The organism is Geodermatophilus sp. SYSU D00698, assembly GCF_054050335.1.
In genome coordinates this window covers 1-57,671 of sequence record NZ_JBJGZD010000015.1, presented here as the reverse complement: position 1 = coordinate 57,671, position 57,671 = coordinate 1, and the positions used below count along the sequence as shown (strand labels likewise).

At 75.2% G+C, this 57,671-nt stretch carries 51 protein-coding genes and 1 tRNA gene (1 of these 52 running past the window's edge); 15 read left to right on the top strand and 37 right to left on the bottom strand.

Features of this window, described 5'->3' with window-relative positions:
* A protein-coding gene (gene polA / locus ACI8AB_RS14730) for a DNA polymerase I (protein ID WP_456950709.1) crosses the window boundary here: on the bottom strand, positions 1–1,539 show its 5' portion. Its footprint begins 1,212 nt before the window's first position; only the first 1,539 of its 2,751 coding nucleotides appear in the window; it begins with the start codon at positions 1,537–1,539; its stop codon lies beyond the left edge, outside the window.
* 82 nt (positions 1,540–1,621) lie between these two features.
* On the opposite strand from polA, the gene ACI8AB_RS14725 reads away from it, so the two are divergent.
* The gene (locus ACI8AB_RS14725) at positions 1,622–2,026 is read left to right on the top strand and encodes a PaaI family thioesterase (protein ID WP_387986690.1); all 405 of its coding nucleotides are present in this window, start codon (positions 1,622–1,624) and stop codon (positions 2,024–2,026) included.
* Between the two features lie 43 nt (positions 2,027–2,069).
* On the opposite strand, the gene ACI8AB_RS14720 is transcribed toward ACI8AB_RS14725, so the two are convergent.
* Entirely contained in the window at positions 2,070–2,681 is a 612-nt protein-coding gene (locus tag ACI8AB_RS14720; RefSeq protein ID WP_456950708.1) for a GNAT family N-acetyltransferase, read from the bottom strand.
* Between the two features lie 344 nt (positions 2,682–3,025).
* On the opposite strand from ACI8AB_RS14720, the gene ACI8AB_RS14715 reads away from it, so the two are divergent.
* The 5 genes from ACI8AB_RS14715 to ACI8AB_RS14695 all read left to right on the top strand — a co-directional run bounded on the left by ACI8AB_RS14715 (position 3,026) and on the right by ACI8AB_RS14695 (position 7,646).
* Positions 3,026–4,279: a branched-chain amino acid ABC transporter permease gene (locus ACI8AB_RS14715; RefSeq protein ID WP_456950707.1), complete on the top strand. Its 1,254-nt coding sequence runs from the start codon at positions 3,026–3,028 to the stop codon at positions 4,277–4,279.
* Positions 4,280–4,282: 3 nt separating this feature from the next.
* Positions 4,283–5,281 (top strand): branched-chain amino acid ABC transporter permease, encoded by a 999-nt coding sequence (locus tag ACI8AB_RS14710; protein ID WP_456950706.1) that lies wholly within the window; start codon positions 4,283–4,285, stop codon positions 5,279–5,281.
* Positions 5,271–6,284 (top strand): ABC transporter ATP-binding protein, encoded by a 1,014-nt coding sequence (locus ACI8AB_RS14705; protein WP_456950705.1) that lies wholly within the window; start codon positions 5,271–5,273, stop codon positions 6,282–6,284. The genes ACI8AB_RS14710 and ACI8AB_RS14705 overlap by 11 nt, the downstream gene beginning before the upstream one ends.
* Positions 6,281–7,138, top strand: a complete 858-nt coding sequence (locus ACI8AB_RS14700) for an ABC transporter ATP-binding protein (RefSeq protein WP_456950704.1) — start codon at positions 6,281–6,283, stop codon at positions 7,136–7,138. Before ACI8AB_RS14705 ends, ACI8AB_RS14700 begins: the two co-directional genes overlap by 4 nt.
* 88 nt (positions 7,139–7,226) lie before the next feature.
* On the top strand, positions 7,227–7,646 hold the full coding sequence (locus ACI8AB_RS14695; protein ID WP_456950703.1) for a DUF7712 family protein: 420 nt from the start codon (positions 7,227–7,229) through the stop codon (positions 7,644–7,646).
* 65 nt (positions 7,647–7,711) lie between these two features.
* On the opposite strand, the gene ACI8AB_RS14690 is transcribed toward ACI8AB_RS14695, so the two are convergent.
* Entirely contained in the window at positions 7,712–9,049 is a 1,338-nt protein-coding gene (locus ACI8AB_RS14690) for an ABC transporter substrate-binding protein (RefSeq protein ID WP_456950702.1), read from the bottom strand.
* 150 nt (positions 9,050–9,199) lie between these two features.
* Complete coding sequence (locus tag ACI8AB_RS14685; protein ID WP_387986671.1) at positions 9,200–9,814, bottom strand: ANTAR domain-containing response regulator; 615 nt, start codon at positions 9,812–9,814, stop codon at positions 9,200–9,202.
* Between the two features lie 78 nt (positions 9,815–9,892).
* Here ACI8AB_RS14685 and ACI8AB_RS14680 point away from each other — a divergent pair.
* Positions 9,893–9,966: transfer RNA gene (locus ACI8AB_RS14680), tRNA-Leu, on the top strand.
* A 209-nt stretch (positions 9,967–10,175) separates the two neighbouring features.
* Positions 10,176–11,852 (top strand): aminotransferase class V-fold PLP-dependent enzyme, encoded by a 1,677-nt coding sequence (locus ACI8AB_RS14675; RefSeq protein ID WP_456950701.1) that lies wholly within the window; start codon positions 10,176–10,178, stop codon positions 11,850–11,852.
* On the opposite strand, the gene ACI8AB_RS14670 is transcribed toward ACI8AB_RS14675, so the two are convergent.
* The 17 genes from ACI8AB_RS14670 to ACI8AB_RS14590 form a co-directional block, all read right to left on the bottom strand.
* Complete coding sequence (locus ACI8AB_RS14670) at positions 11,830–12,705, bottom strand: acyl-CoA thioesterase (RefSeq protein WP_387986667.1); 876 nt, start codon at positions 12,703–12,705, stop codon at positions 11,830–11,832. The two genes, ACI8AB_RS14675 and ACI8AB_RS14670, sit on opposite strands and share 23 nt — an antisense overlap.
* Positions 12,702–14,117 carry a pyruvate kinase gene (gene pyk, locus ACI8AB_RS14665; RefSeq protein WP_387986664.1) on the bottom strand — a complete coding sequence of 472 codons (1,416 nt, stop codon included), beginning with the start codon at positions 14,115–14,117 and terminating at the stop codon, positions 12,702–12,704. Before pyk ends, ACI8AB_RS14670 begins: the two co-directional genes overlap by 4 nt.
* Positions 14,118–14,233: 116 nt before the next feature.
* Positions 14,234–15,721, bottom strand: a complete 1,488-nt coding sequence (locus ACI8AB_RS14660) for a glutamate synthase subunit beta (RefSeq protein ID WP_456950700.1) — start codon at positions 15,719–15,721, stop codon at positions 14,234–14,236.
* Positions 15,714–20,378, bottom strand: coding sequence for a glutamate synthase large subunit (gene gltB / locus ACI8AB_RS14655; RefSeq protein ID WP_456950699.1), 4,665 nt, complete (start codon positions 20,376–20,378; stop codon positions 15,714–15,716). Before gltB ends, ACI8AB_RS14660 begins: the two co-directional genes overlap by 8 nt.
* 316 nt (positions 20,379–20,694) lie before the next feature.
* A complete protein-coding gene (lgt, locus tag ACI8AB_RS14650) occupies positions 20,695–21,645 on the bottom strand; it encodes a prolipoprotein diacylglyceryl transferase (RefSeq protein WP_387986656.1) in 951 nt (316 codons plus the stop codon).
* The gene (trpA, locus tag ACI8AB_RS14645; RefSeq protein WP_387986653.1) at positions 21,642–22,439 is read right to left on the bottom strand and encodes a tryptophan synthase subunit alpha; all 798 of its coding nucleotides are present in this window, start codon (positions 22,437–22,439) and stop codon (positions 21,642–21,644) included. Before trpA ends, lgt begins: the two co-directional genes overlap by 4 nt.
* Positions 22,436–23,812, bottom strand: coding sequence for a tryptophan synthase subunit beta (trpB, locus tag ACI8AB_RS14640; RefSeq protein WP_456950698.1), 1,377 nt, complete (start codon positions 23,810–23,812; stop codon positions 22,436–22,438). The genes trpA and trpB overlap by 4 nt, the downstream gene beginning before the upstream one ends.
* Before the next feature lie 74 nt (positions 23,813–23,886).
* Complete coding sequence (gene trpC / locus ACI8AB_RS14635) at positions 23,887–24,696, bottom strand: indole-3-glycerol phosphate synthase TrpC (RefSeq protein ID WP_456902744.1); 810 nt, start codon at positions 24,694–24,696, stop codon at positions 23,887–23,889.
* Between the two features lie 58 nt (positions 24,697–24,754).
* Entirely contained in the window at positions 24,755–25,405 is a 651-nt protein-coding gene (locus ACI8AB_RS14630) for a Trp biosynthesis-associated membrane protein (RefSeq protein WP_456950697.1), read from the bottom strand.
* Positions 25,402–26,910: an anthranilate synthase component I gene (locus ACI8AB_RS14625; protein ID WP_456950696.1), complete on the bottom strand. Its 1,509-nt coding sequence runs from the start codon at positions 26,908–26,910 to the stop codon at positions 25,402–25,404. The genes ACI8AB_RS14630 and ACI8AB_RS14625 overlap by 4 nt, the downstream gene beginning before the upstream one ends.
* Positions 26,897–27,271: a phosphoribosyl-AMP cyclohydrolase gene (gene hisI, locus ACI8AB_RS14620; RefSeq protein WP_387986640.1), complete on the bottom strand. Its 375-nt coding sequence runs from the start codon at positions 27,269–27,271 to the stop codon at positions 26,897–26,899. The genes ACI8AB_RS14625 and hisI overlap by 14 nt, the downstream gene beginning before the upstream one ends.
* 53 nt (positions 27,272–27,324) lie before the next feature.
* Positions 27,325–27,990 carry a hypothetical protein gene (locus ACI8AB_RS14615; RefSeq protein ID WP_456950695.1) on the bottom strand — a complete coding sequence of 222 codons (666 nt, stop codon included), beginning with the start codon at positions 27,988–27,990 and terminating at the stop codon, positions 27,325–27,327.
* Entirely contained in the window at positions 27,987–29,639 is a 1,653-nt protein-coding gene (locus ACI8AB_RS14610) for an FAD-binding dehydrogenase (RefSeq protein ID WP_456950694.1), read from the bottom strand. Before ACI8AB_RS14610 ends, ACI8AB_RS14615 begins: the two co-directional genes overlap by 4 nt.
* A gap of 10 nt (positions 29,640–29,649) precedes the next feature.
* Positions 29,650–30,177, bottom strand: coding sequence for a hypothetical protein (locus ACI8AB_RS14605; RefSeq protein ID WP_456950693.1), 528 nt, complete (start codon positions 30,175–30,177; stop codon positions 29,650–29,652).
* A 93-nt stretch (positions 30,178–30,270) separates the two neighbouring features.
* Positions 30,271–30,684: a hypothetical protein gene (locus ACI8AB_RS14600; protein ID WP_456950692.1), complete on the bottom strand. Its 414-nt coding sequence runs from the start codon at positions 30,682–30,684 to the stop codon at positions 30,271–30,273.
* Between the two features lie 27 nt (positions 30,685–30,711).
* A complete protein-coding gene (locus tag ACI8AB_RS14595; protein WP_456950691.1) occupies positions 30,712–32,541 on the bottom strand; it encodes an ABC transporter ATP-binding protein in 1,830 nt (609 codons plus the stop codon).
* On the bottom strand, positions 32,538–34,313 hold the full coding sequence (locus ACI8AB_RS14590) for an ABC transporter ATP-binding protein (RefSeq protein WP_456950690.1): 1,776 nt from the start codon (positions 34,311–34,313) through the stop codon (positions 32,538–32,540). Before ACI8AB_RS14590 ends, ACI8AB_RS14595 begins: the two co-directional genes overlap by 4 nt.
* Before the next feature lie 113 nt (positions 34,314–34,426).
* Here ACI8AB_RS14590 and ACI8AB_RS14585 point away from each other — a divergent pair, with 113 nt between their 5' ends.
* Entirely contained in the window at positions 34,427–35,068 is a 642-nt protein-coding gene (locus ACI8AB_RS14585; RefSeq protein ID WP_456950689.1) for a TIGR03085 family metal-binding protein, read from the top strand.
* 45 nt (positions 35,069–35,113) lie between these two features.
* Here the strand turns inward: ACI8AB_RS14585 and hisF are convergent, their stop codons facing one another.
* The 3 genes from hisF to priA form a co-directional block, all read right to left on the bottom strand.
* Positions 35,114–35,908 carry an imidazole glycerol phosphate synthase subunit HisF gene (gene hisF, locus ACI8AB_RS14580; RefSeq protein ID WP_456950688.1) on the bottom strand — a complete coding sequence of 265 codons (795 nt, stop codon included), beginning with the start codon at positions 35,906–35,908 and terminating at the stop codon, positions 35,114–35,116.
* Positions 35,909–35,981: 73 nt separating this feature from the next.
* Complete coding sequence (locus tag ACI8AB_RS14575; protein WP_456950687.1) at positions 35,982–36,374, bottom strand: RidA family protein; 393 nt, start codon at positions 36,372–36,374, stop codon at positions 35,982–35,984.
* Positions 36,371–37,105 (bottom strand): bifunctional 1-(5-phosphoribosyl)-5-((5-phosphoribosylamino)methylideneamino)imidazole-4-carboxamide isomerase/phosphoribosylanthranilate isomerase PriA, encoded by a 735-nt coding sequence (gene priA / locus ACI8AB_RS14570; RefSeq protein ID WP_456950686.1) that lies wholly within the window; start codon positions 37,103–37,105, stop codon positions 36,371–36,373. Before priA ends, ACI8AB_RS14575 begins: the two co-directional genes overlap by 4 nt.
* A gap of 58 nt (positions 37,106–37,163) precedes the next feature.
* Between priA and ACI8AB_RS14565 the strand changes: the two genes are divergently transcribed.
* Entirely contained in the window at positions 37,164–37,763 is a 600-nt protein-coding gene (locus ACI8AB_RS14565) for a nitroreductase family protein (RefSeq protein ID WP_456950685.1), read from the top strand.
* A gap of 39 nt (positions 37,764–37,802) precedes the next feature.
* Positions 37,803–38,561, top strand: coding sequence for an SDR family NAD(P)-dependent oxidoreductase (locus tag ACI8AB_RS14560; RefSeq protein WP_456950684.1), 759 nt, complete (start codon positions 37,803–37,805; stop codon positions 38,559–38,561).
* Between the two features lie 6 nt (positions 38,562–38,567).
* Here the strand turns inward: ACI8AB_RS14560 and ACI8AB_RS14555 are convergent, their stop codons facing one another.
* On the bottom strand, positions 38,568–38,969 hold the full coding sequence (locus tag ACI8AB_RS14555; protein ID WP_456950683.1) for a VOC family protein: 402 nt from the start codon (positions 38,967–38,969) through the stop codon (positions 38,568–38,570).
* Positions 38,970–39,075: 106 nt separating this feature from the next.
* On the opposite strand from ACI8AB_RS14555, the gene ACI8AB_RS14550 reads away from it, so the two are divergent.
* The gene (locus tag ACI8AB_RS14550) at positions 39,076–40,020 is read left to right on the top strand and encodes a helix-turn-helix transcriptional regulator (RefSeq protein WP_456950682.1); all 945 of its coding nucleotides are present in this window, start codon (positions 39,076–39,078) and stop codon (positions 40,018–40,020) included.
* 69 nt (positions 40,021–40,089) lie between these two features.
* Here ACI8AB_RS14550 and ACI8AB_RS14545 read toward each other — a convergent pair whose 3' ends face one another.
* The gene (locus tag ACI8AB_RS14545; RefSeq protein WP_456950681.1) at positions 40,090–42,405 is read right to left on the bottom strand and encodes a M20/M25/M40 family metallo-hydrolase; all 2,316 of its coding nucleotides are present in this window, start codon (positions 42,403–42,405) and stop codon (positions 40,090–40,092) included.
* A gap of 66 nt (positions 42,406–42,471) precedes the next feature.
* On the opposite strand from ACI8AB_RS14545, the gene ACI8AB_RS14540 reads away from it, so the two are divergent.
* Entirely contained in the window at positions 42,472–43,512 is a 1,041-nt protein-coding gene (locus ACI8AB_RS14540) for a molybdopterin-dependent oxidoreductase (protein ID WP_456950680.1), read from the top strand.
* A 4-nt stretch (positions 43,513–43,516) separates the two neighbouring features.
* On the opposite strand, the gene hisH is transcribed toward ACI8AB_RS14540, so the two are convergent.
* The 5 genes from hisH to hisD form a co-directional block, all read right to left on the bottom strand.
* On the bottom strand, positions 43,517–44,152 hold the full coding sequence (gene hisH, locus ACI8AB_RS14535; RefSeq protein WP_387986598.1) for an imidazole glycerol phosphate synthase subunit HisH: 636 nt from the start codon (positions 44,150–44,152) through the stop codon (positions 43,517–43,519).
* A 127-nt stretch (positions 44,153–44,279) separates the two neighbouring features.
* Entirely contained in the window at positions 44,280–44,456 is a 177-nt protein-coding gene (locus ACI8AB_RS14530) for a hypothetical protein (protein WP_387986597.1), read from the bottom strand.
* 3 nt (positions 44,457–44,459) lie between these two features.
* Positions 44,460–45,056 (bottom strand): imidazoleglycerol-phosphate dehydratase HisB, encoded by a 597-nt coding sequence (hisB, locus tag ACI8AB_RS14525; RefSeq protein ID WP_456903893.1) that lies wholly within the window; start codon positions 45,054–45,056, stop codon positions 44,460–44,462.
* Between the two features lie 5 nt (positions 45,057–45,061).
* Positions 45,062–46,180, bottom strand: a complete 1,119-nt coding sequence (locus ACI8AB_RS14520; RefSeq protein ID WP_387986593.1) for a histidinol-phosphate transaminase — start codon at positions 46,178–46,180, stop codon at positions 45,062–45,064.
* A complete protein-coding gene (gene hisD, locus ACI8AB_RS14515) occupies positions 46,177–47,481 on the bottom strand; it encodes a histidinol dehydrogenase (protein ID WP_456950679.1) in 1,305 nt (434 codons plus the stop codon). The genes ACI8AB_RS14520 and hisD overlap by 4 nt, the downstream gene beginning before the upstream one ends.
* A 105-nt stretch (positions 47,482–47,586) precedes the next feature.
* On the opposite strand from hisD, the gene ACI8AB_RS14510 reads away from it, so the two are divergent.
* Positions 47,587–48,423 (top strand): LON peptidase substrate-binding domain-containing protein, encoded by an 837-nt coding sequence (locus ACI8AB_RS14510; protein WP_387986590.1) that lies wholly within the window; start codon positions 47,587–47,589, stop codon positions 48,421–48,423.
* 91 nt (positions 48,424–48,514) lie between these two features.
* On the opposite strand, the gene ACI8AB_RS14505 is transcribed toward ACI8AB_RS14510, so the two are convergent.
* From ACI8AB_RS14505 to lspA, 6 genes are all read right to left on the bottom strand, one after another.
* A complete protein-coding gene (locus tag ACI8AB_RS14505) occupies positions 48,515–49,204 on the bottom strand; it encodes a hypothetical protein (protein ID WP_456950678.1) in 690 nt (229 codons plus the stop codon).
* Between the two features lie 50 nt (positions 49,205–49,254).
* Positions 49,255–52,821, bottom strand: a complete 3,567-nt coding sequence (dnaE, locus tag ACI8AB_RS14500) for a DNA polymerase III subunit alpha (protein WP_456950677.1) — start codon at positions 52,819–52,821, stop codon at positions 49,255–49,257.
* A gap of 212 nt (positions 52,822–53,033) precedes the next feature.
* Positions 53,034–53,465, bottom strand: coding sequence for a GNAT family N-acetyltransferase (locus ACI8AB_RS14495; RefSeq protein ID WP_456950676.1), 432 nt, complete (start codon positions 53,463–53,465; stop codon positions 53,034–53,036).
* Entirely contained in the window at positions 53,462–54,280 is an 819-nt protein-coding gene (locus ACI8AB_RS14490; protein WP_456950675.1) for a CPBP family intramembrane glutamic endopeptidase, read from the bottom strand. Before ACI8AB_RS14490 ends, ACI8AB_RS14495 begins: the two co-directional genes overlap by 4 nt.
* A gap of 7 nt (positions 54,281–54,287) precedes the next feature.
* Positions 54,288–55,223, bottom strand: a complete 936-nt coding sequence (locus tag ACI8AB_RS14485) for an RluA family pseudouridine synthase (protein ID WP_456950674.1) — start codon at positions 55,221–55,223, stop codon at positions 54,288–54,290.
* 17 nt (positions 55,224–55,240) lie between these two features.
* Positions 55,241–55,825: a signal peptidase II gene (lspA, locus tag ACI8AB_RS14480; protein ID WP_456950673.1), complete on the bottom strand. Its 585-nt coding sequence runs from the start codon at positions 55,823–55,825 to the stop codon at positions 55,241–55,243.
* A gap of 297 nt (positions 55,826–56,122) precedes the next feature.
* Here lspA and mqo point away from each other — a divergent pair, with 297 nt between their 5' ends.
* Positions 56,123–57,616, top strand: a complete 1,494-nt coding sequence (mqo, locus tag ACI8AB_RS14475; RefSeq protein ID WP_456950672.1) for a malate dehydrogenase (quinone) — start codon at positions 56,123–56,125, stop codon at positions 57,614–57,616.
* Positions 57,617–57,671 lie beyond the last annotated feature (55 nt).

Below are 57,671 nucleotides of genomic sequence, written 5' to 3'. Positions count from 1 at the left end.
CAGCAGGTGGTCGCCCCCCTTCTGCGCGAGGACCTGCTCGAGGGCGTCGGAGAGGTCGTTGACGGCGACCGCCTTGAGGACGTCGGCGTGCGCGGCCTCGGCGGCGAGGTCGGCCTCGCTCGGCCCCATCCCGTCGAGGGTCATCTGGCCCTCGGGCTCGGCGGCGTCCTTGAGCTCGCGCTTGAGGTAGCGCACCGAGAGGTCGCCGAGGTCGAAGGAGCGCTGCCCCGGCGTCGCCAGGTAGGCGGCCAGCGCGGTGTCGCTGGCCAGGCCCTGCAGGTCCCAGCCGCGCGACCACACCGCCAGCAGCGGGCCCTTGACGTCGTGCGCCACCTTCTCGGCGGCCGGGTCGGCCAGCCAGTCGGCCAGCGCCTGCTCGTCGGCGACGTCGAGGTCGGGACCGAGGTCGACGAACACCGCGTGGTCGTCGGCGGCGGCCAGCGCGAGCCCGGTCAGCTCACCGGCCCCCCGGCCCCAGGTGCCGCGGAAGACGACGCCGGTCCGCCCGGTGCGGGCGTGCGCGTCCAGCCACGCGGACAGCCCGCCGGCCGGCACCTCGTCGGCGGTGACGTCGAAGCCGCCCTCGACCTCGGGCTCGGCGCTGCTCAGCGTGGCGAACAGCCGCTCGCGCAGCACCCGGAACTGCAGGTTGTCGAAGAGGGTGTGCACCTCGTTGCGGTCCCAGGCGCGGACGGCGAGGTCCTGCGGGCCGAGGTCGAGGGCGACCTGCCGGTCGAGCTCGGTGAGCCGCCGGTTCTGCAGCACCGAGGACAGGTGCTCGCGCAGCTTCTCGCCGACCTTGCCCTTGACCGTGTCCACGCGGTCGACCAGCTCGTCCAGGGAGCCGTACTCGCGCACCCACTTGGCCGCGGTCTTCTCCCCCACGCTCGGGATGCTGGGCAGGTTGTCGCTCGGGTCCCCGCGCAGCGCGGCGAAGTCCGGGTACTGCTGCGGGGTCAGGCCGTACTTCGCCTCGACCTCCTCCGGCGTGAACCGGGTGAGGTCCGAGACGCCCTTGCGCGGGTAGAGCACGGTCACGTGCTCGTCGACCAGCTGCAGCGCGTCGCGGTCGCCGGTGCAGATGAGCACGTCCATGCCCTGCTCCACGGCCTGCACGGTGAGCGTGGCGATGACGTCGTCGGCCTCGTAGCCCGGCGCGGTGATCACCGGGATCCGCAGCGCGGCGAGCACCTCCTGGATGAGGCTGACCTGCCCGCGGAAGTCGGTGGGGCTCTCGGTGCGGTTGGCCTTGTACTCCGCGTAGATCTCGCTGCGGAACGTCTGCCGGCCGACGTCGAAGGCCACCGCGAGGTGGGTGGGCTGCTCGTCGCGCAGCACGTTGATGAGCATCGACGTGAAGCCGTAGACGGCGTTGGTCGGCTGGCCCGTCGTCGTGGAGAAGTTCTCCACCGGCAGGGCGAAGAAGGCGCGGTAGGCCAGCGAGTGCCCGTCGAGGAGGAGCAGCCGCGGCCGCTGGGCGGCGGGCTGAGCCGTCGCCGAGGGGGCGGTGGGCGCGGGGGTGGTCACCGGAGCGGACATCGCGCACGATCCTAGGTGCGCTCACCCACGCTTCCGAGGCCCCGCACGGAGGGCCGGCCCGCCCGCGGTTACGGTGCCCGGCGTGACCTCCGCTCCCCCGGACTGGCTGGCGCCCGGCGCGGCCAGCCCGCTCGACGACAAGCTCGGCATCACGATCGTCGACTACGACCCGGCCCGGCTGGTGGCGACGATGCCGGTCGAGGGCAACCAGCAGCCCTTCGGCCTGCTGCACGGCGGGGCCACGTGCTCGCTGGTCGAGACGATCGGCTCCTGGGCGGCCATGCTCAACGCCGGCCCGGGGAAGAAGGCCGTCGGGGTGGAGCTGAACGCCAGCTACCTGCGCGCGGCGACGTCGGGCACGGTCACCGCCGTGTGCACCCCGGCCCGCGTCGGCCGCACGCTGTCGACGTTCCTCGTCGAGGTCACCGACGACCGGGGGCGGACCACCGCCACCGCGCGGCTGACCTGCGCGATCCTCCCGGCCTAGGCGAGGGCCCCGCGGCTCCCACCGCTCGCGGGCCCGCGGCGGTTCAGGCGGGCAGCGCCCGGGACACCGGGCGGCGGCGCGGGGGCCGGGGCAGCGGGATGCCGCCGCGCTGCCAGGCGGCCAGCGACCGGGCCAGCGTCTCCCGCGGCACGATGCGGCGGGTGGTGAGCGGCGCGAAGCCCATCCGCGCGAAGAACCGCTGCCGCTCGGCCTCGTGCCCGCCGACCGCGGCGACGACGTGCTCGGCGCCGACCTCCGCGGCGTGGTCGGCGGCCGCGGCCAGCAGCGCCGCCCCGGCCCCGCACCGGCGGTGGTCCCGGTGCACGACGAGGTTGTCCACGGTGACCTGCGGGACGCCGAGCACCGCCGACAGCGGGTCCAGCCCCAGCACGGCCAGCCCGACGGCGACCTCGCCCGCGGTGGCCGCGGTCGCGGCGTTGGCGCCGGGCAGCACGGCGAGCACCACCCGGTGCGCGGGGTCGGCCAGCAGCCGGCGGAAGCCGGCCGCCGCGGCCGCACCCGGTGTCTGCCCGGTGAGGACGCCCTCCGCGTGCGCCTCGGCGCGGTGCTGGCGCACCAGGGCGAGGACGGCGGGCAGGTCGTCGGGGCGCGCCGTTCGCGTGACGACGCGGGACCGCTGGCCGGTAGCAGACACGTGAGCCCTCCCTGGACGGCGCCGCCGAGCGTGCACCTCCCGCGACCCGCGGCCACGCAGACGCGCCGGTCCTGGGACGGGAGTGATCACCAGGACGGGTGCGTCGGCGCGTCGCGCTTCGGTCACAGTGCAGCGACGAGGGAACGGGGACGCAACACGCCTGGGTTACCGTCACGCCTCCACTGCCCGCGTTGTGTCGCGCGACACCCACCGTGCCGATCGACGCCACGCCCCCAGGGCAGTGCCACGAACAGGGAGGTTGTGTGAGGCACCCGTCAGCCACTGCCGGGCCACCTCGGCCACACCGGAGCGCGATCCGCCCGGGCCCGGGGACCGCCCGGAGGGTGCTGCTCCGGCTCCTGCTGGTGCTCGTCGCCGCCACCGGGCTCGCCGTGCTGGTCCCCGGCGTCGCCGGCGCCGAGGGCGAGCAGGTCATCGGGACGCTGCAGACCAGCCGCAGCGGTCCCATCGAGGGCATCGAGGTGACGGTCACGGCCGCCGCCGGTGACGAGGTCGGCAGCGTCGAGACCGACGAGGACGGGCGGTTCGCCGTCGACGTCCCCGGGCCGGGCCAGTACACCGTGACCATCGACGCCGACTCCCTGCCCGACGGCGTCGTCATCACGGGTGAGGACAGCCGCACGGTCACCGTCGACGAGGGTCGGCGCCAGCCGGTCCAGTTCGGCCTGAACGACGGCAGCACCGGCTCGGGCGGCGGCAACGTCCAGGCCGTGCAGCTCCTGGTCGACGGCCTGCGCTTCGGGCTGCTGATCGCCATCTCCGCCGTCGGCCTGTCGCTGATCTTCGGCACCACCGGGTTGACCAACTTCGCCCACGGCGAGCTGGTCACCATCGGCGCCCTCTTCGCCTGGTGGGTCAACACCGGCCTCGGCGTGCCGATCATCCCGGCCGCGATCATCGCCATGATCGGCGGCGCAGCCTTCGGCGCGCTGAACGAACTGGGCCTGTGGCGGCCGCTGCGCCGCCGCGGCACCGGCCTGGTGGCCGCGCTCGTCGTCTCCATCGGGCTGTCGCTGCTGCTGCGCTACCTGATCCAGATCCTCTACGGCGGCGACTCCAACCCCTACTCGGGTCTGGGCACCTCGCGGGCGGTCGACTACGGGCTGTTCCGGCTGACCAACCAGTCGCTGGTCTCGATCATCGTCTCGGTGGTCGTCCTGGTGCTGGTCGCGGTCATGCTGCAGCGCACGAAGATCGGCAAGGCGATGCGCGCGGTCGCCGACAACCGCGACCTGGCGGCCTCCTCCGGCATCAACGTCAACCGGGTGATCCTGGTCGTCTGGATGATGGGCGGCGCCCTGGCCGCGCTGGGCGGCGTCCTGCTGGGCCTCTCCGACCAGGTCCGCTGGGACATGGGCTTCCAGCTGCTGCTGCTCATGTTCGCCGGCGTCACGCTCGGCGGTCTCGGCACGGCCTACGGCGCCCTGGTGGGCAGTGTCATCGTGGGCGTCTTCGTCCAGATGTCGACGCTGGTCATCCCCAACGACGTCAAGTACGTCGGGGGCCTCCTGCTGCTGATCGTCATCCTCGTCATCCGGCCCCAGGGGATCCTGGGCAGCCGCGCACGGATCGGCTGAGCCATGGGCGACCTCCTCAACGCTCTCGCCGTCGCCGGCAAGTCGGCGCTCGGCTTCCAGGCGGTGTTCTTCGCCCTGTTGGCGATCGGCCTCAACATCCACTTCGGGTACACCGGCCTGCTCAACTTCGGGCAGATCGGCTTCGCCCTGCTCGGGGGCTTCGGCATCGCCATCTCGGTGTCGCAGTGGGGCCTCGACTTCTGGGTGGGCGTGCTCGTCGGCCTGGGCGCGTCCGTCGTCCTCGCCCTGCTCCTGGGTCTGCCGACCCTGCGGCTGCGCGCGGACTACCTGGCGATCGCGACGATCGCCGCGGCCGAGGGGTTGCGGCTGCTCTTCCGGTCGGTGTCGGCCAGCGAGGTCACCGGCGGCACCCGCGGCCTGGCGGCCTTCAACGGCGACTTCGTCTCCCTCGCCCCGTGGGACACCGGCAAGCGCTACTCGATCCTCGGCACCCGGTGGAGCGGCGGCGAGCTGTGGGTGGCCCTGGTCGGCTGGGTCCTCGTGGCCCTGCTGTGCCTGCTGGTGTGGCTGCTCATGCGCAGCCCCTGGGGCCGCGTGCTCAAGGCGATCCGCGAGGACGAGGACGCCGTCCGCGCGCTGGGCAAGAACGTCTACCTGTACAAGATGCAGTCGCTGGTGCTCGGCGGCGTCATCGGCGGTCTCGGTGGCATGGTGTACGTGGTGGCCACCGGTGCGGCGAACCCGGACCAGTTCCAGAACGCCAACACGTTCCTCGCCTACGCCGCGCTGATCCTCGGCGGCGCCGCGCGGGTGCTCGGCCCGGTGGTCGGCGCGGTGATCCTGCTGTTCGTCGTCCAGTTCGCCGACACCGGCCTGCGGGCGCTGATCGACAACGGCGTCATCCCCGAGGGGCTGCTGTCGGCCACCGACGTGGCGCAGATCCGGTTCGTGCTCGTGGGCCTGGGTCTCATGCTGTTGCTGGTCTTCCGTCCGCAGGGGATCTTCGGTGACCGACGAGAGGTGATGCTCGATGCCCGCTGAGAACCCCCCGAGCGGCGCCTCCGCGGCGTCGCTGGACAAGGGCGGCTCCGGCCGCTCCCCGCAGCGGCTGGCCCAGGCGGCGCTGCGCGACGTGCCCTGGGAGGTCGGCGTCGCCAAGCCGGACCCGGCGATCGTCGTGGAGAACGTCACCCGCACCTTCGGCGGCCTGACCGCGGTGTCGGTCGACCGCCTCGAGGTGCAGCGCGGCGGCATCACCGGCCTGATCGGCCCCAACGGCGCCGGCAAGACGACGCTGTTCAACCTGCTCACCGGGTTCGACCAGCCCAACACCGGCACGTGGACCTTCGACGGCCGGCCCCTGGGCAAGCTCGCGCCGCACCAGGTGGCCCGGCTCGGCGTCGTCCGCACCTTCCAGCTCACCAAGGCGCTCTCGCGCCTGACCGTGCTGGAGAACATGCTGCTGGGTGCCCAGGGCCAGCGGGGCGAGAGCTTCCTCCGCGCGCTGGTCCCCGGTACCTGGCGGTCGCAGGAGAAGGCGAACACCCGGAAGGCGCTCGACCTGCTCCGGCGGTTCAAGCTCGACGCGAAGAAGGACGACTTCGCCGGCACCCTGTCCGGCGGTCAGCGCAAGCTGCTGGAGATGGCCCGCGCGCTGATGAGCGACCCGAAGGTCGTCATGCTCGACGAGCCCATGGCCGGCGTGAACCCGGCGCTGACGCAGAGCCTGCTCGGCCACGTCAAGGACCTCCGCGAGGAGGGCATGACGGTGATCTTCGTCGAGCACGACATGGACGTCGTCCGCGACATCAGCGACTGGGTGGTCGTCATGGCCGCCGGCCGGGTGATCGCCGAGGGGCCGCCCGAGTCCATCAGCCAGAACCAGGCCGTGGTCGACGCCTACCTCGGCGCGCACCACGACGCCCCGCTGACCGTCGAGGAGGAGGACCAGGTCCTCGCCCAGGCCGAGGCGCAGATCGCCGCCGAGGAGCACGGCGGCGGCGAGGTCATGGGCTCCGACACCCGCAGGGAGACCGACCGATGAGCGAGCCGCTGTTCCAGGTCGACGAGTCCGGCGAGGAGGTCACCCGCGCCGAGGAGGCCGCATCGAGCACCACGGAGCTGTCGCCGGCGGAGAAGGCCGCCACCCGCGAGGAACACCTGCGCCTGGCCGAGGGCGCCCTGGTGCGGGCCGACGACCTCGTCGCCGGCTACGTGCCCGGCGTGAACATCCTCCGGGGCTGTGACTTCTACCTGCAGGAGGGCGAACTCGTCGGCATCATCGGCCCGAACGGGGCCGGGAAGTCCACGCTGCTCAAGACGCTGTTCGGGCTCATCCCGGTCCGCTCGGGCTCGGTGTCGCTGCGCGGCGAGGACATCACCTCCGCCCCCGCCCACCGGCTGGTGTCCCTCGGCGTCGGATACGTCCCGCAGAACAACAACGTGTTCCCCTCGCTCACCATCGAGGAGAACATGCAGATGGGCGTCTACCTGCGGTCGAAGACGTTCAAGGAGCGCTTCGACTACGTCGTCGACCTGTTCCCCCTGCTCGGCGAGCGCCGCAAGGGCAAGGCGGGGTCGCTGTCCGGCGGCGAACGGCAGATGGTCGCCATGGGCCGGGCGCTGATGATGGACCCGTCGGTGCTGCTGCTCGACGAGCCCTCGGCGGGCCTGTCACCGGCCTACCAGGACGAGGTCTTCATCCGCTGCCGGCGGATCAACGCCACCGGCGTCTCGATCATCATGGTCGAGCAGAACGCCCGGCGCTGCCTGCAGATCTGCGACCGCGGCTACGTGCTCGACCAGGGCCGCAACGCCTACACCGACACCGGCCGGTCACTGATGACCGACCCGAAGGTCATCGAGCTCTACCTGGGGACCCTCGCCAAGGCGCAGTGACCGCCCGAGGCCCCTGACGAGGCCGGCGTCCCCCGCGGGGGCGCCGGCCTCTCGTCGTCCGGGGGTGTGGAGGGGTAGGACCGGGTCCGTGAACTGGACCTGGGACCTGCGCGGCCGCGACGGCGGCATGAACGGCCTGGACTTCTGCCGGGCGCTGACCGCCGGCGGCTTCTCCCGCGTGCTCGTGCACGCCGCGCCCGCCCGCCTGGCGGTGCGGGTCACCGCCGACGACGACACCGTCGTCGTCCGCGGTGACGCCGACCGGGACGGTGACTACTCCCCCGTCACCCTGCTCGAGCTCGTCGACGGCGGCCTGCGACGCTCGGAGATCTGGCCCGACGAGAGCCACCACGGCCTGCCCGTGCTGCTGCCCGGAGGCGAGGTCGGCGTCCTGCTGCGCTGGGAGCACGCCCCCGACCGCAGCTGGTGGCGGTGGGCCGTGGAGTTCTCCAACCACCGCGGCCGCCCTGCCGACTGGGCGCCCGAGGGCCGGTCCCTGCAGCGCTGAGCACACGACAGCGGCCCGGCACCCCGCGAGGGGTACCGGGCCGCTGCCGGAGAGGGACGGCTGGATCAGCGCTGCGGGCCGATGCCGTTCTCGTTGAGCCCCTCGATGATCCGCGAGGACTCGTTGAACCCGATGACGACGATGCCGTCGGGGTTGAGGTCCACCATCTCCTGGACGATGTCGTCGAAGTTGGCGGCGTTCGGGTCGTAGATCACGTTCACGACCTGGTCCTCGCTCAGACCGCCGGCCAGCAGGTTCTCGCGGGTGTTCTCCGCGAGACCGTTCCCGTAGGAGTCGTTGCGGGCGAGGATGCCGATGGTGTTGTTGCCGTCGGCGGCGAGCAGGTCGGCCAGGGCGCGGGCCTGCAGGACGTCCGGCGGGGCGGTGCGGAAGTACAGCCCGTTGTCGTTGTACGTCGTGAACTGGTCCGAGGTGTTCGCCGGGCTGATCTGCATGACACCGGCCGCGGTGATCCGGTCGATGACGTTGAGGCTGACGGTCGAGGACGCCGCGCCGACGACCGCGTTGACGCCGGCCTGCAGCAGGCGGTCGACGGTCTGGGTGGCGGTGTCGGTCGTGGCGTCGCCCGAGTCACCCTCCTCGAGGCGGACCTCCTGGCCGAGGACACCGCCGGCGGCGTTGATCTCCTGGACGGCCAGGCGGGCGCCGGCGACCTCCGGGGGGCCGAGGAAGGCGAGGTCACCGGTCAGCGGCAGCAGGGTCCCGACGACCAGCTGCTCACCGGTGGTGCCAGGAGCCGCGGGAGCCGGCCCCTCGTCGGTGGTGGCGTTGGCCTCGTCGCCGGCGAGGACGAACTCGGTCTGCGAGTCGTCGATCGCGTTGTCCTCACCGAACTGCTGAATGCCGAAGCTCGCGGCCGCCGGCTCACCGGCGTCGACGAAGGCCAGCGGGCCGCTGATGCCGTCGTAGTCGGGGTTGCCCCCGGCGTTGACGATGTCGATGCAGGCCTGGAAGGTGTCGCACTTCTCGCCGCCGGTGGTGGTCCCGTTGACGTAGGCCTTGAAGACGTTCGCGTCGTTGGTGCCGGCCAGCTGGGCGGCCAGCGCCGTGATCACGATGGCGTCGTACGTCTCGCCGGCGTAGTTGAAGGTGTTGCCCAGGTTCGGGTCGACCTGCAGGAGCCGGTCGGTGAAGTCCCCGGACAGCTCGGTGAGGGGCAGCGTGCCCTTCATCCCGGCCAGGGCGCCCGGCTCCTCGAAGTCCTCACCGAGGGTGGAACCCATGTTGCCGTCGGTGCCGTAGATGTTGACCTGCTTCTCGCCGCCGCCCGAGGCGTCGCCGCCCGAGCCGCTGCCACCGTCGTCGCCGCCACCGCAGGCGGTGAGAGCGACGAGCGCGGCGGAGGTGACGGCGATGCTGCGGGCGTAGGTACGCGTGCGCATCCAGCAACTCCCAGTTGTCGTACGTCGGTCCGGCGGGCCCCGGACGTGCCGGGGCCCCGTCAGTCCGGTGAACGTAACTGCTGGACACAGGGATGGATGCGGGACTGTTGAGACCGTGATGGGGTCGTGACCTGCCCTGTTCCGGCCGGGTTACGCGTTCCCCCGGGAGGGTGCACCCTCCGCAGCAGCCTCGTCCGTGGCGAGGATCCGCTCGGCGAGCGCCTTCATCGACGTCCGCTCGTTCATGGCCGTGCGCTGGATCCACCGGAAGGCCTCGGCCTCGGTCATCCCCTGCTCGGCCATGAGCCGGCCCTTGGCCTTCTCCACGACCTTGCGGGCCTCCAGCCGCTCCTCGAGCGTGCGCACCTCGCCGTCGAGCGCGGCGATCTCGGTGAACCGGGCGCGGGCCACCTCGATGGCGGGCACGAGGTCGTTCTTGGAGAAGGGCTTGACCAGGTAGGCCATGGCGCCGGCGTCGCGGGCCCGCTCGACCAGCTCGCGCTGGCTGAAGGCGGTGAGCACGATGACCGGCGCGATGCGCGCCGAGGCGATCTGCTCGGCGGCCGCCAGCCCGTCGAGGACCGGCATCTGGATGTCGAGGATGACCAGGTCCGGCGTCAGCTCCCGGGCGCGGTCGACGGCGGTCTGCCCGTCCCCCGCCTCGGCGACGACGACGTACCCCTCCTCCTCGAGCATCTCCTTGAGGTCGAGGCGGATGAGGGCCTCGTCCTCGGCGATGAGGACCCGGGTCGGCTCGCTGCTCACGCGGAGGAGCCTAGCGACGACGGCTGGGAGTGGCGTCCCGGTTAGGCTGGCCGGGTCGTGACCTCGGTCGCGGCACCTGCCCCCGTACCCCAATCGGCAGAGGGAGCGGATTCAAAACCCGCGCAGTGTGCGTTCGAGTCGCACCGGGGGCACCGTGACATCGTCGTCCTCCCGGACGACACCGCCACCACGTGCCGTCCCCGCCACCGCGGAGCCCGTCCCGGCGCTCGCGGAGGCCTCCGGCCCCCACTCCTCCCACCGCCTGGCGGGGCGGCTCACGTCCCGGCGTCCTCGTCCTGCGTCGCCCCGCTCCCCGTGGACCCCTCCGGGGCCCACTCGTCGCGGGCAATACGGTGTCGGGGTGAGCGAGCCCGTGCCCCACATGACCCCCGAGCAGTTCCGGCAGCACGGTCACGAGGTGGTCGACTGGATCGCCGACTACTGGGCGCGCATCGAGTCCTTCCCCGTCCGCTCGCGGGTCTCCCCCGGCGACGTCCGCGCGGCGCTCCCGCCGTCCGCCCCCGAGCGGGGCGAGCCCTTCTCCGCCGTCCTCGCCGACCTCGAGCGGGTCGTCCTGCCGGGCGTCACCCACTGGCAGCACCCTGGCTTCCTCGCCTACTTCCCGGCGAACACCTCCGGCCCCTCGGTGCTCGGCGACCTGCTGTCGGCGGGCCTGGGTGTCCAGGGCATGTCGTGGGTGACCAGCCCGGCGGCCACCGAGCTCGAGCAGCACGTCCTGGACTGGCTGGCCGACCTGCTCGGGCTGCCGGAGGCGTTCCGCTCCACGGGCAGCGGCGGTGGCGTCGTGCAGGACTCCAGCTCGGGGGCCAACCTGGTCGCCCTGCTCGCGGCGCTGCACCGGGCCAGCGGCGGGGCCACCGTCCGGCACGGTGTCGTGCCCGAGGAGTACACGGTCTACGTCTCCTCCGAGACCCACTCGTCGATGGAGAAGGCCGTCCGGATCGCGGGCCTCGGCACCGACGCCATCCGGGTCGTGGAGGTCGACGGCGACCTGGCGATGCGCCCGGCCGCCCTCGCCGCCCGGCTGGAGCGCGACACCGCCCGCGGGCTGAAGCCGGTGCTGGTCTGCGCCACGGTCGGGACGACGTCGACCACCGCGGTGGACCCGCTGGCCGGGATCGGGCCGATCTGCCGCCGGTACGGCGCCTGGCTGCACGTCGACGCCGCGTACGCGGGCGTGAGCGCCGTCGTCCCGGAGCTGCGGCACCTGCAGGCCGGCGTCGAGGAGGCCGACAGCTACACCACCGACGCGCACAAGTGGCTGCTCACCGGCTTCGACGCGACCCTGTTCTGGGTCGCCGACCGGGCGGCGCTCACCGGCGCGCTGTCGATCCTCCCCGAGTACCTGCGCAACGCCGCCACCGAGGCCGGCGCGGTCGTCGACTACCGCGACTGGCAGATCGAGCTGGGCCGCCGGTTCCGCGCGCTCAAGCTGTGGACCGTGCTGCGCTGGTACGGCGCCGAGGGGCTGCGCGCGCACGTCCGGTCCGGTGTCGCGCTGGCGCAGGAGCTCGCCGCCTGGGCCGACGCCGACGACCGCTTCGACGTCGCCGCCCCGCACCCCCTGTCGCTGGTGTGCCTGCGGCCGCGTTGGCCGGCCGACGTCGACGCCGACGTCGCGACCATGACGCTGCTGGAGCGGCTCAACGACGGCGGCGAGGTCCACCTGACCCACACGACCGTGCGCGGCTCGGTGGTGCTGCGGGTGGCGATCGGCGCGCCGGCGACGACGCGGGCGCACGTCGAGCGGGCCTGGGCGCTGCTGTGCGAGGGCCACGACTGGCTGGCCGCCGACTTCGCCGAGCAGGCCGCCGAGCGCGCCCGCGCCGAGGCCGAGCGCAAGGAGGCCGAGCGGCGGGCGGCCGAGGAGGAGGCGGCCCGGCGGCACGCGGCCGAGCAGGCGGCCGCCGAGCAGACGGCTGCCGAGCAGACGGTGGTGCCGGAGGCCCCCGAGGAGGCCCCGGAGGGGGTGGAGCCGGCCGAGGTGGTGCCGGCTACTCCCCCAGTGACCGGATGAGCCCCTCCTGGGCCACCGTGGCCACGTGCCGGCCGTCGGCGGTCCAGATGCTGCCGAAGCACAGCGCGCGGCCCTCGGAGGCGGCCGGGCTGTCGGTCTCGTAGAGGAACCACTCGTCGGCCCGGAACGGCGCGTGGAACCAGACGGCGTGGTCGAGGCTGGCGCCGACGTAGCGCCCGCCCCACCCACCGCCGACCCGCGCGAGCCCCGCGGACAGCAGCGTCAGGTCGCTGACGAAGGTCAGCGCCGCGGCCTGCACCCCGGCGTCGTCGGGGAGCCGGCCGGCCACCCGGAACCAGGCGTGCGACTGGGTGGCCGGCGGGGTCTTCGGCTCCGGCGCGAACGGGTTGACCAGCGGCCGCTGCTCGACCGCGCGGCTGATCTCCAGTGCCGGCGCCGCCAGGTCGCCGTACCCGGCGGCGTGGTCGGCCAGCGACAGCAGCTCGTCGGGCCGCGGCACCTCCGGCATCGGCCGGGAGTGCGCGACGACGCCCGGCTCGCCGGCGTGGAAGTCCGCCGTCAGCGCGAAGACGGCGACGTCCTCACCGCGCCGGGTCTGGCAGGCGATGACCCGGCGGGTGGAGAAGGACCGGCCGTCGCGGATCCGCTCGACGGTGTAGCGCAGCTCCTCGTGCGGGTCGCCGGGCCGCAGGAAGTAGGAGTGCAACGAGTGCACGCCGCGGCCGCCCGGCACCGTGCGCGTGGCCGCCATGAGCGCCTGCCCGGCCACCTGCCCGCCGAAGATGCGCTGCAGCGTGGTGGTCGGGGTCTGCCCCACGAAGACGTCGGGCGAGCGCTCCTCGAGGTCGAGGACGCTCATCAGCGCGGCGGCCTGGGTCCCGCCGCCGGTCACGAGTCGGTGCCGACTTCGTGCACCCGGATGAGGTTGGTCGACCCGACCGTGTTCGGCGGGCTGCCCGCCACGACGACGACGCGGTCGCCGACCTTGAGCCGGCCGATGGACAGCAGGGAGAAGTCCACCTGCTCGACCATGTCGTCGGTGTGCTCCACCGAGGGCACGAGGAAGGTCTCCACGCCCCAGGACAGCGCGAGCTGGCTGCGGACCCGGCCGTCGACGGTGAAGGCCAGCAGCGGCTGGCGGGGGTGCAGCGCGGCCAGCCGGCGGGTGGTCTCGCCGGTCTGGGTGAAGGTGCACAGCGCCTTGACGTCGAGCGCCTCGCCGATGTCCCGGGCCGCGCGGACGATCGCGCCCGAGCGGGACCGGGACCGGCGGGTGATCTCCGGCGCGCGCGCGTCGGAGCTCTCGACGGCGTCGATGATCCGCTCCATCGTGCGCACCGCCGCGATCGGGTAGCGCCCGACCGAGGTCTCGCCGGAGAGCATCACCGCGTCGGCGCCGTCGAGGACGGCGTTCGCGACGTCGGAGGCCTCGGCGCGGGTGGGCCGCGAGTTGGTGATCATCGACTCGAGCATCTGGGTGGCGACGATGACCGGCTTGTTGCGCTCCCGGGCGGCCTGCACGGCGCGCTTCTGCACCAGCGGCACCTTCTCGAGCGGCAGCTCCACGCCGAGGTCCCCGCGGGCCACCATGATGCCGTCGAAGGCCTCGACGATCGCCTCCAGGTTCGCCACCGCCTCGGGCTTCTCCAGCTTGGCGATGACGGGGACGTGCACGTCCTCCTGGCGCATGATGTCGCGGACCAGCTCGACGTCGGCGGGCGAGCGGACGAACGACAGCGCGACGAAGTCGACGGACAGGTGCAGGGCGAAGCGGAGGTCCTCCTCGTCCTTCTCCGACAGCGCGGGCACGCTCACGGCGACGCCGGGCAGCGACAGGCCCTTGTTGTTGGAGACCTCGCCGCCCTCGACGACCAGGCACCAGACGTCGGGCCCGTCGACGGAGACGACGGACAGGGCGAGCTTGCCGTCGTCGACCAGCAGCCGGTCACCGACGCGGGCGTCGTTGGCCAGGCCCTTGTAGGTGGTCGAGACCCGCTCGGCGGTGCCGTCGACGTCGTCGACGGTGATGCAGACGCGGCTGCCGGTGGCCCAGTGCACCGGGCCGTCCGCGAACGTGCCGAGGCGGATCTTGGGGCCCTGCAGGTCGGCCAGGACGGCGACGGCGCGGCCGGTGCGGTCCGACGCCTGGCGCACGTGGAGGTAGGCCTTCTCGTGGTCGGCGTGCGACCCGTGACTGAAGTTGAGCCGGGCGACGTCCATGCCCGACTCGACCAGGGCGGTGATCTGCTCGAGGGAGCTGGTGGCCGGGCCCAGGGTGCAGACGATCTTCGCGCGGCGGGACATGGGGAGAACGCTAGTGCGCCGCCTCCGGCGGAACGGACAGGGGCCGGGTCCCCGCGGGTGTCGCGAGGGCCCGGCCCCTGTGTCGTCCGGCGAGCGGAGCCCGGAGGACGACGGTGTTACCGCAGCGCCACCGCCGTCGGGGTGACCGGGCGGGGCAGCATGGAGCTGCCGGTCAGCCACTGGTCGACCGCGCCGGCGGCGGCGCGGCCCTCGGCGATGGCCCACACGATCAGCGACTGGCCGCGGCCGGCGTCCCCGGCCACGAACACGCCGGGCACGGTGGACATGAACTCGCCGTCGCGGGCGACGTTGCCGCGCCCGTCGACGTCGAGGCCCAGCGCCTCGACCAGGCCCTCGCGCTGCACGCCGGTGAAGCCCATGGCCAGCAGCACCAGCTGCGCGGGCAGCTCGCGCTCGGTGCCCTCGACCTTCTGGAACCGGCCGTCCACCCGCTCGACCTCGTGGATCACCAGGGCGCGCACGCAGCCCTCGTCGTCGCCGAGGAAGCGCTCGGTGTTGACCGAGTACAGCCGCTCGCCGCCCTCCTCGTGGGCCGAGGAGACCCGCATGATCATCGGGTAGGTCGGCCAGGGGTTGCCCTCGGCCCGCTTGTCCGGCGGCGCGGGCATGATCTCCAGCTGGGTGACCGAGCGGGCGCCCTGCCGGTGCGAGGTGCCCAGGCAGTCCGCGCCGGTGTCGCCGCCGCCGATGATGACGACGTCCTTGCCCTTGGCGGTGATCGGCGGGTCGTCCAGCTCGCCGAGCGCCTGCCGGTTGCCGAAGGGCAGGAACTCCATCGCCAGGTGGATGCCGTCGAGCTCGCGCCCGGGAGCGGGCAGGTCGCGCCCGACGGTGGCGCCGGCGGCGATCACGACGGCGTCGTGCTCACCGCGCAGCTGCTCGGCGGAGAGGTCGCCCTCCCCCGACCCGCCGACCTCGACGCCCGTCACGAAACGGGTGCCCTCGGCGCGCATCTGGTCCAGCCGCCGGTCCAGGACGGACTTCTCCATCTTGAACTCGGGGATGCCGTACCGGAGCAGGCCGCCGACGCGGTCGGCCCGCTCGTAGACGGTGACGTCGTGCCCGGCACGGGTGAGCTGCTGGGCGGCGGCCAGGCCCGCCGGCCCGGACCCGACGACGGCGACCTTCTTACCGGTGCGCTCGGCCGGGGCCTGCGGCTCGACGTGGCCGCGCTCGAATGCCTGGTCGATGATCTCCCACTCGATCTGCTTGATCGTGACCGGCGAGTCCTGCAGGTTCAGCACGCAGGCGCCCTCGCAGGGGGCCGGGCACAGCTTCCCGGTGAACTCCGGGAAGTTGTTGGTCGCGTGCAGGCGCTCGATCGCGTCGCGCCAGTCGTCCCGGCGGGCGAGGTCGTTCCACTCCGGGATCAGGTTGCCCAGCGGGCAGCCGTGGTGGCAGAACGGGATGCCGCAGTCCATGCACCGCGCGGCCTGCTGGCGCAGCGCGGCGACCGGGTAGACGCCGTCCTCCCCGTTCTGCCGGGAGAGGTAGACGTCCTTCCAGTCGAGGATGCGGACGTCGACCGGCCGCCGGGGCGGCAGGGCCCGCTCGTACTTCAGGAACCCCGTGGAGTCAGCCACGTGCGGCCTCCATCACTGCTCGATCCACATCCGTGCCGGCGGCCTCGGCGGCGCGCCGGGCCTCGAGGGCGCGACGGTAGTCGCGCGGCATGATCACGCTGAACTGCTCGGACCAGCGGCCCCAGTCGGCCAGCAGGGCCGCCGCGACCGGCGACTCGGTCTCGGCGTGGTACCGGACCAGCACGTCGCGCAGCCACTGCGCGGACTCGCCGTCCAGCGGCTCGACGTCGACCATCTCGGGGTTCACCCGGTGCCGGGCGAGGTCCAGGACGTAGCCGATGCCGCCGGACATGCCGGCCGCGACGTTGCGCCCGGTGGGCCCGAGGATCACCGCGCGGCCGCCGGTCATGTACTCCAGCGCGTGGTCGCCGACGCCCTCGACGACGGCCAGCGCGCCGGAGTTGCGGACGCAGAACCGCTCGCCGACCCGCCCGCGCAGGAACACCTCCCCGCCGGTGGCGCCGTAGCCGATGACGTTGCCGGCGATGACGTTGTCCTCGGCGGCGAAGGTCGCCTCGGGCGCCGGGCGGACGACGATCCGGCCGCCGGACAGGCCCTTGCCGACGTAGTCGTTGGCGTCGCCGAGCAGCCGCATGGTGATGCCGCGCGGCAGGAAGGCGCCGAAGGACTGGCCGGCCGACCCGGTGAAGGTCAGGTCGATCGTGCCGTCGGGCAGGCCCTCGCCGCCGAAGCGGCGGGTGACCATCGAACCGAGCATCGTGCCGACGGTGCGGTTGACGTTGCGCACCGGCAGCTCCAGGCGCACCGGCCGCGCGTCGAGCAGGGCGCCCTCGCACAGCTGGATCAGCGTCTGGTCCAGCGCGACGTCGAGGCCGTGGTCCTGGGTGCGGACCGCCCGGCGGGCCGCGCCCTCGGGCAGCTCGGGCTGCGCGAGCATCGGCGAGAGGTCCAGCCCGCTGGCCTTCCAGTGGTCGACCGCTCGCCGGGTGTCGAGCAGCTCGGTGTGGCCGACGGCCTCGTCGACCGAGCGGAAGCCCAGCTCGGCGAGGTACTGCCGGACCTGCTCGGCGAGGAACTCGAAGAAGGTGACGACGAACTCCGGCCGCCCGGTGAACCGCTTGCGCAGCTCCGGGTTCTGGGTGGCCACGCCGACCGGGCAGGTGTCGAGGTGGCAGACCCGCATCATGATGCAGCCGGAGACCACCAGCGGAGCGGTGGCGAAGCCGTACTCCTCGGCGCCGAGCAGCATCGCGACGAGCACGTCGCGGCCGGTCTTCATCTGGCCGTCGGCCTGCACCACGATCCGGTCGCGCAGCCCGTTGGCCAGCAGCGTCTGCTGGGTCTCGGCCAGGCCGAGCTCCCACGGCGAGCCGGCGTGCTTGAGCGAGGTCAGCGGGGCGGCACCCGTGCCGCCGTCGTGCCCGGAGATCAGGACGACGTCGGCGTGCGCCTTGCTGACCCCGGCCGCGACCGTCCCGACCCCGACCTCGGCGACCAGCTTGACGTTGATCCGCGCCTCGGTGTTCGCGTTCTTGAGGTCGTGGATGAGCTGCTTGAGGTCCTCGATCGAGTAGATGTCGTGGTGCGGCGGCGGGCTGATCAGGCCGACGCCCGGCGTCGAGTGCCGGGTGCGGGCCACCCACGGGTAGACCTTGCCGCCGGGCAGCTGGCCGCCCTCGCCGGGCTTGGCGCCCTGCGCCATCTTGATCTGGACGTCGTCGGCGTTGACCAGGTACTCGCTGGTCACGCCGAAGCGGCCGCTGGCCACCTGCTTGATCGCCGAGCGGCGCAGGTCGCCGTTCGGGTCGGGCACGTAGCGGTCGGGGTCCTCCCCGCCCTCACCGGTGTTCGACTTGCCGCCGAGCCGGTTCATGGCGATGGCGAGGGTCTCGTGCGCCTCCTGCGAGATGGAGCCGTAGCTCATCGCGCCGGTCTGGAAGCGCTTGACGATCTCGCTGGCCGGCTCGACCTCCTCGAGCGGCACCGGCGGGCGCACGCCCTTCCGGATCTCGAACAGGCCGCGCAGCGTCGCGGCGTCCTCCGAGAGCGCGTCGACGGTGTCGGTGTAGCGCTGGAACACCTCGAACTGCCGCGAGCGGGTCGAGTGCTGGAGCAGGAACACCGTCTCCGGGTTGAACAGGTGCACCTCGCCCTCGCGGCGCCACTGGTACTCGCCGCCGGTCTCCAGCCGCCGGTGCGCGCGCTCGGTGGGGTTCTCCGGGTAGGCGCGCCGGTGCCGCATGGCGACCTCCTCGGCGAGGACGTCCATGCCGACGCCGCCGAGGGGGCACGAGGTACCGGTGAAGTACTCGTCGACGACGTCCTGCGACAGGCCGACGGCCTCGAAGATCTGCGCCATCGTGTACGAGCCGACGGTGCTGATGCCCATCTTGCTCATCACCTTGAGGACGCCCTTGCCGAGCGCCTTCACGACGTTGCGCACCGCCTGGGCGGGCTGCACGCCGGTGAGGACGCCGTCGCGGATGAGGTCCTCGATGGACTCGAAGGCCAGGTACGGGTTGACCGCGGCCGCGCCGTAGCCGAGCAGCAGCGCGACGTGGTGCACCTCGCGGCAGTCGCCGGACTCGACGACCAGGCCGACCTCCATGCGGGTGCGCTCGCGCACCAGGTGGTGGTGGACGGCGGCGGTCATGAGCAGCGACGGGATCGGCGCGCGCTTCTCGTCGCAGTCGCGGTCGGACAGCACGATGACCCGCGCACCGGCCGCGATCGCCCTGCTGACCTTGCTCCGCAGCTGCTCGACCGCCTCGACCAGCGCGGGGCCGCCGCCGGTGACGTCGTAGTGGCCGGTGATCCGGACGGCGGCGAAGCCGGGCAGGTCGCCGTCGTCGTCGATGTGCAGGATCTTGGCCAGCTCGTCGTTGTCGATGACCGGGTAGGGCAGGTACACCTGCCGGCACGACGCAGGGGTGGCCGAGAGCAGGTTCTGCTCCGGGCCGAAGGTGCGCCCGAGGCTGGTCACCAGCTCCTCGCGGATGGCGTCCAGCGGCGGGTTGGTCACCTGGGCGAACAGCTGCCCGAAGTAGTCGTAGAGCTGCCGGGAGCGGTCCGACAGCGCCGCGATCGGGGTGTCGGTGCCCATGGAGCCGATCGGCTCGGCGCCGGACGACGCCATCGGGGTGAGCAGGACGCGCAGGTCCTCCTCGGTGTAGCCGAACAGCAGCTGCCGGCGGACCACCGACTCGTGGCTGGGCCGCGCCCGCCGCCGCTCGGGCAGCGAGGGCAGGTGCACCAGGCCGGCGTGCAGCCAGTCCTCGTAGGGGTGCTCGGCGGCCAGGGCGCCCTTGACCTCCTCGTCGGAGACGATCCGCCCGGAGGCGGTGTCGACGAGGAACATCCGGCCCGGCTGCAGCCGGCCCTTGGCGACGACGTCGCCGGCCGGGATGTCGAGGACGCCGGCCTCGCTGGCGAGGACGACGAGGTCGTCCTCGGTCCGCCACCAGCGGCCCGGGCGCAGGCCGTTGCGGTCGAGGACGGCGCCGATGAGCGTGCCGTCGGTGAACGCGACGCAGGCCGGCCCGTCCCAGGGCTCCATGATCGAGGAGTGGAACCGGTAGAAGGCCCGGCGGGCCGGGTCCATCTCGTCGTGGTTCTCCCACGCCTCCGGGATCATCATCAGCACCGCGTGCGGCAGCGAGCGGCCCGACAGGTGCAGCAGCTCGAGCACCTCGTCGAAGGTCGCCGAGTCGCTGAAGTCGCTCGCGGTCACCGGGAAGACCCGGTCCAGGCCGAGCTCGGAGGCCGGGCCGGCGGGGCCGTCGAACAGCTCGGTCTCGAGCTTGGCCTCGCGGGCGCGCATCCGGTTGCGGTTGCCCTTGATGGTGTTGATCTCGCCGTTGTGGGCGATGAACCGGAACGGGTGCGCCAGCGGCCAGCTCGGGAACGTGTTGGTGGAGAACCGGCTGTGCACCAGCGCGATCGCCGACTCGTAGCGCTCGTCGCGCAGGTCGGGGAAGAACGCGGGCAGCTGGTCGGTGGTCAGCATGCCCTTGTAGGTGACGGTGCGGCTGGACAGCGAGACGACGTAGAGCGAGCTGCCGGCCTCGCGGGCCTCCCGCTCGGCGCGCTTGCGCAGCACGAACGAGCGCCGCTCCAGCCGGGTGACGCCGTTGACCTCGCGCGGGCCGCCGAAGGCCTGCTGGTCGGCGCGGGCGCCCATGGTCTCGGCGACGAACAGCTGCCCGAAGTGCGGCATGACCGCGCGGGCGGTGGGGCCGAGGTCGGCGCCGTCGGGGTCGACCGGCACGTCGCGCCAGCCGAGGACGGTCAGGCCCTCCTCGGCGGCGATCCGCTCGACGTCGGCGTAGCGGGCGGCCCGCTCCTGCTCGTCGACCGGGAGGAAGGCGACGCCGACGGAGTACTCGCCCAGCGGGGGCAGGTCGAAGTCGACGCTGGCCCGCAGCAGCGCGTCGGGCACCTGGGTCAGGATGCCGGCGCCGTCCCCGGAGTTGGGCTCGGAGCCGGCGGCCCCGCGGTGGTCGAGGTTGTGCAGCGCGGTCAGGCCGGCGGCCACGATCGCGCGCGAGCGGCGGCCGCGGGCGTCGGCCACGAAGGCCACGCCGCAGGCGTCCGAGTCGTTCGCCGGGTCGTAGAGGCCGGAGGCCGCCGGCGTGGCCGAGAAGGGGACGGCCGAGCCGGCGGTGGTGCGGGGGGCGGGGGTGCGGGACCCGGACATGATCACTCCCGTCGTCGGCCTGCGCGCGGCCCGCGGGGGGACGTCGCGGGGCGCGGGGCCCGGCCGGTGGTCAGAGGGTGCGGTGCACGGAAGCAGAGGGGGACAGCGGAGCCGGCGACCGCCCGGGACACGGTGGCCCGGGCAGGCTGAGGACCGGCGGCCCCGCGGGTGGTTGCGCGGGGTCGTCGTCCCGCGGGGCAGCGCTGGCCCGGTTACGACGCGAGCGACCCGCCGGGATCACCGGCCGGTCTGACAGGAGGGTACACAGCAGCGACACCGGGCTCACCGGCGCGAAACGATCCGTCGGCGCGTCCTGTCAGGACGTCCCCGGCGCGTCGTGAGACCGGTCACCCCGCCGCTCCTCGGCGGGCGCGTCGGTGCTGGTCGGGGCCGCGTCGGCGGTGCCGGCGTCGGCGGCGGCGGTGTCGTCGTCGTCACGTCCGCCGACGGCGGCCCGGTCGATGACCTCCCGCGGGCGGCCCCGCTGCCAGAGCATGTAGGCCACGGCGAGCAGCCCGACCACGATGCAGGTGAACACGTTGAGCCGGACGCCGAGGAAGCGGTTGGCGTCGTCGATGCGCAGCACCTCGATCCACAGCCGGCCGGCGCAGTACAGCGCGACGTAGAGCGCGAACGCCCGCCCGTGGGACAGCCGGAAGCGGCGGTCGGCCCACACCACGACGGCGGCCGCGGCGAGGTTCCACAGCAGCTCGTAGAGGAACGTCGGGTGGAACGTGGCGAACGCCTCGTAGCCGTCGGGGCGGTGCGCCGCGTCGATCTCCAGGCCCCAGGGCAGCGTGGTGGGCCGGCCGAACAGCTCCTGGTTGAACCAGTTGCCCAGCCGGCCGACCGCCTGGGCCACCAGCAGGCCGGGTGCGATGGCGTCGCCGAAGGCCGGCAGCGGGATGCCCCGGCGGCGGCAGGCGATCCACGCGCCGACGCCGCCGAGGGCGATGGCGCCCCAGATGCCGAGGCCGCCCTCCCAGATGGCGAACGCCCGCAGCGGGTCCCCGCCCTCCCCGAAGTAGGGCTGCGGCGTCGTGATCACGTGGTAGAGCCGGCCGCCGAGGATGCCGAAGGGCACCGCCCAGACCGCGATGTCGAGGACCTCGCCGGGCCGGCCGCCGCGGGCGACCCACCGCTTCTCGGCGATCCAGCAGGCCGCGACGATGCCCGCGATGATGCACAGCGCGTAGGCGCGCAGCGGGAACGGCCCCAGGTGCCACACCCCCTGGGCCGGGCTCGGGATCGACGCCAGGACCGTCACGGCACGGCCACCCGGCGGCGCACGCCCGCGGCCAGCTCCTCGGACAGCCGGCGCACGCCGTCGGCGCCCCGGCCCTCGAGCAGCTCCCGCACGTAGGCCGACCCGACGATGACGCCGTCGGCGAAGCCCGCCACCTCGGCGGCCTGGTCGCCGTTGGAGACGCCCAGGCCCACGCACACCGGGACGTCGGTGACCGCGCGGGTGCGGGCGACCAGCCGCTCGGCGGCGTCACCGACGGTGGCGCGGGTGCCGGTGACGCCCATCGTGGACGCGGCGTACACGAACCCGCGGCAGGCCGCGGTGGTCGACGCCAGCCGCGCGTCGGTGGACGACGGCGCGACGAGGAAGACGCGGTCCAGGTCGGCGGCCTCGGCGGCGGCCAGCCACGCGGCGGCCTCGTCCGGGATGAGGTCGGGCGTGATCGCGCCCGCTCCCCCGGCGGCGGCCAGGTCGGTGGCGAACCGCTCGACGCCGTAGCGCTCGACCGGGTTCCAGTAGCTCATCACCACCGGCACCGCGCCCGCGGCGTCCACCGCCTCGACCGCGCGCAGCACGTCGCGCATGCCCACGCCGGCGCGCACGGCGGGGTCGACCGCCTGCTGGATGACCGGGCCGTCCATGCCGGGGTCGGAGTACGGGACGCCGATCTCCACGACGTCGGCCCCGCCCTCGACGGCGGCCGTCATCGCGGCGATCGAGTCGTCCACGCCCGGGTAGCCGACCGGCAGGTAGGCGACGAGCGCGGCGCGGCCCTCGGCGTTGGCGCCGCGGATCCGCTGCTCGAGCCGGCTCATGCCGGGCTCCCCGCGTCCCGGCCGGGCACCGCGTCGCCGGAGGCGACGGCGCCCTCGGTGGGCTGCTGGTCGGTGTCCATGCCGGGGCCGGGGTCGACCTCGTCGCGGTCGCCGAGGCCGAACCAGCGCGACGCGGTCTCGACGTCCTTGTCGCCGCGGCCGGAGAGGTTGACCAGCAGCAGCGGAGGCTCGCCTCCCCGCCCGCCGTCCCCCACGGCCACCAGCTCGCGGCCGAGCCGCACGGCGCCGGCGAGGGCGTGCGCGGACTCGATCGCCGGGATGATGCCCTCGGTCCGGCACAGCAGCGCGAAGGCCTCCATCGCCTCGGCGTCGGTGACCGGGCGGTACTCGGCCCGGCCGACGTCGTGCAGGAAGCTGTGCTCCGGCCCGACGCCGGGGTAGTCCAGCCCGGCGCTGATCGAGTGCGACTCGATCGTCTGGCCGTTGTCGTCCTGCAGCAGGTAGGAGCGGGCGCCGTGCAGCACGCCGGGGGCTCCCCCGGTGATCGTCGCGGCGTGCCGGCCGGTCTCGACGCCGTCGCCGCCGGCCTCCAGGCCGACCAGGCGCACGCCCTCGTCGGGCACGAACGCGGTGAAGATCCCGATGGCGTTGGAGCCGCCGCCGACGCAGGCGAGGACGGCGTCGGGCAGCCGGCCCTCGCGCTCGAGCACCTGGGCGCGGGCCTCGTCGCCGATCACCCGCTGGAAGTCGCGGACCATCGCCGGGAACGGGTGCGGGCCGGCGACGGTGCCGAAGACGTAGTTGGTGGTCTCGACGTTGGTCACCCAGTCGCGGAAGGCCTCGTTGATGGCGTCCTTGAGGGTGCGCGAGCCGGTGCTCACCGGGACCACCTCGGCGCCGAGCAGCCGCATGCGGGCGACGTTGAGCGCCTGCCGGCGGGTGTCCTCCTCGCCCATGTAGATCGTGCAGGACAGGCCCATGAGCGCCGCCGCGGTCGCGGTGGCGACGCCGTGCTGGCCCGCGCCGGTCTCGGCGATGACCCGCTGCTTGCCGATCCGCTTCGTCAGCAGCGCCTGGCCCAGCACGTTGTTGATCTTGTGTGAGCCGGTGTGGTTGAGGTCCTCGCGCTTGAGCAGCACGCGGGCGCCGCCGCAGTGCTCGGCGAAGCGCGGCACCTCGGTGACCGGGCTCGGGCGGCCGGTGTAGTCCCGCTGCAGGGCGGCGAACTCGGCGACGAACGCGGGGTCGACCCGCATGGCCTCGTAGGCCTCGGTCAGCTCGTCGAGGGCCGCGACCAGCGCCTCGGGGACGAACCGGCCGCCGAAGACGCCGAAGTGACCGGTGGTGTCGGGCCACGCCGGGCGCGCCGGGTCGCTGCGCTGCTCGGGCGGGTGGACGGCACTCGTGGTCATGCACCCAGACTAAGGACCTCGCTGCCCCCCGCCCCTCGCAGGCTCGCGGCGGGTCCCTGCAGCGAGGCCGGGGTCTAGCGAGTCGTGCGCGGCACGGCCGGGTGCGAGCCGGCGGTGACCAGGTCGGCGACCGCCTGACGCGGGTCGCCGGCGGTGACCAGGCCCTCGCCGACCAGGACGGCGTCGGCGCCGGCGGAGGCGTAGGCGATGAGCTCGCGCGGGCCGCGGACGCCGGACTCGGCGACCTTGACCACGCCCGAGGGCAGCCCGGGGGCGATCCGCTCGAAGGTGCCGAGGTCGACGTCGAGGGTGGTGAGGTCGCGGGCGTTGACGCCGATCACCGAGGCGCCGGCGGCCAGCGCGCGGTCGGCCTCCGCCTCGGTGTGCACCTCGACCAGGGCGGTCATGCCGAGGGACTCGACCCGCTCGAGCAGGCCCAGCAGCGCGTTCTGCTCCAGCGCCGCGACGATCAGCAGGACGACGTCGGCGCCGTGGGCGCGGGCCTCGTGCACCTGGTAGCTGCTGACCACGAAGTCCTTGCACAGCACCGGCACGTCGACGGCGGCGCGGACGGCGGCCAGGTCGGCGTGCGAGCCGCCGAAGCGGCGCCGCTCGGTGAGGACGCTGATCACCCGGGCGCCGCCGGCGGCGTACTGGGCGGCGAGCACCGCGGGGTCGGGGATGTCGGCCAGCGCGCCCTTGCTCGGGCTGCGGCGCTTGACCTCCGCGATCACGCCGACGCCGGGCTCGCGGAGCGCGGCCAGGGCGTCGCGGGCGGGGCGGGCGTCGCGCGCGGCGGCTCGGACCTCGGCCAGCGGGGTGGCCGCCTCGCGCGCCGCGACGTCCTCACGGACGCCGGCGACGATGTCGTCGAGGACGGTCACTCCGCCTCCTCGCTGCTGGGTCGGCCGGTCCGGTGCCGGTCGGACGGGTGGACCCACCCTAGCGACGGCGACCCGGGGGCCCGGCCGCCGGGTCACCGGCGGGGCCCCGTGTCGCCTCGTCGGCGGGGTCGGCCGTCGGGTCGTCGCCGCGGTCGAGGGCGCGCCAGGCGTCCAGCGCCCGGTCCTCGCCGGTGCGGGCCCGCGCCGGGGCCGGCGCGGCCGCCGCGCCGGGTGACCGCTCGTAGCGGCGGCCCATGGCCGGCCAGCGGCGGCCGCGGACCGCGACCAGCACGCCGGCGGCGAGCGCGACGACGGCGGCGACCAGGCACAGCACCGGCCAGGCGGCCGCGAGGTCGGCGGTGCGCCGCTCCCCCGGTGCCGCCGCGGAAGGGTCCACCCCGCCGGCCAGTACACCCACCGACGACCAGGCCAGCGCGGCGCCCGCCAGCGCCACCAGGACCCCCACCGCGACCCGCCCGGCGCCGCGCACCGCGAGGACGGCGACCGCCGCGGCGAGCAGCAGCAGCCCCGCGGCGGGCACCAGCGGCGCCAGCGACGAACCGGTCAGCGTCTCGGTGACCGGCGGCAGCGGCGGCCGCCGGGTGACCGTGACCGTGGCCCAGGTCTGCCCGCCCGCCGACAGCGCCAGCCCGCCGGCGACCGCGCAGCCGGCGAGCGCCGTCCCCAGCTCCCGCCGCGCGGCCGTCACCGCACCTCCCGCATGCCCTCCGCGGTCGCGATCGCCGAGAGCACCGCCCGAGCCTTGTGCCGGGTCTCGGCCTCCTCGGTGGCGGGGTCGCTGTCGGCGACGATCCCGGCGCCGGCCTGCACGTACGCCCGGCCCTGGTGGAGCACAGCGGTGCGGATGGCGATCGCCATGTCCATGTCCCCGCTCGCGTCCAGGTACCCGACGGTGCCCGCGTACAGCGCCCGCCGGGTGGGCTCCAGCGACTCGATGATCTCCATCGCCCGCGGCTTGGGGGCACCGGAGACGGTGCCGGCCGGGAAGGTCGCGTCGAAGACGTCGAGCGCGTCGCGGCCGGGGGCAACCACGCCGCCGACGGTGGACACCAGGTGCATGACGTGGCTGTAGTACTCGATCCGCATGAAGTCGGGCACCTCGACCGTGCCCGGCACGCACACCCTGCCCAGGTCGTTGCGCGCGAGGTCGACGAGCATGACGTGCTCCGCCCGCTCCTTGGGGTCGGCGAGCAGTCCCTCGGCCAGCCGCAGGTCCTCCTCCTCGGTGGCGCCGCGCGGGCGGGTGCCGGCCGGCGGGTGCACGACGGCCGAGCTGCCGGTCACGGTCACCAGCGCCTCCGGCGACGAGCCGACGACATCGAAGGGCGTCTCCCGGCCGGCGAAGCGCAGCAGGTACATGTACGGCGAGGGGTTGGTGGCCCGCAGCACCCGGTAGAGGTCGAGCGCGTCGACGTCGGTGTCGGTCTCGAACCGCTGCGCCAGCACGACCTGGAAGGCGTCGCCGGCGCGGATGTGCTCGCGCACCGCCTCCACCCCGGCCTCGTACTCCCCCGGCGCCATCGTGCTGCGCACCGGCGGCGGCTCGGCGGGGGCGAACGTGGCCACCCCCGGCGGCACCGCCTTGGTGAGGTCGGCGGCCATGGCGTCGAGGCGGGCGACGGCGTCGTCCCAGGCCGTGTCGGCGTCGCCGGACCCGGTCAGGGCATTGGCGATGAGCAGCACGGTGCCGTCGGTGTGGTCGAGGACGGCGAGGTCGGTGACCAGGGCCAGCGACAGCTCGGGCATGCCGAGGTCGTCGGTGGCGGTGACCGGCAGCCGCTCCAGCCGCCGGACGACGTCGTAGCCGAGGTAGCCGACCAGCCCGCCGGTCAGCCGCGGCAGGTCCTCCCGGCGCGGCGAGCGCAGCCGGCGGGCCAGCGTGTGGACCGCGGCCAGGGGGTCCTCGGGCAGGTCGTCGGTGAGCCCGGGCAGCGGGTCGCCGAGCCACAGCGTCCGCCCGTCCCGCTCGGTGAGAACCCCGGCGCTGCGCACGCCGACGAAGCTGTAGCGCGACCAGCGCTTGCCCTGCTCGGCCGACTCGAGCAGCACGGTGCCGGGCCGGTTGCCGGCCAGCTTGCGGTAGATGCCGACGGCGGTCTCGCCGTCGGCCAGCAGCCGCCGGGTCACCGGCACGACCGGCTGGTCCAGGGCGGCGAACGCCTCGCGCGAGGGGCTGGTCTCACCGAGCCGCACGGGTGACCTCCAGGTCGCGGGAGAAGCAGCTGCGCGCGCCGGTGTGGCAGGCCGGGCCCTCCTGGTCGACGAGCACCAGCAGCGCGTCGCCGTCGCAGTCCAGGCGCACGTCGCGGACCCACTGCCGGTGCCCGGACGTCTCGCCCTTCACCCAGTACTCCCCGCGGCTGCGGGACCAGTAGGTGGCCCGGCCGGTGGTCAGGGTGCGGTGCAGCGCCTCGTCGTCCATCCAGGCGACCATGAGGACCTCGCCGGTGTCGTGCTGCTGCACGACGGCGGCGACCAGTCCCGCCGGGTCGCGGCGCAGCAGCGCGGCGACGGCGGGGTCGAGGGCGGAGTCGACGGCGGGCACGGCGGGCATGCCCGCGATTCTCCCCCGCCGCGGGGACCGGCCGGTCCGGCGGCCCCGCGCGGTCACCCCGCGGCCGGTGGCGCGTCCCCGCCGGCGGCCCACCGGCGGACGGCGCCGACCAGCAGCAGGCCCAGCCCCACGGCCGGGGCGGCGGCGTAGAACAGCACGCCGACGACGAGTACGCCGGTCGCATCGAAGCCGGCGACGTCGGCGAGGGAGGTCAGCCGGACCAGCCAGTAGGCGGCCAGGGCGAGCTGCACGCCGAAGCCGGCGAGCAGCGTCGTCCACACCGCCCGGCTGCGCCGGTTGAGCACCAGCACCCCCGCGACGACCAGCAGCACCGCCGAGGCCAGCTGCACCGCGGAGAGCACCGTGACCTCGGTGACCAGGCCGGAGACGTCGTCGCTCCCGCCGCCGGAGTGGTCGGGGACGCCGGCGAACAGGCCGAACGTGCTGGCCAGCAGCAGCACGTAGGCCGAGGACAGCGCGACGACGGCGGCCTGCACGAACGCGAGGACCGCCGCGGCGACCACCTGCCCCGGCCGGCGCGGCCGCTGCGGCACCGGCGGGCCGTAGGCCGGCCAGTACGGCGCGGCCGACCGGCCCGGCGCGTACCCCGGGTACACCGGGGCCGGCGCGGCGTACGGGGCGGTGGCCGGCGGGCCCGCGTAGGCGACCGGCTCCGTCCCGGCGGCCGGGTCGGCCCAGGGGCTGCCGGGCGAGCTCACAGGGCCGCCGCCAGCGCCCGGCCGGCGACCCGGCCGGAGAACAGGCAGCCGCCGAGGAACGTGCCCTCCAGCGACCGGTAGCCGTGCATGCCTCCGCCGCCGAACCCGGACGCCTCCCCGGCGGCGTACAGGCCGGGGAACGGCTCGCCGCCGGCGCGCAGCACCCGGCCGGACAGGTCGGTCTCCAGCCCGCCGAGGGTCTTGCGGGTGAGCAGGTTGAGCCGGACGGCGATCAGCGGGCCGGCCGCGGGGTCGAGCAGCCGGTGCGGCGGGGCCACCCGGATGAGCTTGTCGCCGAGGTAGCTGCGGGCGCCGCGGACCGCGGTGAGCTGCAGGTCCTTGGTGAACGGGTGGTCCACCGCGCGGTCGCGGGCGGTGACCTCCCGCTCCACGGTCTCCAGCGACACCTCGGGCGTGCCGCCGGTGATCCGGTTCATCCCGGCGACCAGCTCGGGCAGGGAGGACGCCGTCACGAAGTCCTCGCCGCGGTCGAGGAAGGCCTGCACCGGGGCGGACACGCCCGCCTTGACCCGGTTCAGCAGCAGCCGGACGTCCTTGCCGGTGAGGTCGGGGTTCTGCTCGGAGCCCGACAGCGCGAACTCCTTCTCGACGATCTTCTTCGTCGTCACGAACCAGGTGTGCTCGTAGCCGGTCTGCCCGATGTGGGCGAGGGTGCCCAGGGTGTCGAAGCCGGGGAACAGCGGGACCGGCAGCCGCTGCCCGGTCGCGTCCAGCCAGAGCGACGAGGGCCCGGGCAGGATCCGGATGCCGTGCCGTGCCCACACCGGGGAGTGGTTGGCGATCCCCTCGGTGTAGTGCCACATGCGGTCGCGGTTGATGAGGTTGGCGCCGGCGGCCTCGGTGGCCTGGAGCATGAGCCCGTCGACGTGCGCGGGGACGCCGGACAGCAGCCGCTGCGGCGGGGGGCCCAGCCGGGCCGGCCAGTTCTGCCGGACCAGGTCGTGGTTGCCCCCGATGCCGCCGGAGGTGACAACGACGGCCTGCGCGGCGATCTCGAAGTCCCCGACGGCGGTGCGCGAGCTGGCCTCGCCGCGGGCGACGTCGCTGGGCTCGAGCACCTCGCCGCGGACGCCGGTGACCGCGCCGTCGGTGACGACCAGCGCGGTCACCCGGTGCCGGAAGCGCAGCTCGACCAGCCCGCGCTCGACGGCGGCGCGGACCCGGCGGGCGAACGGCTCGACGATGCCGGGGCCGGTGCCCCAGACGATGTGGAAGCGGGGCACGGAGTTGCCGTGGCCGGTGGCGGTGTAGCCGCCGCGCTCGGCCCACCCGACGACGGGGAAGAAGCCGACGCCCTGTTCGCGCAGCCAGGCCCGCTTCTCCCCCGCGGCGAACTCCAGGTACGCCTCGGCCCACTGCCGGGGCCAGTGGTCCTCGGCGCGGTCGAAGGCGGCGGTGCCGAACCAGTCCTGGCGGGCCAGCTCCAGCGAGTCGCGGACGCGCAGGCGGCGCTGCTCGGGCGAGTCGACGAGGAACAGCCCGCCGAAGGACCACCACGCCTGCCCGCCGAAGGACGCCTCCGGCTCCTGCTCGACGAGCACCACCCGCCGGCCGGCGTCGGCCAGCTCGGCGGTGGCCACCAGGCCGGCCAGGCCGGACCCCACCACGACGACGTCTGTGTCGATCACGGCGGGCACGCTAGCGGGCGCGGCCGCCCCGGGGGGTCCGCCCCGGCTGCGCCGGGGGCGGTGTCGCCCGGCCCGGACGGGTCCACTCCCGGATCGGGCGGCGCACCGTCAGCGCCAGGCAGCCGGCCGGGCCCACCAGCAGCGCCAGCGCCCACCCGACCGACGAGCCGTCGCCGAGGGCGCCGAACAGCAGGGCCACGCCGAGCAGCAGGAGGAGCGGCAGCACCGCGGCGACGGCGAGGACCAGCCACCCGCGGCCCCGGCCGGCCCACACCAGCGCCGCCCCGGCGACCGCCGGCAGCGCCAGGAGCGCGGAGGCGGCCAGGTACCAGCCCCAGCCCGGGGGCAGGCCGTCCCAGAGCAGCCACCCGAGGTACAGGTCCTCGGCGGCGACGAGCAGGCCGAACGCGGCGGCGAACGGCGCGGTGAGCGGGCGCCCGGCAGCGGGCGGCGGGGCGGCCCGCCGGACGGCCGACGCCGCGGGCGCCGCCCGCGGGGAGCGGCGGGTCGTCGTCCGGCGGGGCGGGGACGACGGCATGCCGGGCAGCCTAGAGAAGGGGCCTTCCTGCCCCCCCGCCACTCGCACCCTCGCGGCGGGCCCCCGCGGGGAGGCCCCCGCGGCCGGACCCCGTCAGCCCGGGCGGCGGCGGCCGGCCAGCCAGGCCGTCACCCGGGGACTGAGCGCGAGGCCGGCCGCGACCAGGGGGCAGACGGCCACCACGACCGGCGCGGCGCCCACGTCCTCGCCGACCGCGACCGCCGTCGCGATGACGAGGAGGGCGAACCCCACCGAGCCCACGGCTCCCAGGAGCAGCGGCCACCGGCCCCGGCGGGAGACCAGCCAGACGACGCCGAAGACCTGGATCACGGGCAGCAGTAGCAGCGCGTAGACCCACCAGTCGCGGACGTCGTCGGACTGCACGCCGCCGAGGGCGAAGGGCAGGACAGTGACCAGGGCCAGCGGCAGCACGCCGAGGGCGCCGACCGCCGCGGCGGCGATCGCCGTGCCGGGCATGCGGGAGGGGCTCGGGGAGGACGTGGTCACGCCGCGGAGCCTAGGACCGCCGCCCGCTCAGGCGACGCGCTCGGGCTCCCCCGCCGACGACCGGCGCCACGAGGCGTGCAGCCGCGCGTAGGGGCCGACGGCGTCGACCAGGTCCGCGTGCGTGCCGCGCTGCACCACCCGGCCGGCGTCGACGACGAGCACCTCGTCGGCCCGCTCGGCGGTGGACAGCCGGTGCGCGATGGTGAGCGTGGTGCGGCCCTCGGTGAGCCGGTCCAGCGCCAGGGTCAGCCGCCGCTCGGTGGCCGGGTCGACGGCGCTGGTGGCCTCGTCGAGCACCAGCAGGTCGGGCGCGGCCACGTGCGCGCGGGCGATGGCGACCAGCTGCCGCTCCCCCGCCGACAGCGACTCCCCGCGCTGGCCCACCGGCGTCGCGACGCCGTCGGCCAGGCCGGCCAGCCAGTCGCCGAGACCGAGCTCGGCGAAGGCCGCGGTCACCTGCTCGTCGGTGAGGTCCGGGCGGCCGTAGCGGACGTTGTCGGCGACGGTGGCGTCGAAGAGGAAGCCGTCCTGCGGCACCATTCCGACCCGCCGGCGCAGCGAGGCGAACGCCACGTCGGGCAGCGGCACCCAGCCGGCGGCGTCGGAGCCGAGCAGCACCCGCCCCTCGGTGGGGTCCATGAGCCGGGTGACCAGCTTGGCGAACGTCGTCTTCCCCGACCCGGTCTCCCCGACGACGGCGTAGCGGCGGCGCGGCGCCAGCGCGAGGTCGACGTCGTCGAGGGCCGCCCGCGCGCTAGGGGCGTAGCGGAAGGTGACGTGCTCGAGCCGCACGCCGAGCGGCCCGGCCGGCAGGGCGCGCGCGGTGCCGCCGGCGGCGGGGTCGCGGACGTCGGGCTCGGTGTCGAGCACGTCGAGCACCCGGCGGAACCCGGCGATCGCGTTCTGCCCCTCGTTGAGCACCTCGCTGGCGGTCTGCACCGGCGCGACGAAGAGCGTGACGAGGAACAGGAAGGCGACGAGCGTGCCGGCGCTGACCTGCCCGGCCACGCCGAGCAGCACGCCGGCCACGACGACGGCGGCGTTGGCGACCGCGGCCGCGAACTCGCCGGTGACGAAGACGGCCGCGGTGACCTTCTGCGCGTCGACCTGGGCGCGGTAGTGCCGGCCGATGGCCCGGTCGAGGCGGGCCGCCGTCCGCTCGCGGATGCCGTAGGCGCGCACCGTCGGCGCGCCGACGACGGACTCCGACACCGCGGCGAGCACGTCGCCGACCCGCTCGCGGACCACGCCGTAGGCGACCTGCAGCCGGCGGGCGAACCAGCGGACGGCGAAGGCCAGCGGCAGGAAGCAGGCGAGCACCAGCAGGGTCAGCTGCCAGGAGTAGACCGCCATGACGACGGTGGCCACGACCAGCTGGCCGAGGCTGACCACGCCGAGGACGCCGCCCCACTGCATGAAGGTGGACAGCTGGTCGACGTCGCTGGTGACCCGGGAGACCAGGGAGCCGCGGCGCTCGCCCTGCTGGTGCAGCACGGACAGGTCGTGCACGTGCCGGAACGCCCGGGCGCGCAACCCGGCCAGCGCGGTCTCGGTGGTGCGGAACAGCCGGACGTTCATCCGGTAGACCGCCACCCCGGTGACCAGGACGACGACCGCGCAGACCAGCACCAGCGTGCGGACCAGGCCGAGGTCGGGGCCGCCGGGGGCGAGCAGGCCGCGGTCGATGACCTGCTGGACGGCGATCGGCACGACCACCCGCCCGGCGGTGGCGACCAGCGCGAGCGCGAACGTGGCCGGCAGTCCGCGGCGGAACTCCGGCATCATCCGCAGCCCGCGGCGCAGGGTGGCGAACGCGCCCTCGCGCCGCCCGGTGTCGACCGTGCCGACGGCGCTCACGCCGCCACCTCCGCCTGGGCGTAGGCGCGGACCAGCGCCGCGTAGCCGGGCACGGTGGCCAGCAGCTCCTCGTGGCTGCCGCGGGCGGTGACCCGGCCGTTCTCCAGCCACACCACCTCGTCGGCGAGGGCGATGGTGGCCTGCCGGTAGGCGACGACGACCACGGTCGAGGGCCGGTCGGCCGAGCGCAGCGCGTCGAGGATGCGCGCCTCGACGGCGGGGTCGACGGCGCTGGTGGCGTCGTCGAGGACGAGCAGCCGGGGCCGGCGGATGACGGCGCGGGCGAGGGCGAGCCGCTGCCGCTGACCGCCGGAGAGGGTGGCGCCGCGCTCGCCGACGCGGGTGTCGAGGCCCTCGGGCAGCCGGTCGACGAAGTCCTCGGCGGCGGCCACGCGCAGCGCGGCGCGCACCTCGTCGTCGCCGTACCCGCCGCCGAGGGTCACGTTGCCGCGGACGGTGTCGTCGAAGAGGAAGGTGCCCTGCGGGACGAACGCGGCCTGGCCGCTGACCTCGCCCTCGCGCAGCCGGCGCAGGTCGACGCCGTCGAGCAGCACCTCGCCGCCGGCCGGGTCGACCAGCCGCACCAGCAGCCCGGCCAGCGTCGACTTGCCCGAGCCGGTCGGCCCGACGACGGCGACCGTGCTGCCGGCCGCGACGTCGAAGGTGACCTGCGACAGCACCGGCTGCGACGCGCCGTCGAAGACGTGGTCGACCGCGCGCAGGCCCAGCCGGGCGCCGCCGTCGCCGGCGGGCGCGGTCTCCGGGCCGTGCGGGGTCTCGCCGGTGGCGTCGAGGACGGGGGTGACCCGGTCGAAGCCGGCGAGCGCGCGCGGGAGGTCGGCGAGCACCCAGCCGATCGCGCGGATGGGCAGCGCGAGCAGGGTGAACAGGTAGGCGATGCTCACCAGGTCGCCGGCGTCGGTGGCGCCGGAGGCGACCCGGCCGGCGCCGACCAGCAGCACGGCGAGCGTGCCGAGGTTGGGCAGCGCCTCCATGAGCGGGTCGAACAGCCCGCGCACCCGGCCGACCGAGACCAGCCCGTCGCGCAGCTCCCGGGCGCGCTCGGTGAACCGGGCGCTCTCGACGTCCTCGCGGCCGAGGGTCTTGACCACCAGGCCGGCGTCGAAGCTCTCGTGGGCGATCTCGCTGACCTCGGCGCGCAGCTGCTGCGCCCGCTGCATCCGCGGGCTCATCACCTGCGAGTAGACGGCGTTGACCACGAAGACCAGCGGGAAGACGACCAGGCCGACCAGCGCCAGCAGCGGGTCGGTGGCCACCAGCGCGACGACGGTGATGGCGATCATCACGAGCGTCCCGCAGGCGAAGGGCAGCGGGGAGACGAAGTACCAGGAGGCCTCGACGTCGGAGTTCGCGTTGGACAGCAGCTGCCCGGTGGGGTGGCGCTGGTGCCAGGCCAGCGGCAGCCGCAGGTACTGCGCGGTGACGCGGCGGCGGTAGTCGGCCTGCAGCCGGTAGGCCATCACGCCGGCGAACAGCCGCCGGCCGAGGATGCCGAGGATCTTGAGCACCGATACGCCGAGGATCACCACGACGGCGAGGGTGAGCGCGCCGGCGGTGGTGTCGCCGTCGGCGAAGGCCGGGAGCACCACCCGGTCGGTGACCCCGCCGATGACGAACGCCGACAGCACGGTCATCGCGGCGTAGAGGCTGCTGGCGAGCAGGGCGAGGGTGAACATCCCGCGCTGCTCGCGGATGGACCGGGCGACGTGGCGCAGTCCCCGCCGGACGACGGCGTCTCGGGCGCGGGGCACGGATCTCCTCGGGGTTCGCGACCGCGGCACTCGCAGTCGTTACTCAGGCTAACCGGCGGTACCGACAGGGGCCTGCGGGTTTTCCGGGTGGACGGGATCGGTAACCCGCCGTGGTGACTCCCTCTTCCCGCCCGCTCGCCGCCCGCGAGCGCGCGGCCCTCGCCGACCTCCTCGACGAGCTCGGCCCCGACGCCCCGACCTGCTGCGAGGGGTGGACGACGGCCCACCTGGCCGCCCACCTGGTGACCCGCGACCGCCGTCCCGACGCGCTGCCCGGCTACGCGCTGGAGCGCACGCCGGTCGGCGGGCGGCTGCACGCCCACGCGGAGCGGGTCGAGGACCGGCTGCGCACCTCGACGGCGTATCCCGAGCTGGTGGCGCGGGTCCGGCAGGGCCCGCCGGCGTGGCTGCCGATGGGCTGGCCCGGGGTGTCGGCGGTCGCGGACTCCGCCGAGTTCGCGATCCACCACGAGGACGTGCGGCGGGCGCGGCCGGGCTGGGCGCCGCGCGCGCTGCCGCTGGCCGACGCCGACCGGCTCTGGGGCGCGGCGCAGCTGTTCGCCCGCGCGGCGGCCGCGCGGCACCCCGGCGGCCTGGTGCTGCAGCGCAGCGACGTCCCCGGCCCCGGGAAGCGGATCCGCGCCGGGTCGGCACCCACCACGGTCGAGGGCGAGCCGATGGAGGTCCTGCTCTGGGCGACCGGGCGCACCGACGTCGCCCGGGTCGTCGTGCGGGACGGCGCCCCGGTCGGCTGACGCGTCCGGTGCACCTCCGCGGGGGTGCACGACGGCCGGGCGCGGTCAGCGCAGGGGCGTGTCCGCGGCGGTGCGCACGGGGACGCCGGCGCCGGCCAGCGCGGCCTTGACGTCGCCGATCCGCAGCGTGCCGAAGTGGAAGACGCTGGCCGCGAGCACCGCGTCGGCGCCGGCCTCGACCGCGGGCGGGAAGTGCTCGACCGCCCCGGCGCCGCCGCTGGCGACCACCGGGACGCCCACCTCGCGGCGGACGGCGCGGATCAGCTCGGTGTCGAAGCCGGCGCGGGTGCCGTCGGCGTCCATCGAGTTGAGCAGCACCTCCCCCACCCCGAGCTGCGCGGCCTGCACCACCCACTCGACAGCGTCCCGGCCGGTGCCGCGGCGCCCGCCGTGCGTGGTGATCTCGAAGCCGGAGTCGGTGGCCGCGCCGTCGCGCACCCGGCGGGCGTCGAGGGAGAGCACGAGCACCTGGCTGCCGAAGCGGTCGGCGATCTCGCTGATCAGCTCGGGCCGGGCGACCGCGGCGGTGTTGACCGCGACCTTGTCGGCGCCGGCCCGCAGCAGCCGGTCGACGTCGTCGGGGCTGCGCACGCCCCCGCCGACGGTGAGCGGGATGAAGACGCTCTCGGCGGTGCGCCGGACGACGTCGTACGTGGTCTCCCGGTCGCCGGAGCTGGCGGTGATGTCGAGGAAGGTGAGCTCGTCGGCGCCCTCGGCGTCGTAGACGCGGGCCATCTCGACCGGGTCGCCGGCGTCGCGCAGGTCGACGAAGTTCACGCCCTTGACCACCCGGCCGGCGTCGACGTCCAGGCACGGGATCACGCGCACCGCGAGGCTCACGACGCCTCCTCGCCGGCGCTCGTCGGCGGCGTTCGCCCGGCTGCTCCGCTCGTGCGTGAGCTCGCGAGCTCGCTCACGTCCCCGCCCCCCGGACCGCGTCGGCCTCCACCTCGACCAGCATGTCGGGGTGCAGCAGCGAGGCCACGCCGATCATCGCGGTGGCCGGCCGGACCGCGCCGAAGACCTCGCCGTGCACGCGCCCGACCTCCTCCCAGCGGGAGGTGTCGGTGACGTACACGCGGGTGCGGACGACGTCGGCGGCGGTCAGGCCCGCCGACTCCAGCGCGGCGACCAGCACGCCGAACGCGACCCGGGCCTGCGCGCCCACGTCGCCGGGGTGGACGACCGCGCCGTCGACGGTGGCGGTGCAGCCGCTCACCCACGCCGAGTCCCCGGCGACGACGACCCGGCTGTAGCCGACGACGTCCTCCCAGGGCCCGCCGGAGCCGATCCGCCGCGCGGTCACGACGAGGCCTCGCGGGTGACCGCCAGCGCCTCGGGCAGCGTGAACGCGCCGGCGTAGAGGGCCTTGCCGACGATGGCGCCCTCGACGCCGACCGCGGTCAGCCCGGCCAGCGCGCGGACGTCCTCGAGCGAGCTGACCCCGCCGGAGGCGACCACCGGCCGGGGCGTGGCGGCGCAGACCTCCCGCAGCAGGTCGAGGTTGGGGCCGCGCAGCGTGCCGTCCTTGGTGATGTCGGTGACCACGTAGCGGGCGCAGCCCTCGGCGTCGAGGCGGGCGAGGGTCTCGTAGAGCTCGCCGCCCTCGCGGGTCCAGCCGCGGGCGGCCAGCCGGGTGCCGCGGACGTCGAGGCCGACGGCGATGCGGTCGCCGTGCTCGGCGATGGCACGGGCGCACCACTCGGGCGACTCCAGCGCCGCGGTGCCCAGGTTGACCCGGCGGCAGCCGGTGGCGAGGGCCGCGGCCAGCGACTCGTCGTCGCGGATGCCGCCGGACAGCTCCACGTCGACGTCGAGCTCGCCGACGACGCGGGCGAGCAGCTCGCGGTTGCTGCCGCGGCCGAAGGCGGCGTCGAGGTCGACCAGGTGCACCCACTCGGCGCCGTCGCGCTGCCACTGCAGGGCGGCGTCGAGGGGGTCGCCGTAGGAGGTCTCGCTGCCGGCCTCCCCCTGGACGAGTCGGACGGCCTGGCCGTCGGCGACGTCGACGGCGGGGAGCAGCTGGAGGGTCGGCACGCTCCCAGCCTAGGGACCGGCCCGCTGTGGCCTGACCCACCCGAGGCAGGCTGCGGGGGTGGAGTTCGCCGACGTCGTCCGCAGGCGCCGCATGGTGCGCGACTACGACCCCGACCGGCCGGTGCCGCCGGAGGTGCGCGAGCGGCTGCTCGAGCACGCGATCCGGGCGCCCTCGGCCGGGTTCACCCAGGGCTGGGCGTTCCTGGTGCTCGAGGACCCCGCCGACCGGGAGCGGTTCTGGTCGGTGACCGCCGGGGAGGGCGCGCCCGACGCGTGGCTGACCCGGATGCGGCGGGCGCCGCTGCTGGTGGTCCCGCTGTCGTCGAAGGCCGCCTACCTCGACCGCTACGCCGAGCCGGACAAGGGCTGGACCGATCGCGACGAGACCCGCTGGCCGGTGCCCTGGTGGGACGTCGACGCCGGGATGGCCGCGCTGATGATGCTGCTGACCGCCGTCGACGAGGGGCTCGGCGCCTGCCTGTTCGGCGTCCCGGCCGAGCGGGTGGACGCCGTCCGGGAGGCGTTCGGGATCCCCGGCACCCACCGGCCGGTCGGCGTCGTGTCGGTCGGCTACCCGGGCGGGGACGACCGGCGCTCGCCGTCGCTGCGGCGACGCCGGCGGGGCGTGGAGGAGGTCGTCCACCGGGGCCGGTGGTGACGCGGGCCGCCGGTGGCCGGGCTGGTTGACTGCCCGCTCGTGACCTCCTCCTCGCGCGCCGTCCTCGTCACCGGTGGCTCCCGCGGCATCGGCCGCGCGATCGCCCGCGCCTTCGCCGAGCGCGGGGACCGGGTGGCCGTCCACTGGGGCACGTCGAAGGAGCGCGCCGAGGCCGTGCTCGCCGAGCTGCCCGGGTCCGGCCACGCGCTGGTGCAGGCCGACATGACCGACGCCGAGGCCGTGGGCGCGATGGTCGACGCCGCCGCCGAGGCGCTGGGCGGGCTGGACGTGCTGGTCAACAACGCCGGCGTCTTCGTGGCCTCCCCGCCGCTGACCACCACCTTCGAGGAGTGGCGGGACGTGTGGGAGCGGACGCTCGCGGTCAACCTGCTCGGCGCGGCCCACGCGACCTTCCGCGCCGTGCCGCACCTGCGGGCCGCCGGCGGCGGCGCGGTGGTCAACGTGTCCAGCCGCGGCGCCTTCCGCGGCGAGCCGCAGAACCCCGCCTACGGCGCCTCGAAGGCCGGGATGAACGCGTTCGCGCAGTCGATGGCGCTGGCGCTGGCGCCGCTGGGCATCTCGGTCACCGCGGTGGCGCCGGGCTTCGTGCAGACCGAGATGGCGCGCGAGGTGCTCGACGGCCCCGATGGCGACGCCGTCCGCGCGCAGTCGCCGTTCGGCCGGGTCGCGCGCCCGGAGGAGGTGGCCTCGGCGGTGCTGTGGCTGGCGTCGCCGGAGGCGCGGTTCAGCACCGGGACGATCGTCGACGTCAACGGCGCGTCCTACCTGCGCAGCTGACCCCGGTCAGCCGCCGTGCGCGGCGGCCCAGTGCGGGCTGGTGATGAGGCCGAGCAGGTTGCCGAACGGGTCGGCGACCACCGCGGTGGACCAGCCCTCGCCGCGGACGGTGGGCGGGGAGACGACGGAGGCGCCGGCGTCCTCGAGGCGCCGCAGCGCGGCGGGCAGGTCGTCGACGTGCCAGTGGACGACGACGCCGGCCGGCTGCCCGGCGGCCCAGGTGGCGTAGCGGGCGTCCATGATCCCGAGCTCGTCCTCGTCGTCGCCGATGCGGAACTCGACGTAGGCCGGCGGCCCCTCGACCGGCCGGGTGAAGTAGGGCCCGGTGTCGAGCACGCCGGCGTACCAGCGGACGGCGGCGGGGACGTCGTCGGCGAGCAGGGTCACGGTGGCCAGTCCTCGGAGCACGGGAGGGTCCCTCCGTCGGGCGGTCCGCCTGCTGCGTCCCGCTGGATCCCATGCTCCGCGGGGAAGTGCTCACCTCCTGAGCACTTTCCGCGGCATCCTCGGCGGCGTGCGCGCCGACCGGCTGGTCGCCCTCCTCCTGCTGCTCCAGGCCCGCGGCCGGGTCACCGCCGCGCAGGCCGCCGCCGAGCTGGAGGTGTCGGTCGCGACCGCCCGGCGCGACCTAGAGGCGCTGTCGGCCGCGGGCGTGCCGGTGTACCCGCAGGCCGGGCGGGGCGGCGGGTGGCAGCTGGTCGGCGGGGCGCGCACCGACCTGACCGGCCTGACCGGGCCCGAGGCGCGGGCGCTGTTCCTGCTGCTCGGCCCCGCCACCGCGGCCGGGCCGGACGCCCGGGGCGCGCTGCGCAAGCTGCTGCGGGCGCTGCCGGGGACCTTCCGCGCCGAGGCCGCGGCCGCCGCGGCGGCGGTCGTCGTCGACCCGTCCGGCTGGGGCGAGCGAGCCCGGGACCGGCCGGAGGTGGCGATGCTGCTCGACGCCGTCGTCGCCCGCCGGGTGGTGGAGTTCGACTACGCCGGGCGCGGCGGCGCGCCCGGGCGGCGGCGCGCCGAGCCGTGGGGGCTCGTGGACAAGGACGGCACCTGGTACCTGGTGGCCGGCACCCCCGCCGGCCGGCGCACCTTCCGCGTCGACCGCATGGGGGCGCCGGCGGTGACCGGGGAGGGCTTCGATCGGCCCGCCGGGCTCGACCTGCCCGGCGCGTGGGACGAGGTGGTCGGCGAGGTGGAGCGGCGCCGGTCGCTGGAGGCCGCGACGGTGGTGGTGCCCGCGCGGCTGGTGCCGGTGCTGCGCGACCGGTTCGGCCGGCACTGCGCCGTCGGGGGCGGCCCGGACGGCGACGGGCGCGTGCGGCTGCGGGTCGCGGCCCACACGGTGCGCGCGGTCGCCGAGCAGCTGGCCGGGTTCGGCGCCGCGGTGGAGGTGGTCGAGCCCGCCGCGGTGCGCGCGGGGCTGGCCGCGATCGGCGCGGAGCTGCTCGCCCGCCACGGCGGTTGAGCGCCCGGTGCCGACCGGCGGCTGCCCCGACCGCGCCGGGACGGCCACAGGTCGGCGTGCGGCGCCGGGTCAGCCGAGGTCCGTCGTCGCCCCCACGACCACGAGGTCGGAGCTGTGCGTGCCGGCCGCGTCCACGCCCGGCGGGCGGGGCTCGAAGCCGGGCAGGCCGCCCAGCCCGTCGCTGCCGTCGACCACCCGCAGCCGCAGCGGCCCGTCGCCGTCCACGGTGAACGTCGCCTCCACGCCCTGCGCGGGCGGCGCGTGGAAGGTGACCCACAGCCGGTCCTCCCCCAGCGCCTGCGCCGCGACGTCGCGCGCCTCCACGCGGGCGGCGGTGACCGTGCCGCCGTCGGCGGTCAGGTCCAGCACCACTAGCCGGACCTCGCGCTGCGGCGTGACCCGCACGGTGACCGTCCGCTGCCCGCCGGAGGAGCGGTCGTCGAGGACCTCGACCCGCGACGTCGGCAGGCCCGCGACCTCCGCCGGCCCGGCCGCCACCGCCTCCCCGGCCAGGTACGGGTAGTCGTGCGGCAGCGTCCGCGGGGTGCCGACGTAGCGCGCCGTGTACTCCCCCGGGTCGTCCTCGGTGCTGGCCCACCACGCCTCGCCGGTGTCGGCCTCCAGGGCGTAGACCAGCCGGCTGGGCACCGGGTGCTGCGGGTCGAAGCGGTCCACGGCCAGCCCGACGGCGGTGAGCAGCACGGTCAGGACGACGGCGACCCCGGGCACGGCCGGCGTCCGCAGCCGCGCGCGGCCGGCCGGGAACAGCCCCTCCACCACCGGCAGCAGGGCCAGGGCGAGCAGCGTCGCGACCGCCGCCGGCGCGGCCCCGCCGGCCAGGCCGAGCGCCGGGAGGAACAGCGCCACGGTCGGCGCGAGGACGACGACCGCGACCGCCCCGGCGACCAGCGCGCCGGCGGGCTGCGCGCGCCGAGGCAGCAGCCCGGTGAGCGCGCCCGCGAGCGCCGGCAGCGCGGCCAGGTACGACCCGCCGGGCGCCAGCGCCGCGAGGACTCCCGCGAGGACGGCGAGCAGGGCCAGCGCCCCGGTGCGCAGTGCCGCGGCGCCCAGGCGGCGGCGCAGCAGCGCGTACCAGGCGAGCACCACCACCGCGACGAGCGCGACCGCCGCCAGCCGGAACCAGCCCGGCTGCCACGGGTCGGTCATCGAGGCGTAGCCGGGCCGGATGAGCACCAGCAGCCGCCACAGCCCGGTCACCGCCAGCGGCGCCAGCACGAGCGGCAGCAGCGCCGCCGCCGTCCCGAGCAGCGTCCGCGGCACGGAGGAGCCGCGCCGGCGGTCCACCAGCGCCAGGACGACGACGCCGAGCACCGCCGCCCCCGCCAGCGGCCACACCAGCGCGCCCGGGTACCGCGCGAGCCCGGTGGGCAGCGGGAAGTAGGTGGCGTCGCCGTCGCCGGGGCGGGCGAGGCCGGTCAGGTCGGCGTCGCCGAGCTCCCGGGTGAGGGCGAGGGTGTTGTCACCCAGGGCCTGCAGCGTCCGCCGGTCCAGCCGTTCGGGGGTGTCCTGCGGGGTGTGGTAGCCCGCGTTGCCGTCGATGAAGGCGGTGTTCAGGCCGGTGAAGTCGCCGTCGCCGAGCAGCACGCTGAAGTCGGTGTCGTTGGGCAGCGTCCGGTACACCTCGACGGCGAGGCTGCTGGCCACCGGGTGCGGCACCGCGGCGGCGTACCGCGCGGCCAGCCCGGCGTTGCCCGGCGACGTCTCGAACGTGATCGGCGGGCCGGACGTACCGCGGGCCTCGAGGTTGAGCACCACCCCGCCCTCGCTCGCCAGCGGGTGGCTGTCGGCGAACGCCTCGGCGCCGCACAGGCACGCCTCCTCGGCGTCGGTGATGACCACGACGACGTCGTTGCGCAGCGGCTCGCCCTCGCCGAGCGCGCGCACCGTCTCGAGGATCGCGGCCACGCCGGCGGCGTCGTCACTGGCGCCGGGGCCGGTCTCCACCGAGTCCGAGTGCGCCACGAGGAACAGCCGGCCGGTGCTGTCGGTGCCGGGCAGGACCGCGACGACGTTGCGCACCCGCGCCATCTCCGCCGCCCCCGGGCCGGCCTGCCGGGTGCCGACGGCGTTCTGCACCCGGGTGTCCAGGCCGAGGTCGGTGAGCGTGGCGACCAGCCCGTCGACGACGCGGTCGTGCGCCGGGCTGCCGGTGACGTGCACCTGCGCGGCGATCTCCTGCACGTGCGCGAAGGCCCGGCCGGCGCTGAACGACGCCGCCGGGGCGTCGGCGGGTGCGGGGGCCGGCGGCCGGAGCGCCAGCACGCTCCAGACGGTCAGCCCGGCCAGCAGCGCCAGGGTGACGAGCGGGCCGGCCAGCCCCCCGCGGCGCTCGGGTGCCGGGGCGGGCGTGCGCGACGCGGGCAAGCGGGGTCCTCCTCGACCGGATGCCGGACCGGGTCACCCTAGGCGCGCGCGGAGGACACTCCGGGGATGCTGCGCGGTGCGCTCCCCGCTCGTGCCGGGCGCCGGACGAACCTCGGGCTGCTCGTGCTCCTGCTCGTGGCCGGCGGCACCGGGGTGCTCGCGTTCGGCGTCGGGACGCCGCTGCCCTCGCGGCTGGTGGCCGCCGCGCACGGGGCGGCGGGGCTCGGCCTGCTGCTGCTCGTGCCGTGGAAGGCCGTCGTCGTCCGCAGGTCGCGGGCGCGCACCCGCGGCCGCCGCGACCCGACGGCGGCGTGGGGCCTCGCGGTCCTCGTCGGGCTGACCGTCGGGACCGGCCTGCTGCACACCGTCGCGGGGCCCGGCCTGGCCGTGGGCGGCGTGGCGCTGCTGCAGGTGCACGTCGCGACGGCGGTCGGCACCGCGGTGCTGCTGGCGGTGCACGCCGTGGGCAGCCGGCAGCGGCCGCGGCGCGGCGACGCCTCCCGCCGCGCGCTGCTGCGGGCCGGCGGCCTGGCCGTCGCCGCGGCCGCGCTGTGGGGCGCGGTCGAGGGCGGCCTGCGGCTCACCGGGGCGCCGGGTGCGCGCCGGCGCGGCACCGGCTCGCACGAGCGCGGCAGCGGCGACCCCGCGGCCATGCCGGTGACGCAGTGGTTCACCGACGCCGTCCCGGACGACGCCGGCGGGACCGTCGAGCTGGTCGCGGGCGGCCGCACGACCCGGCTGCGCGCCGCCGACCTGGACCGCGGCGACACGGTCACCGCCGTCCTCGACTGCACCGGCGGCTGGTACGCGACGCAGGAGTGGCGCGGCGTGCGGCTGGACCGGCTGCTGGCCGGCGCCGGGCTGCCGGAGGACGGCAGCGTCGACGTCGTGAGCGTGACCGGCTACCGGCGGCGGCTGCCGCTGGCCGACGCGGGCGCGCTGCTGCTGGCCACGCACTGCGCGGGCCGGCCGCTGTCGGCCGGGCACGGGGCGCCGGTGCGGCTGGTCGCGCCGGGCCGGCGCGGCTACTGGTGGGTGAAGTGGGTCCGCCGGGTGGAGGTGGTCGACGCGCCGTGGTGGCTGCAGCCGCCCTTCCCCCTGACGTGACCCGTCAGAGCGTGGCCAGCCAGTTGGTCAGCAGCTGGGCGCCGGCGTCGCCGCTCTTCTCCGGGTGGAACTGCGTCGCCGACAGCGCGGCGTTCTCCACGCCGGCGACGAACCGGTCGCCGTGCTCGGCCCAGGTCACCTTCGGCGGCGCCAGCCGCGACGGCGGGCCGTCCTGGCCGAGGGTGAACTCGCGGACGCCGTAGGAGTGCACGAAGTAGAACCGCTCGTCGGCCAGGCCGTCGAACAGCACGCTGCCCTCGGGCACCTCGACCCGGTTCCAGCCCATGTGCGGCAGGACGGGCGCCTCCAGCTGCTCGACCGTGCCGGGCCACTCACCGCACCCCTCGGCGTCGTGGCCGTGCTCGACCCCGCGCTCGAACAGGACCTGCATGCCGACGCAGATGCCCAGCACCGGCCGGCCGCCGGCCAGCCGCCGGCCGATGGTGCGCGGCCCGTCGACGGCGCGCAGCTCCCGCATGCAGTGGGCGAACGCGCCCACGCCCGGCACGACGAGCCCGTCGGCCTCGAGGGCGGCGTCGCGGTCGGCGGTCACGGTCACGTCGGCGCCGACGCGGGCCAGCGCCCGCTCGGCCGAGCGCAGGTTGCCCGACCCGTAGTCGAGGACGACCACCTTCTTCACGTCTGCCACGGTACGTGGCAGCGCCGCGGTCCCCGCCGGGATTCCCGCCCGGTCCCGGGGCGCCCGCTCGAGCACCGCGGCCACCGCCGGTCGGCGAGGACCGGCCCCGGGAGGCGGTCCCGGTCGCTCAGACGAGCCTCAGGATCCCCGACGCGGTGGCCAGCAGCGCCGCCACCAGCAGGACGACCGCGATCAGGACCTGCGGGCCCGTGCGGCCCCTCGTGTCGTGGTCCGCCTTCCACATGCTCCACGCCCCGCCCAGCAGGAACCCGCCGAGGACGACGAGGACGACGCCGAACTCCATCCGTTACAGCGCGCCCTTGGTGGAGGGGACGTCGGCGACCCGCGGGTCGATCGCGACGGCGGCGCGCAGCGCCCGGGCGAGCGCCTTGAACTGGCCCTCGACGATGTGGTGGGCGTCGCGGCCGGCGTAGAGCACCCGCACGTGCAGGGTGATCCGCGCGTTGAAGGCGAAGGACTCGAGGACGTGCTTGGTCAGCGACGTCGGGTAGTCCGGCCCGATCATCGGCGTCATGGTCTCGGGCTCGGCGTGCACGAAGTACGGCCGGCCGGACAGGTCGACCGCCGCCTGCACGAGCACCTCGTCCATGGGGATCGTGGCGTCGCCGTAGCGGGTGATGCCCTTCTTGTCCCCGAGCGCCTCGCCGAACGCCTGGCCGAGCGCGATGGCGACGTCCTCCACCGTGTGGTGGGCGTCGATGTGCAGGTCGCCGTCGGCCTGCACGGTGAGGTCGATGCCGCTGTGCCGGGACAGCGCGGTCAGCATGTGGTCGTAGAAGCCGACGCCGGTGCTGATCGAGCTCTTCCCGGTGCCGTCGAGGTCCAGCTCGACGACCAGCTTGGTCTCGCTGGTGGCGCGCTCCACGCGGGCGGTACGGCTCATGGGTCTCAGTCTCCCAGGCGGTGGTCGGGGGCCACCTCACCCAGCGCGGTGAGGAAGGCGTCGGTCTCCGCCGGGGTGCCGGCGGTGACCCGCAGCCAGCCGGGGATGCCGACGTCGCGGACGAGGACGTCGCGGTCGAGCAGCGCCTGCCAGGCGGCGTGCGCGTCGGCGAACCGGCCGAACAGGACGAAGTTGGCGTCGCTGGGCACGCTGGTCAGCCCCAGCGACGGCAGGGTGGCGACGATCCGGTCGCGCTGGGCCTTGACGGCGTCGACGGTGGCCAGCAGCGCGTCGGTGTGCGCCAGCGCGGCCCGCGCGGCGGCCTGGGTCAGCGAGGACAGGTGGTAGGGCAGCCGCACCAGCTGCAGCGCGTCGACGACGGCGGGGTCGGCGGCGAGGTAGCCCAGCCGCAGGCCGGCCATGCCGAACGCCTTGCTCATGGTGCGGCTGACCACCAGCCGCGGGCGGCCGGGCAGCAGGCTCAGCGCCGACGGCGTGCCCGTGCGGGCGAACTCCTCGTACGCCTCGTCCACCACGACCATGCCCTCGGTGGCGTCGTGGAGCTGCTCGACCGTCTCCAGCGCGACCGCCGTCCCGGTGGGGTTGTTCGGGCTGGTCACGAAGACGACGTCGGGCCGGACCTCGCGCACCTGGGCGGCGGCCTGCGCGGCGTCGATGGTGAAGTCCTCGCGGCGGTGCCCGTCGACCCACGCCGTCCCGGTGCCGGCGGAGATGATCGGGTGCATCGAGTAGGACGGGGTGAAGCCCAGCGCCGTCCGCCCGGCGCCGCCGAAGGCCTGCAGCAGCTGCTGCAGCACCTCGTTGGAGCCGTTGGCCGCCCACACCTGCGCGGGCTCGACCCGCTCCCCGCCGCGGCTGAGGTAGGCGGCGAGGTCGGTGCGGAGCGCGACGGCGTCCCGGTCGGGGTAGCGGTTGAGCTCCAGCGCCGCGTGCCCGAGCGCCTCGCCGAGCGTGGCCAGCAGCTCCGCGGGCAGCGGGTGCGGGTTCTCGTTGGTGTTGAGCCGGTGGGTGACCTGCAGCTGCGGGGCGCCGTAGGGCGTGCGCCCGCGCAGCTCCGGCCGCAGCGGGAGCTCGTCGATCGACGTCCTCGGGGTGGCCGTCACGGCTTCTGCCGCACCCGGACCGCGGCCGCGTGCGCGGGCAGGTCCTCGGCGTGGGCGAGGGCGTCGACGTGCCCGGCCACCTCGGCCAGCGCCTGCTCGTCGTACTCGACGACGTGGATGCCGCGCAGGAACGACTGCACCGACAGGCCGCTGGAGTGCCGGGCGCAGCCGCCGGTGGGCAGCACGTGGTTGGAGCCGGCGATGTAGTCGCCCAGCGACACCGGCGACCAGGCGCCGACGAACACCGCGCCGGCGTTGCGCACCCGCAGCGCCACGTCGCGGGCGTCGCGGGTCTGGATCTCCAGGTGCTCGGCGGCGTAGGCGTCGACCACCGCCAGGCCGGCGTCGAGGTCGTCGACCAGCACGATCCCCGACTGGCTGCCGTCCAGCGCCGTGAGGATGCGGTCGGAGTGCTTGGTGGCCGCGACCTGCCCGGGGACGAGGTCGAGGACGGCGTCGGCCAGCTCCTCGCTCGTGGTGACCAGCACCGCGCCGGCCAGCGGGTCGTGCTCGGCCTGGCTGATCAGGTCCGCGGCGACGTGCACCGGGTCGGCGGTGTCGTCGGCGAGGATCGCGACCTCGGTGGGGCCGGCCTCGGAGTCGATGCCGATCAGCCCGCGCAGCAGCCGCTTGGCGGCGGTCACGTAGACGTTGCCGGGGCCGGTGACCACGTCCACCGGCTCGCACGAGCCCGCGCCGTAGCCGAACACCGCGATCGCCTGCGCGCCGCCGACGGCGTAGACCTCGGTCACGCCGAGCAGCGCGCACGCGGCCAGCACGCCGGGGTCGGGCAGGCCGCCGTGGTCGCGCTGCGGCGGGGAGGCGACGGCGATCGACGCGACGCCGGCGATCTGCGCCGGGACGACGTTCATCACCACGCTGGACAGCAGCGGCGCCAGCCCGCCGGGGACGTAGAGGCCGACGCGGCGCACCGGAACCCAGCGCTCGGTGACCGTGCCGCCGCGGACCACCTGGGTGGTGACGTCGGTGCGCGCCTGGTCGGCGTGCACCCTCCGCACCCGGGCGATGGCCTCCTCGAGCGCGGCCCGCACGTCGGGGGCGAGCCCGTCGAGCGCGGCCTGGATCGCGTCGGCCGGGACGGCGAAGTCCTCGAGGTCGACGCCGTCGAGGCGGGCGGTGATCTCGCGGACCGCCTGGGCGCCGCGGACGCGGACGTCCTCGCACAGCGGCCGGACGGTGGCCAGCACGGAGTCGATGTCGGTGGCGGCGCGCGGCAGCAGGCCGGCCAGGTCGCGGACCCCCGGCAGCGCGGATCCACGCAGGTCGATGCGGGCGAGCACGGGAGGCCTCCGGAACCAGGCGAGGGACGACCTCCCAGCGTAGTCGGGGCGCGGCCGCCCGCCGTCACGGCGCCGGGGGCCGGGGGCGCCCGTAGGCTCGCCGGTGTGGGCGACCTCATCCCGCTGTTCCCGCTCGGGTCGCCGCTGTTCCCCGGGATCGTGCTGCCGCTGCAGGTCTTCGAGCCCCGCTACCGGGCGCTGGTGCGGGACCTGCTGGCGCAGCCGGAGGACGGCGACGGCCGGTTCTTCGGGGTGGTCGCGATCCGGCAGGGCTGGGAGGTCGAGCGGGTCGCCCCCGCCCAGGCGCTCTACGACGTCGGCTGCACCGCGCACCTGCAGACCGTGCGACCGCAGCCCGACGGCGGGTTCCGCCTCACCACCGTCGGCGGCGACCGGTTCCGGCTGCTCGACGTCCTGGTCGGTGGGGACGACGAGGACGAGGACGGCACGCCCTACCTGCGCGCCGAGGTCGAGTGGCTGGCCGAGGAGGAGGCCGCCGAGGAGGCGGCCGGGGACCAGGAGGTGGGGTCCTCCCCGCCCGGCGGGGGCCCGGACGAGGGGCTGGTGGCCGAGGTGGCCCGCGGGTCGCTCGACGTGCTGGAGCGCGGGGTGGGCTCGCTGTTCACCCGCTACGTGAGCGCCGTGGCGAGCCTGCAGACCGGCGGCGCGGAGACCGCCGTGGCCGGCGACGCGCAGGACCTCGAGGGCACCGACGCGCTCCTCGACGTCGTCGACGGGGACGCCCGCGCGCTGTCCTACCTGGTGGCCTCGGCGGCGCTGCTGACCACCGAGGACCGGCAGGCGCTCCTGGCCGAGTCGGCGACCCGGCGGCGGCTGGTGGCCGAGACGCGGATGCTGCGCCGGGAGCTGACCCTGCTCCGGACGGTGGGGGCCGTCCCGGCGCCGCTGCAGCAGTTCGCCGGCCCGACCAGCCTCAACTAGGCGGAGGGCCCCCTACCCCCATGGAGGACCTCCCTGCCCCCCACCGCTCGCGAGCTCGCGGCGGGACCCTGCGGGGAGCCGTCCCAGGACGTCACCCCCGGCCGAGGTCGTCGCGGGCGGCGAACAGCGCCGCGACCACGTAGACCAGCAGCGCGGCGAACGGGGCCACCGCCAGCGCCGGCGGGCTGGACAGCTCCAGCCCGGTGGTCACCCGGGTGCCGACGTCACCGAGCTGGGCCGGCGTCGGCCCGGGCGCGAGCAGCTCCCCCAGCTGCCAGGCGAGGACCCCGGCCAGCGCGGTGCCGAGCGCGGTGCCCACCACGGTGGCCACGCCCCGCCGGCGGCGCATCCCCCAGGCGATCCCGCCGGCGAGCAGGCCGAGGCCGGCGAGGACGAGCACCAGGACCGAGTCGTCGGCGACCAGCAGCTCCGCCGACGGGCGCCCGACCGGCACCGCCCCGCCCTCGACCACCTCGAACCGGGCCCGCGGCGCCAGCCAGACCCACAGCAGGCCGGCCGGGACACCCGCGAGCGCGACGAGCGCCGCCCACAGCGCCGCCCCCCGCAGGTCCCGCCGCAGCTCCGCCAGCAGCGCGGCACCGGCCGGCCGGGCGGGCGGCACCGCGGCCGGGACGGCACCGAGGGCGACGTCCCCGGCGCCGGAGGCGGCGTTCCCCGCACCGGAGGCGGCGTTCCCGGCGCCGGGAGCGGTGCCCGCGGCGCCGACCACCGAGGCGGGCGGGGCGTACGGGCTGTCGGGGAGCGGAGACGGGCTGCTCACGACCCCCAGTGAACCCCGCGGAGCGGACGGCCCGCTCCCGGGCGTGCCGGTCACAGCAGGGCGACGCTGGTCGGTCCCAGCAGTGCCTTGATGTCGCCCATGAGAGCCGTGCTCGGCCGCACCCGCAGCCCCTGGTCCAGCCGCAGCACCGTCTCGCGCCCGTTGTTGAGCAGCTTGAGGTGCACCTCGGTGGTGCCCGGGTGGCTGCCCAGCACCTCGCGCAGCCGCTCGACCACCGGCGGGGTGCAGCGGGCCGCGGCCATCGACACGAGCACCGGGCCCCGGGGGCCCTCGGTGAGCTCGGGGACGGTCACCTCGGAGCCGAACAGCGAGGGCTGGTCGTCGCGGCGGCTGATCCGGCCCTTGACCACGACGATCTGGTCGCGGACGACCTTCTCCGAGACCTCCGCCCAGGTCTTCGGGAAGAACAGCACCTCGATGCCGGACTCGAGGTCCTCCAGCGTCGCGATGGCCCACGGCGCGCCCTGCTTGTTGGTGCGGGGCTGCACCGAGGTGAGGATGCCGGCGATCGTGACGTTCGCGCCGTCCTCGACCCCGCCGGCGTTGATCTCCGCGATCGGGGTGTCCGCGTTGGCGGCGAGCACGTGCTCGACGCCGTGCAGCGGGTGGTCGGAGACGTAGAGGCCGAGCATGTCGCGCTCGAAGACCAGCCGCTCGGACTTCGACCAGTCCGCCGTGGGGACGGCGATGTCCAGCGCGCTGCCGAACGGGTCGTCCCCGTCGCCGCCGAAGCTGCCGAACAGGTCGAACTGGCCCTCGGCCTCCTTGCGCTTGAGCGACATGGCGGCGTCGACGGCCTGGGCGTGGATGGCGGCGATGCCCTGGCGCGAGTGGCCGAGGGAGTCGAAGGCGCCGGCCTTGGCCAGGGACTCGATGACCTTCTTGTTGCAGGCCACCGTGTCGATCTTGCGCATGAAGTCGGCGAAGTCCTTGAACGCGCCCTTCTCCTCGCGCGCCCGGACGATCGAGTCGACGACGTTGGTGCCCACGTTGCGCACCGACGCCAGGCCGAAGCGGATGTCGGTGCCGACCGCGGTGAAGTCCCAGGAGGACTCGTTGACGTCCGGCGGGAGCACCTTGATGCCCATCCGGCGGCACTCGGCCAGGTAGACCGGCCGGCGGTCCTTGTCGTCACCGACGCTGGTGAGCAGCCCGGCCATGTACTCGGCCGGGTAGTTGGCCTTGAGGTAGGCCGTCCAGTAGGAGACCAGGCCGTAGGCCGCCGAGTGCGCCTTGTTGAACGCGTAGTCGGCGAACGGGACCAGGATGTCCCACAGCGTCTTGATCGCGGCGTCGGAGTAGCCGCGCTCCTTCATGCCGGCCTCGAAGCCGACGAACTCGGCGTCGAGGACGGACTTCTTCTTCTTGCCCATCGCGCGGCGCAGCAGGTCGGCCTTGCCGAGCGAGTACCCGGCGACCTTCTGCGCGATCGCCATGACCTGCTCCTGGTACACGATCAGGCCGTACGTGCCGCCCAGGATGTCCTCGAGCGGCTCGGCCAGCTCGGGGTGGATCGGCGTGATCTCCTGCTGGCCGTTCTTGCGCAGCGCGTAGTTGGTGTGCGAGTTCGCGCCCATCGGGCCCGGCCGGTAGAGCGCGCCGACCGCGGAGATGTCCTCGAAGTTGTCCGGCCGCATGAGCCGCAGCAGCGAGCGCATCGGCCCGCCGTCGAACTGGAAGACGCCGAGGGTGTCACCGCGGGCCAGCAGGTCGTAGGTGGCCTTGTCGGTGAGGTCCTTGCTGATCTCGTCGAGGTCGATCGGCTCCTTGCCGTTCGCGACGATGTTGCGCAGCGCGTCGTCGATGACCGTGAGGTTGCGCAGGCCCAGGAAGTCCATCTTCAGCAGGCCGAGCGTCTCGCAGGTCGGGTAGTCGAACTGCGTGATGATCGCGCCGTCGTTCTCGCGGCGCATGATCGGGATCGAGTCGATCAGCGGGTAGCGGCCGATGATGACGCCGGCCGCGTGCACGCCCCACTGCCGCTTCAGGCCCTCGAGCTTGCGCGCCTGGTCGACGACCTCGGCCGCGCCGGGGTCGGACTCGTAGCGGGCGCGGAACTCCGCGGCCTCCTTGTAGCGCGGGTGGGCCGGGTCGAAGACGCCCGACAGCGGGATGCCCTTGCCCATCACGTCCGGGGGCATGAGCTTGGTCAGCTCGTCGCCCACCGAGTAGGGGCGGTCGAGCACCCGGGCGGCGTCCTTGATCGCGGCCTTGGCCTTGATGGTGCCGTAGGTGACGATCTGGCTGACCCGCTCCTCGCCGTACTTCCGCGAGACGTACTGGATGACCTCGCCGCGGCGGCGGTCGTCGAAGTCGATGTCGACGTCGGGCATCGAGACGCGCTCGGGGTTGAGGAACCGCTCGAAGATCAGCCCGTGCTGCAGCGGGTCGAGGTCGGTGATGCCCATGGCGTAGGCGGCCAGCGAGCCCGCGGCCGAGCCGCGGCCGGGGCCGACGCGGATGCCGTTGTCCTTGGCCCAGTTGATGAAGTCGGCGACCACGAGGAAGTACCCCGGGAAGCCCATCTGGGTGATGATCCCGACCTCGTAGTCGGCCTGCTTGCGCACGTGGTCGGGGATGCCGTTCGGGTACCGCTTGTGCAGCCCCCGCTCGACCTCCTTGACGAACCAGGAGGTCTCGTCCTCCCCCGGCGGCAGGGGGAACCGCGGCATGAGGTCGGCGCCCTCGGTGAAGGTCACCTCGCACTGCTCGGCGACCAGCAGCGTGTTGTCGCACGCCGAGGCCAGGTCGCCGGGGAACAGCGCGCGCATCTCGGCGGCGCTCTTCAGGTAGTAGCCGTCGCCGTTGAACTTGAAGCGGTTGGTCTCGTTCAGCCGCGCCCCGGTCTGGATGCACAGCAGGGCGTCGTGGGCCTCGGCGTCCTCCTTGTGCGTGTAGTGGAGGTCGTTGGTGGCCAGCAGCGGGATGCCCAGGTCCTTCGCGATCTCCAGCAGCTGCGGGCGGGTCTTCTGCTCGATGGACAGGCCGTGGTCCATCAGCTCGGCGTAGAAGTTCTCCTTGCCGAAGATGTCCTGGAAGTCGGCGGCCGCCTGCCGGGCGCGGTCGAGCTTGCCCGCGCGCAGCCACATGTTGACCTCGCCGGACGGGCAGCCCGTCGTCGCGATGAGGCCCGTGCCGTAGCGCTCGAGCAGGTCGCGGTCGAAGCGCGGCTTGCGGTACTGGCCCTCGAGGCTGGCCAGCGAGGAGATGCGGAAGAGGTTGTGCATCCCCTCGGTGGTGCGCGCCAGCAGGGTCATGTGCGTGTAGGCGGCCTTGCCGCGGGAGGACCCGCCCTCGCCGTCCTCGTCGATGAGGTTGTCGCCGAAGTCGAACGGCGCGCGGTCGAACCGGGAGCCGGGCGTGTAGTAGCCCTCCATGCCGATGATCGGCTTCACGCCGGCGGCCTTGGCCTGCTTGTAGAAGTCGTAGGCGCCGAAGACGTTGCCGTGGTCGGTCATGGCCAGCGCCGGCATGCCCTGCTCGGCCGCGGCCTTCGTCACCTCGGGCAGCTTGGCCGCCCCGTCGAGCATCGAGTACTCGGTGTGGACGTGCAGGTGCGCGAACGAGTCGGTGCTCTGGGCGGCGCTGCTGCTCACGGCGGTGCGGTGCTCCTCACGGGTCGTGCTGGCCCGGCCGTCGGGTGCTCCGGCGGGCGACCGGCGGGGAAGACCGGGCGGCGCGGTGCGGGCTCGGGACTGGTCCGGCCGGGCACCGACGCAGGCCCGGGCCGGTCCCCTGATCCTCGCACCGGGGACGTTCTACGCCGAGGGTCTGACAGGACGTGTCCCGGCGCGGCGGGACGACCCCGTCACAGTCGGCGGCGCATGGTGACGTGCCGGATGCCGGCCTCCTCGTACTCCTCGCCGACGGCGGTGTAGCCGGCCCGCTCGTAGAAGCCGCGGGCGGTGACCTGCGCGTGCAGCTCCACCTCGGTCAGGCCGCGCAGCGCCGCCTGCCGGTGCAGCTCGGCCAGCACCGCGGCGCCGTGCCCGGCGCCGCGGGCGGCGGCGTCGACGGCCATGCGGCCGATCACCCCCCGCCCGTCGCGCTCGAGCAGCCGCCCGGTGGCCACGACCCGCTCGTCGGCGTCCCGGCTGACCGCGTGGACGGCGGTGGCGTCGGCGGCGTCCTGCTCGACCTCCGGCGGCACGCCCTGCTCGTCGACGAAGACCCGGGTGCGCACCGCGACCACCTCCGGCCAGTCGGCGGCGGTGGCGACGGCGGCCGTCGGGGCGCTCACGCGGGCGCCCCGCCGGTGGCGCGCGGCGCGGGCAGCGCCTCGGGCAGCGCCGACGACGGCACGAGCAGGAACCGCAGGTCGACCGCTGCGTGCAGCAGCACCGGCAGCAGCAGCGACCCGGTCTCCAGGTACAGCGCCGCGAACACCCCGCCCAGCACGCCGGTGAGCACGACCCCGCCCACCCCCTGGTAGGCGTGCGCCAGCCCGAAGGCCACGGCCGCGACGGCGACCAGCACCGCGTGCGGCAACCCGCCGCCCACCGCGGCGACCACCGCGAGGAAGAACCCGCGGTAGAGCCACTCCTCGCACACCCCCGCGGTCACCCCGACGACGGTGAACAGCCGCCGCTCGGACCGGCTGCGCGGCAGCAGGGCCAGGGTGGCGTGCACCGGCGGCTCGGCGTGCCGGCCCTGGGCGGGCGGGGAGGTGCCCGGCTGTGGCGTGCCCGCACGGGTCAGCGCCCCGCCGCGCAGCGCCCGGACCGAGACCAGCGCCAGGACCAGGACGAGCAGCGCGGCGGCGCCGGTGACCGGCCCCGGCAGGCCGGTGGGCCAGGCCAGCCCGACGGCGGCGGCGTCGACGTCCGGCGCGGCCAACCAGACGACGAGGGCGAGGGCCGCCAGCCCCCACTCGAGGACCAGCAGCCGCCGGTAGAAGGAGCGCCGGGCGGCCGGGTCGGTGCGCAGCCGGCCCTCGAAGCGGCGGTGCAGCACGTGCCCGACCAGCGGCTCGCCGGCGACGAGGTAGACCCCGACGACCACGGCCGACAGCGTGGCGGGGCCCCAGTCGGCGAGGGTGGCGGGGAGGCCGGTCACGGGAGGGTCAGGACTCGGCGCGCAGGACGGCCAGCGCCCCGGCGAGGTCGTCCGGGTAGTCGCTGGTGAACTCGACCCGGTGCCCGTCGGCGGGGTGCGCGAAGCCCAGCCGCACGGCGTGCAGCCACTGCCGGGACACCCCGAGCCAGGCGGCCAGCGTCGGGTCGGCGCCGTAGGTGGTGTCGCCGACGCAGGGGTGGCGCAGCGCGGAGAAGTGCACCCGGATCTGGTGGGTGCGGCCGGTCTCGAGGTGGATGTCGACCAGGCTGGCGGCCGGGAAGGCCTCGATCACCTCGTAGTGGGTGACCGACGGGCGCCCCCCGGAGACGACGGCGAACTTCCAGTCGTGCCGCGGGTGCCGGTCGATGGGCGCGTCGATGGTGCCGCGCGAGGGGTCGGGGTGGCCCTGTACGAGCGCGTGGTAGCCCTTGTCGACCGTCCGCTCCTTGAACGCCGCCTTGAGCAGCGTGTAGGCGCGCTCGCTCTTGGCGACGACCATCAGCCCCGTCGTGGCGGCGTCGAGGCGGTGCACCACGCCCTGCCGCTCCGGGGCGCCGGAGGTGGAGATGCGGTAGCCGGCCGCGGCCAGCCCGCCGACGACGGTCGGGCCCTCCCAGCCGGGGCTCGGGTGCGCCGCGACGCCGACCGGCTTGTCGACGACCACCACGTCGTCGTCGTCGTGGACGACGGTCAGGCCGGGCACCGGCTCGGGCGGCGGCGCCTCCCCCGGCGGCGGGGGCAGCTCGACCTCCAGCCAGCTGCCGCCGGTGAGCCGGTCGCCCTTGCCGCGGACGCGGCCGTCGACCCACACCTTGTCGGCGTCGGCGAGGTCGGCGGCGACCGCGCGGGACAGCCCGAACAGCCGCGCCAGCGCCTGGTCCACCCGCTGGCCCTCCAGGCCGTCGGGCACCGGGAGGGCGCGGTGCTGACCGGGAGCGCTCACCGGTCCATCGTGACAGGTCAGCCGCGGGACACCGCGCCGTCGCCGCGGTCGCGGGTCCGGGTGCCGTCGAACTCGACGCCGCGCAGCGCGAGGTAGGCCCCGAGCAGCCCGCCGCAGACGATCGCGGAGTCGGCCAGGTTGAAGATCGGGTACACCTCGCCGTCCGGCGCGAACACCGACAGGAAGTCGACGACGCCGCCGCGCAGGAACCCCGGCTCGCGGAACACGCGGTCGACCAGGTTGCCCAGGGCGCCGCCGAGGACCAGGCCCAGCGCGACCGCCCAGCCGGTGGAGTACAGCCGCCGCGCCGTCCGGACGATCACCACGGCGACGGCGACCGCGACCAGCGTGAAGACGACGGTGAAGCCCTCGGCGAAGGAGAAGGCGGCGCCGGTGTTGCGGGCGTGCGTGAGGTACAGCGCCCCGCCGAGCACCCGGAGGTTCTCGCCGCGGTCGATCGTGGCGACGACGAGCAGCTTGCTGCCGAGGTCGGCGAGGAAGACGGCCGCGGCGAGCAGGAGGAGCAGCCGCGTGCGCGCGCGCCGGGCCGGTGCCGGGGCGGCAGCGTGCGCGGCGGCGTCGTGCGCGGCGGCGTCGTGCACGGCGGCGTCGTCCGGAGCGGCCGCGGCGGGGGCCTCCGCGGGGTCCTCGGGTCGCTCGCTCAGCGGGGGCTCCTCGTGCTCACGGCGGGGTGCGGGTGGCCGCGGGAGGCGGCCGGCGAGCCCGACGATAGCCTCGGCGGCCGCGCCTCCCGGCCCGCGGCGCGGCCGTACCACCGCCGCGACGGTGAGGCAGCTCACCGCCGGGTAGACGAATCTCACACCCCGCCGAGGGCGTCCCGGTGCGCCGTTCGGCCGATCGTCGGAGATGGCGCACGTCCACCCGGCAGGAAGGCAGTCGTGTCCACCGACCTCGGTTCAGCCACCGACCCCGATGTGGTGCTCGTCGGCGGGGGCATCATGAGCGCGACCCTGGCGTCGCTGCTCGGTGTCATCGCGCCGGAGTGGAGCATCACCGTCTTCGAGTCCGCGGACGCGGTGGCGGGCGAGAGCTCGGACGCGTGGAACAACGCCGGCACCGGGCACGCGGCGCTGTGCGAGCTGAACTACACGCCCGCGGGGCCGGACGGCCGGGTGGACACCACCAAGGCCCGCCTCATCAACGAGCAGTTCCAGGTGTCGCGCCAGTTCTGGTCGCACCTGGTGCGCAGCGGCCTGACCGGCTCGCCCAAGGAGTTCATCTCCCCCGTCCCGCACGTCAGCTTCGTGACCGGGGAGGGCGGGCGCACCTACATGCGCAACCGCCACGCGGCGCTGTCGGCGGAGCCGCTGTTCGCCGGGCTCGAGTACACCGACGACCCCGCCGAGCTGGCGGGGTGGGTGCCGCTGGTCATGGACGGCCGCGACCCCGCGCAGGTCGTCGCCGCGACCCGCTCGGTCGCCGGCACCGACGTCAACTTCGGCGCGCTGACCCGGCTGCTGCTCGAGCAGGGCGAGGCCCGCGGCGTGCAGGTGCACACCGGCCAGCGGGTCACCGGCCTGGAGAAGCGCGACGACGGCCGCTGGAAGGTCACCGTCACCGACGAGCGGACCGGCGAGGAGCGCACCGTGCGCGCCCGGTTCGTCTTCGTCGGCGCCGGCGGCGGCGCGCTGCCGCTGCTGCAGAGGGCGGCGGTCCCCGAGATCCGCGGGTTCGGCGGCTTCCCGGTCAGCGGCATGTTCCTGCGCACCCGCTCCCCCGAGCTGGTCAGCCGGCACCAGGCCAAGGTCTACGGGCAGGCCGCCGTCGGGGCGCCGCCCATGTCGGTGCCGCACCTGGACCTGCGCCTGGTCGACGGCGAGTTCTCGCTGCTGTTCGGCCCCTACGCCGGCTGGTCGCCGAAGTTCCTCAAGGCCGGCTCGGTGTTCGACCTGCCGCTGTCGGTCAAGCCGAACAACCTCGGCTCGATGCTGGGCGTGGCCCGCACCGAGCTGGCGCTGACCAGGTACCTGGTCACCGAGCTGCTGCAGTCGCGCAAGGCCCGCCACCGCACGCTGACGGAGTTCGTGCCCCTGGCCGAGCAGGCCGACTGGGAGATGATCACCGCCGGCCAGCGGGTGCAGGTCATCAAGCGCGACCCGAAGAGCGGCAAGGGCGTGCTGCAGTTCGGCACCGAGCTCATCGTCGGCGGCGACGGCTCGATCGCGGGCCTGCTGGGCGCCTCCCCCGGCGCCTCGACGGCGGTCTCGGCGATGCTCTCACTGGTCGAGCGGGCGTTCCCCGACCGGGTGGCCGCGCGCCGCGCCGCGCTCGAGGAGGCGATCCCCTCCTACGGCCGCGACCTCTCCTCCGACCCGGCCCTGCTGGCGGCCGTCCGCGCGGACACGACGCAGACCCTCGAGCTCAACGGCTGAGGTCCGCTCCGTCGCCGCCTGCGGGGGAGTCGCCGTCCGGGCGCCGGTCCGGACG

Bases quoted from the DNA above. Each gene is read 5' to 3' on its own strand.
- ACI8AB_RS14710 (WP_456950706.1), top strand. From the start codon at position 4,283: ATGGGCGACCTCCTCAACGCTCTCGCCGTCGCCGGCAAGTCGGCGCTC.
- ACI8AB_RS14705 (WP_456950705.1), top strand. From the start codon at position 5,271: ATGCCCGCTGAGAACCCCCCGAGCGGCGCCTCCGCGGCGTCGCTGGAC.
- ACI8AB_RS14700 (WP_456950704.1), top strand. From the start codon at position 6,281: ATGAGCGAGCCGCTGTTCCAGGTCGACGAGTCCGGCGAGGAGGTCACC.
- ACI8AB_RS14690 (WP_456950702.1), bottom strand. From the start codon at position 9,049: ATGCGCACGCGTACCTACGCCCGCAGCATCGCCGTCACCTCCGCCGCG.
- pyk (WP_387986664.1), bottom strand. From the start codon at position 14,117: ATGTCCCGCCGCGCGAAGATCGTCTGCACCCTGGGCCCGGCCACCAGC.
- gltB (WP_456950699.1), bottom strand. From the start codon at position 20,378: ATGTCCGGGTCCCGCACCCCCGCCCCCCGCACCACCGCCGGCTCGGCC.
- trpA (WP_387986653.1), bottom strand. From the start codon at position 22,439: ATGAGCCGGCTCGAGCAGCGGATCCGCGGCGCCAACGCCGAGGGCCGC.
- trpB (WP_456950698.1), bottom strand. From the start codon at position 23,812: ATGACCACGAGTGCCGTCCACCCGCCCGAGCAGCGCAGCGACCCGGCG.
- hisI (WP_387986640.1), bottom strand. From the start codon at position 27,271: ATGCCCGCCGTGCCCGCCGTCGACTCCGCCCTCGACCCCGCCGTCGCC.
- ACI8AB_RS14605 (WP_456950693.1), bottom strand. From the start codon at position 30,177: ATGCCGTCGTCCCCGCCCCGCCGGACGACGACCCGCCGCTCCCCGCGG.
- ACI8AB_RS14540 (WP_456950680.1), top strand. From the start codon at position 42,472: ATGCTGCGCGGTGCGCTCCCCGCTCGTGCCGGGCGCCGGACGAACCTC.
- ACI8AB_RS14530 (WP_387986597.1), bottom strand. From the start codon at position 44,456: ATGGAGTTCGGCGTCGTCCTCGTCGTCCTCGGCGGGTTCCTGCTGGGC.
- hisB (WP_456903893.1), bottom strand. From the start codon at position 45,056: ATGAGCCGTACCGCCCGCGTGGAGCGCGCCACCAGCGAGACCAAGCTG.